General features: G+C 38.3%; 35 protein-coding genes and 1 tRNA gene (1 of these 36 running past the window's edge). 18 read left to right on the top strand and 18 right to left on the bottom strand.

Features of this window, described 5'->3' with window-relative positions; translation table 11 throughout:
- The first annotated feature begins 142 nt into the window (after positions 1-142).
- The 7 genes from AC4IF5_RS17295 to AC4IF5_RS17265 all read left to right on the top strand — a co-directional run bounded on the left by AC4IF5_RS17295 (position 143) and on the right by AC4IF5_RS17265 (position 5,452).
- Positions 143-226 (top strand) — tRNA-Leu (locus AC4IF5_RS17295).
- A 656-nt stretch (positions 227-882) separates the two neighbouring features.
- Positions 883-3,393, top strand: a complete 2,511-nt coding sequence (locus AC4IF5_RS17290) for a hypothetical protein (RefSeq protein WP_490736684.1) — start codon at positions 883-885, stop codon at positions 3,391-3,393.
- A gap of 20 nt (positions 3,394-3,413) precedes the next feature.
- On the top strand, positions 3,414-3,752 hold the full coding sequence (locus AC4IF5_RS17285) for a hypothetical protein (RefSeq protein ID WP_490736682.1): 339 nt from the start codon (positions 3,414-3,416) through the stop codon (positions 3,750-3,752).
- Between the two features lie 101 nt (positions 3,753-3,853).
- On the top strand, positions 3,854-4,192 hold the full coding sequence (locus AC4IF5_RS17280; protein WP_490736681.1) for a hypothetical protein: 339 nt from the start codon (positions 3,854-3,856) through the stop codon (positions 4,190-4,192).
- Positions 4,193-4,277: 85 nt separating this feature from the next.
- Complete coding sequence (locus AC4IF5_RS17275; RefSeq protein ID WP_490736679.1) at positions 4,278-4,616, top strand: hypothetical protein; 339 nt, start codon at positions 4,278-4,280, stop codon at positions 4,614-4,616.
- Between the two features lie 76 nt (positions 4,617-4,692).
- On the top strand, positions 4,693-5,040 hold the full coding sequence (locus AC4IF5_RS17270; RefSeq protein WP_490736677.1) for a hypothetical protein: 348 nt from the start codon (positions 4,693-4,695) through the stop codon (positions 5,038-5,040).
- Between the two features lie 76 nt (positions 5,041-5,116).
- Positions 5,117-5,452 carry a hypothetical protein gene (locus AC4IF5_RS17265; RefSeq protein WP_490736675.1) on the top strand — a complete coding sequence of 112 codons (336 nt, stop codon included), beginning with the start codon at positions 5,117-5,119 and terminating at the stop codon, positions 5,450-5,452.
- 129 nt (positions 5,453-5,581) lie between these two features.
- On the opposite strand, the gene AC4IF5_RS17260 is transcribed toward AC4IF5_RS17265, so the two are convergent.
- From AC4IF5_RS17260 to AC4IF5_RS17215, 10 genes are all read right to left on the bottom strand, one after another.
- Entirely contained in the window at positions 5,582-7,792 is a 2,211-nt protein-coding gene (locus AC4IF5_RS17260; protein ID WP_490736673.1) for a peptidase domain-containing ABC transporter, read from the bottom strand.
- Positions 7,789-10,890: a lantibiotic dehydratase gene (locus AC4IF5_RS17255; protein WP_490736671.1), complete on the bottom strand. Its 3,102-nt coding sequence runs from the start codon at positions 10,888-10,890 to the stop codon at positions 7,789-7,791. Before AC4IF5_RS17255 ends, AC4IF5_RS17260 begins: the two co-directional genes overlap by 4 nt.
- Positions 10,871-11,818 carry an LLM class flavin-dependent oxidoreductase gene (locus tag AC4IF5_RS17250; RefSeq protein ID WP_490736669.1) on the bottom strand — a complete coding sequence of 316 codons (948 nt, stop codon included), beginning with the start codon at positions 11,816-11,818 and terminating at the stop codon, positions 10,871-10,873. The genes AC4IF5_RS17255 and AC4IF5_RS17250 overlap by 20 nt, the downstream gene beginning before the upstream one ends.
- Before the next feature lies 1 nt (position 11,819).
- Positions 11,820-12,977: a lanthionine synthetase LanC family protein gene (locus AC4IF5_RS17245; RefSeq protein WP_490736667.1), complete on the bottom strand. Its 1,158-nt coding sequence runs from the start codon at positions 12,975-12,977 to the stop codon at positions 11,820-11,822.
- The gene (locus tag AC4IF5_RS17240) at positions 12,977-14,149 is read right to left on the bottom strand and encodes a lanthionine synthetase LanC family protein (protein WP_490736665.1); all 1,173 of its coding nucleotides are present in this window, start codon (positions 14,147-14,149) and stop codon (positions 12,977-12,979) included. Before AC4IF5_RS17240 ends, AC4IF5_RS17245 begins: the two co-directional genes overlap by 1 nt.
- An 81-nt stretch (positions 14,150-14,230) precedes the next feature.
- The gene (locus AC4IF5_RS17235) at positions 14,231-14,401 is read right to left on the bottom strand and encodes a class I lanthipeptide (RefSeq protein ID WP_490736663.1); all 171 of its coding nucleotides are present in this window, start codon (positions 14,399-14,401) and stop codon (positions 14,231-14,233) included.
- 61 nt (positions 14,402-14,462) lie between these two features.
- Entirely contained in the window at positions 14,463-14,642 is a 180-nt protein-coding gene (locus AC4IF5_RS17230; RefSeq protein WP_490736661.1) for a class I lanthipeptide, read from the bottom strand.
- Positions 14,643-14,694: 52 nt separating this feature from the next.
- Positions 14,695-14,874, bottom strand: a complete 180-nt coding sequence (locus AC4IF5_RS17225) for a class I lanthipeptide (RefSeq protein WP_490736661.1) — start codon at positions 14,872-14,874, stop codon at positions 14,695-14,697.
- Positions 14,875-14,959: 85 nt separating this feature from the next.
- Positions 14,960-17,359 carry a TonB-dependent receptor domain-containing protein gene (locus AC4IF5_RS17220; RefSeq protein ID WP_490736659.1) on the bottom strand — a complete coding sequence of 800 codons (2,400 nt, stop codon included), beginning with the start codon at positions 17,357-17,359 and terminating at the stop codon, positions 14,960-14,962.
- A gap of 66 nt (positions 17,360-17,425) precedes the next feature.
- The gene (locus AC4IF5_RS17215; protein WP_490736657.1) at positions 17,426-18,067 is read right to left on the bottom strand and encodes a hypothetical protein; all 642 of its coding nucleotides are present in this window, start codon (positions 18,065-18,067) and stop codon (positions 17,426-17,428) included.
- Positions 18,068-18,193: 126 nt separating this feature from the next.
- On the opposite strand from AC4IF5_RS17215, the gene AC4IF5_RS17210 reads away from it, so the two are divergent.
- Positions 18,194-18,952 carry a response regulator transcription factor gene (locus AC4IF5_RS17210; RefSeq protein WP_490736655.1) on the top strand — a complete coding sequence of 253 codons (759 nt, stop codon included), beginning with the start codon at positions 18,194-18,196 and terminating at the stop codon, positions 18,950-18,952.
- A 9-nt stretch (positions 18,953-18,961) separates the two neighbouring features.
- On the opposite strand, the gene AC4IF5_RS17205 is transcribed toward AC4IF5_RS17210, so the two are convergent.
- Both AC4IF5_RS17205 and AC4IF5_RS17200 read right to left on the bottom strand, forming a co-directional pair.
- The gene (locus tag AC4IF5_RS17205; RefSeq protein WP_490736653.1) at positions 18,962-19,708 is read right to left on the bottom strand and encodes a ThiF family adenylyltransferase; all 747 of its coding nucleotides are present in this window, start codon (positions 19,706-19,708) and stop codon (positions 18,962-18,964) included.
- A 162-nt stretch (positions 19,709-19,870) separates the two neighbouring features.
- Entirely contained in the window at positions 19,871-20,500 is a 630-nt protein-coding gene (locus tag AC4IF5_RS17200) for a helix-turn-helix domain-containing protein (protein ID WP_490736652.1), read from the bottom strand.
- A gap of 122 nt (positions 20,501-20,622) precedes the next feature.
- Between AC4IF5_RS17200 and AC4IF5_RS17195 the strand changes: the two genes are divergently transcribed.
- The 8 genes from AC4IF5_RS17195 to AC4IF5_RS17160 all read left to right on the top strand — a co-directional run bounded on the left by AC4IF5_RS17195 (position 20,623) and on the right by AC4IF5_RS17160 (position 32,117).
- Positions 20,623-21,018 carry a YbjN domain-containing protein gene (locus AC4IF5_RS17195; protein WP_490736650.1) on the top strand — a complete coding sequence of 132 codons (396 nt, stop codon included), beginning with the start codon at positions 20,623-20,625 and terminating at the stop codon, positions 21,016-21,018.
- 19 nt (positions 21,019-21,037) lie between these two features.
- Positions 21,038-21,739, top strand: coding sequence for a PspA/IM30 family protein (locus AC4IF5_RS17190; RefSeq protein WP_490736648.1), 702 nt, complete (start codon positions 21,038-21,040; stop codon positions 21,737-21,739).
- A 3-nt stretch (positions 21,740-21,742) separates the two neighbouring features.
- Positions 21,743-22,399, top strand: a complete 657-nt coding sequence (locus AC4IF5_RS17185; RefSeq protein ID WP_490736646.1) for a hypothetical protein — start codon at positions 21,743-21,745, stop codon at positions 22,397-22,399.
- Between the two features lie 119 nt (positions 22,400-22,518).
- Positions 22,519-24,540, top strand: coding sequence for a flotillin family protein (locus AC4IF5_RS17180; protein ID WP_490736644.1), 2,022 nt, complete (start codon positions 22,519-22,521; stop codon positions 24,538-24,540).
- 203 nt (positions 24,541-24,743) lie between these two features.
- A complete protein-coding gene (locus AC4IF5_RS17175; protein ID WP_490736642.1) occupies positions 24,744-29,546 on the top strand; it encodes a DNA repair ATPase in 4,803 nt (1,600 codons plus the stop codon).
- A gap of 246 nt (positions 29,547-29,792) precedes the next feature.
- Positions 29,793-30,158, top strand: coding sequence for a hypothetical protein (locus AC4IF5_RS17170; protein ID WP_490736641.1), 366 nt, complete (start codon positions 29,793-29,795; stop codon positions 30,156-30,158).
- Positions 30,159-30,201: 43 nt separating this feature from the next.
- Positions 30,202-31,620 carry an aminotransferase-like domain-containing protein gene (locus AC4IF5_RS17165; RefSeq protein ID WP_490736639.1) on the top strand — a complete coding sequence of 473 codons (1,419 nt, stop codon included), beginning with the start codon at positions 30,202-30,204 and terminating at the stop codon, positions 31,618-31,620.
- Positions 31,621-31,631: 11 nt separating this feature from the next.
- Positions 31,632-32,117, top strand: a complete 486-nt coding sequence (locus AC4IF5_RS17160) for a GNAT family N-acetyltransferase (protein WP_490736637.1) — start codon at positions 31,632-31,634, stop codon at positions 32,115-32,117.
- Positions 32,118-32,195: 78 nt separating this feature from the next.
- Here AC4IF5_RS17160 and AC4IF5_RS17155 read toward each other — a convergent pair whose 3' ends face one another.
- The 6 genes from AC4IF5_RS17155 to AC4IF5_RS17130 all read right to left on the bottom strand — a co-directional run bounded on the left by AC4IF5_RS17155 (position 32,196) and on the right by AC4IF5_RS17130 (position 41,717).
- On the bottom strand, positions 32,196-34,049 hold the full coding sequence (locus tag AC4IF5_RS17155) for an alkaline phosphatase family protein (protein ID WP_490736635.1): 1,854 nt from the start codon (positions 34,047-34,049) through the stop codon (positions 32,196-32,198).
- A gap of 263 nt (positions 34,050-34,312) precedes the next feature.
- The gene (locus AC4IF5_RS17150) at positions 34,313-34,981 is read right to left on the bottom strand and encodes an HAD-IA family hydrolase (protein WP_490736633.1); all 669 of its coding nucleotides are present in this window, start codon (positions 34,979-34,981) and stop codon (positions 34,313-34,315) included.
- A 6-nt stretch (positions 34,982-34,987) separates the two neighbouring features.
- Entirely contained in the window at positions 34,988-36,142 is a 1,155-nt protein-coding gene (locus tag AC4IF5_RS17145; protein ID WP_490736631.1) for a TIGR03364 family FAD-dependent oxidoreductase, read from the bottom strand.
- 11 nt (positions 36,143-36,153) lie between these two features.
- The gene (locus AC4IF5_RS17140) at positions 36,154-37,452 is read right to left on the bottom strand and encodes a DUF5690 family protein (protein WP_490736629.1); all 1,299 of its coding nucleotides are present in this window, start codon (positions 37,450-37,452) and stop codon (positions 36,154-36,156) included.
- Positions 37,453-37,462: 10 nt separating this feature from the next.
- Positions 37,463-40,288 carry a TonB-dependent receptor gene (locus AC4IF5_RS17135; protein WP_490736627.1) on the bottom strand — a complete coding sequence of 942 codons (2,826 nt, stop codon included), beginning with the start codon at positions 40,286-40,288 and terminating at the stop codon, positions 37,463-37,465.
- A gap of 859 nt (positions 40,289-41,147) precedes the next feature.
- Positions 41,148-41,717 (bottom strand): helix-turn-helix domain-containing protein, encoded by a 570-nt coding sequence (locus AC4IF5_RS17130; RefSeq protein ID WP_490736625.1) that lies wholly within the window; start codon positions 41,715-41,717, stop codon positions 41,148-41,150.
- 224 nt (positions 41,718-41,941) lie between these two features.
- On the opposite strand from AC4IF5_RS17130, the gene AC4IF5_RS17125 reads away from it, so the two are divergent.
- Positions 41,942-42,649, top strand: a complete 708-nt coding sequence (locus AC4IF5_RS17125; RefSeq protein WP_490736623.1) for a response regulator transcription factor — start codon at positions 41,942-41,944, stop codon at positions 42,647-42,649.
- Positions 42,650-42,652: 3 nt separating this feature from the next.
- Positions 42,653-43,693, top strand: partial view of a sensor histidine kinase gene (locus tag AC4IF5_RS17120; RefSeq protein ID WP_490736621.1) — the 5' portion only. 360 nt of this gene lie beyond the right edge of the window; 1,041 of the gene's 1,401 nt are visible here — the first part of the coding sequence; the start codon lies at positions 42,653-42,655; its stop codon lies beyond the right edge, outside the window.

Genomic DNA, 43,693 nt, shown 5'->3' with positions numbered 1-43,693 from the left:
TGGTAGCCACGCCAGACTTAGGATCTGGTGCCGTGAGGCGTGGGGGTTCGAGTCCCTTCATCCGCACTATGCGAAAAGGCTCTACAGAGTCACAAATAAGATTGGAACTTTTGGTTCGAATCTTTTTTTTCGCCCATACCATGCCCTGGTGGTGGAACTGGTAGACACGCAGGACTTAAAATCCTGTACCTCTTTTGGTGTGCGGGTTCAAGTCCCGCCTGGGGTACAAAGCCCTCTGTAATTCGATTACGGAGGGCTTTTTCATAGCCAAAAATAGCTTTGAAAAAGTACTCGGATCCCCACACTAATATTCATTTATTCATTTTCGTTTCTATAAGCTCTCTTTAATCTGTAGCCATACCGGATTTTAAGTTTATCAAGATTTCAAAACTTAGGGCCTGTTTAAATTTATATTAAAATATTATTTCTCGCTGATTTTGCAAATCCCGCTGATTTGATTTACGAATAATGATCTGCTGAATCTGCAAAATCAGCGGGAAAATAAAAAATAAAGCGTTAAATTAATTAGACAAAATAATTAGCAATTAAATTTAAACAGGATCTTAGTCAATTTCACTTTTTTAAATAAATTTTAATGCGTCAAGTTATGTCGTTTCCCGCATCGATATTTGCAATAATAAAACACAGAAAATGAAATTCAATATCAAAGTTTAAGGTAGGTGTCTTGTATTGGAAACCAAATAAAAATAAGGCCGAAATCTTAAGTTATTCTGATAAAAAGAGCCTTAAAATCTTAAAAATATAGCCCTGAAAAGGACTATTCAGGTTGATCTGAATCAGGAAATAATATAAAGCCCTGTAACTCAAACTTTGTTTAGATTTTCAAGCCGACCTTTTTATTAACCTTAAAATTTTTAAGCAGTGAATTACGAGAATTATTTTAACGATTTTGATGACTTTGATGAAGAAAGCAAAAGAACACTACAGTCTTTATCTAATCACCTGGTTTTCAAAAAACAGTTTCTAAGCAAAGTATTACAGGAAAATACCGATTTGCAGAAAGGTAGCACAACACCTCTTGCTTCGTCTCTGACTTCCGACATTACGGATTGGCAAACCGATGAATATATTAATCTGGAGCTTCTGGTTTCAAAAATTAAATATGCAAACAACGGGATGAGGGATTATATACTGGAATACAATCCGGATGATTACCAATCCAAGACTCAAAACAAAAGCATCTCTCTTCCCGGCAGAAATTTCATCAGGCTGAAAGCTTATCTGAATTCAAGCAAAGAAAACATATCACTAAAATGGGATCGGACAAAAATAACTCAGGAAATAGCGGCAGGCAAGGAAAGAGTTTATTACAGAATCAATTTCTTCTATGATAAAAGTACCGATAAAGCAATTATTTTGGAAACTTATTCTTATCAGGAGTTCAGGGATCTGAATCTACTATTAGGTTATGGTGATATTGATAATTATAAGGATGATTACGAATACTTCCTAAAAAACTTTGCAGAAGCTATCAGGAAGTATAACGATCCCGAATCTCTGAAATTCATTTACGAAAATGTTCCTGAAACTATTTTGCCTAACCTTTCTGTACATATTGATCATCTGACGTTTTTTAGCCATCTTGAAATCCTTTCAAAAGCGGATGACTCAGATATTTTCAGGGATAGCAGCTCTGCAGTGGTACAGGTTTTCAAGGCAATAGGAGATCCGGTTCCTGTCCTGAAGTACTTTCGGGAGAATCCGGATAAGCTGAACAGAATTTATTACAATTTAGACGGCAGTACAGAATATGACGGCAAGGTACAAAGCAACCGGATGATACTTGCCAATATTATGATGCTGTTTTCACTGTTTGCTAATAATGACAACCGGAAAAAAGAAGCCAGAACCTTTACTATTGGGAAAGGCTATAAAATCAACAGTGACATTCTTGAAATGGGAATTTTCCAGGGGAGTAATGATCAATACCGGGGTACTTTTTTCCTGCAACAGCAGAAAGAGGTACAGCAAAGAGTAAAAATTGTCCCGAAAGAAGGAGATCCTAACGCAACAGAAACCGTTACAGAAAACTTAGATGAGGGCGCGCAGTTTCACCCTCTGGATATGGTATATCTCACAGATGTCAGCGGAGGAACAGAGGAAACCTATCTGGTTCCTGCTATTTATCTGAAGGCATTGGCAGACGCACAGGAATGGGAGGTTGTACACGAGAATATCCGTATTGCAGCCAATCTTGTGGCCATTGTGATTGGTGTTGCTACATTGGCAACCACCGGAAACCCCTATTTTATTTTATTGGCGGCAGCTGATATTTCTTTGGCAGCAGCAGATCTTACGATACAGATATTTAAAGAAGAAATTGCAAAATATGAAGGTGGAAAAGAATTTCTGGCGGACTGGGAAGAGATCTATATGGCAGGAGGTGTTGCATTAGCAGGTTTAACCATTGTGGGTGGATTTTATGTGGGTGCTGCCAAACTGCTCGCAAAAATGGCAGATGGAAGTGCTAAGAATTATCTTAAAACTTTGGTCCTAAAAGCTGCTCTGGAAACCAATATTTCTAATTTCCAAAGGAATACCATAAAAGTACTGGAACCCCGGGAAATTTTTCCCGGAGCGGAATACAGAGCTCTTGGGAACACCATGGCGGAAAACGGAGTCATTTTTTTATCCGGACAAAAGGAAGGAAAATTTTTAGAAACTTATGCTGTTGTTTACAAAGGTGAAGTGATAGAAGAGTTTACCAAAGCAGAAATGCATAAGTTTTACAAAAAATGGAGTAAATTACAAGGGGAAAGATTAGTAGATGAACTAGAGCATGCGGGTGGACATGTACCACCAGGTAGTTCTATAGTAGAAACAACCATTGAAGCAGAGATAAAAGCATTTGAAGAAGGGTTAAAACAATTCTCAAAACCAGTAGCAAATCCTTTTGAGAAAATAAAAGAAGCGATGCCTTATTTTAATCATAAATCGGTAGGTACTGCAGTAAAACAAGTAAGTACAACAAATTGTGGCAATACAGCAAAAGTTTTAGTTGACTTTTTGAAAACAGGGGAATTGAAATTAGCCGAATGGTCAGGAATGCAAGGGACAGAATATGTAGCCGCAAAATTTGGAGGAGGTCACTTCCAACCTTCAGCATTACCTAGAATGAAGGAATTATTGAAGGAAAAAGATATAGTCGTTATTTATGGTATAAAATATAGAAACAGTATAACAGGGAGTACTGATGGACATTTTTTTGTAGGAATGAAAAAAGATGGAGAATTACATTTATTTGACGGTCAAACGGGGGAACAGGTAATATTTGGTCCAACGAGAGAGTGTAGAAACTTTCTCCAAAGTAAATATAATAGCGAATATAAGCAAACAGAAGGGGGAGGTTTTAAATATTTAATTGTGAGATAATAGCAACTAAAAATAAATTTATGTTAACAGACCAAGAAATGCTAGCCATAGCAGAACGTTTTATTAAAAAAATAGTAATAGAGGGTATTGAAGTAATGATATATACTGATGATATTATTAAAAAAACCTATGGGAATATTTATCGTTTTAATTCTAAAAAATATATTTTAACAGGTGATTTTAAATATGCATTGGCAGGGGGGGGGCCTTTTTTAGTGGAAAAAAAAACAGGGAGAGTCGTTAGTTTTGGAACCGCAGGCATATTAGAAAATGAGATAAAAGCCTATGAAAACGGGACATTATCTACAGCTTTAGACACCTATTGGTATCCTGATGAAGACAGGTTTGATTATAAATAGCTTATACTCAAACGATAATAAAAAACAGTAGAAACTTCACTGCTGTTTTATTATTATTTTAATAGCATAAGGTTATAACAACACAAAAAAAGCTAAAATTTATGTTAACAGACCAAGAAATGCTAAACATAGCAGAACTCTATTTAAAAAAAATAGGAGAAGGTGGTATTGAAGCAATGCTATATAATGATGAGATTATAAAAAAACCGTACGGCAATATTTATTTGTATAATTCAAAAAAATTTATTTTGACGGGTGATTTTAGATATGCAGTTGGAGGCAATGCTCCTTTTCTGGTAGAAAAAGAAAGCGGCAGGGTTGTTACCTTTGGTACCGCAGGCAGATTAGAAGATTATATAGAAGCTTATGAAAATGGAACATTATCTACAGCTTTAGACACCTATTGGTATCCTGATGAAGACAGGTTTGATTATAAATAGCTTATACTCAAACGATAATAAAAAACAGTAGAAACTTCACTGCTGTTTTCTATTATTTTTAATAGCAAAAAGCTTAAAAAAAATTATGTTGACAGACCAAGAAATGCTAAACATAGCAGAACGTTTTATTAAAAAAATAGTAGACAAAGATATTGAAGCAGTAATATTAATAGAAGAGACTATAAAAAAACCATACGGAAATATTTATTATTTTCAGTCTAAAGAATTTCTTGTAACAAGGGATTTTAATAAACACTTGGGAGGTAATGCTCCTTTTCTGGTAGAAAAGAATACAGGCAGAGTGGTTTCGTTTGCTATAAGAATACCTATAAAGCATCAATTATTAGCCTATGAAAATGGAACAATGTCCACAGCTTTAAATACTTACTGGTATCCCGACGAAGATCGGTTTGATTACAAATAAAATGAAAATAAAAACAGCAGTAATTTCACTGCTGTTTTTTATTATTTTTAATAGCAAAAAAGCTTAAAAAAGACTTATGTTAACAGACCAAGAAATGTTAAAAATAGCGGAGCGTTATTTAGAAAAATTAAGAGAAATCGGAGACAGTACTATCGAACCAATGATATACATAGATGATACTATTAAGAAACCTTATGGGAACATATTTTTTTATAATTCTAAAGAATACATATTAACCGGAAACTTTAATAAATCGTTGATGGGTAATGCTCCTTTTTTAATAGAAAAAGGATCTGGCAGAGTAGTTCGTTTTGGTACTGCGGGCAGATTAGAAGATTATATAAAATCTTATGAAAACGGAACTATGGGATTATGCTCAACCACTTATTGGTATCCGGACGAAGATAGATTTTCTAGTAAGTAATCAAATATAGATTTTAAATAGCAGCAGTAAAAACTACTTCTGTTTTCTTGTTTACCAAAATTGTAAAAGTATATATATGTTAACAGACCAAGAAATGCTACAAATAGCAGAGCGTTTTATTAGAAGAATAGTAGATAAAAGTATTGAGCCAATGTTATATGATGATATTATTAAAAAAAACTATGGAAATATATATTCTTTTGATTCTAAGGAATATATTTTAACAGGGAACTTTAATAAATCATTAATGGGAGGGGGCCCCTTTTTGGTAGAAAAAGAATCTGGTAGAGTGGTTGGGTTTGGAACTGCAGGTATATTAGAAAATGAGATAAAAGCCTACGAAAATGGAACATTATCGACAGCTTTAGACACTTATTGGTATCCTGATGAAGATAGGTTTGATTATAAATAATTTCAGATTGAATCTGTAATAAAGTTATTTAACTTAATCTGACAGTTATAGTCAATATTTTTATAATCTCAGACAATAAAAAAACCGTCTCACAATCTGTGAAACGGTCTGAGTATATATGAATGTGATTTAGTTTCCTAGTTCCAGCTGATTTTTTACAAGGCTATAATAATCTGCTTTTCTGTTGACAAGGTCCTGATGGGTTCCCTTTTCGACAACAGCTCCGTTTTTCAGGACAATGATCTGGTCTGCATTTTTTACGGTGCTTAAGCGGTGTGCTACAATGATTACCGTTTTCCCTTTGAAGAATTCCTGCAGATTGTCATGAATGATCTTTTCATTTTCGGCATCTAAGGCGGAGGTAGCTTCATCAAATAATATGAAATGAGGATTTTTGTAAACAGCTCTTGCAATAAGGACTCTTTGTTTCTGGCCTCCGGAGATTCCGTTGCCGGCAGCTCCGATCTTGGTGCTGTATCCTAATGGCAGATTGTCGATGAAAGATGATATATTGGCTACTCTTACGGCATTTTCCATTTTTCTGGTGTTGATCTCCACTTCGCTGGTGGCAATATTTCTTTCGATGGTGTCTGAGAAAATAAATCCGTCCTGCATCACTACTCCATAGTTTTCCCTGATGCTTTTAGGAGATAGGGTAAGAATATCGTCTTCATTATAATGAATTGTACCATGTGTAGGATTGTAGAATCTCAGTAAAAGCTTCATTAATGTTGTTTTTCCGCTTCCGCTGGCCCCTACTATAGCGGTGACCTTACCTTCCGGAATAAACAGGTTTACATCTTTTAGAACAAACTGGGACTTCGGACCTTCATACTGAAAAGAAACATTATTTAATGCGATTCCTCTTTCCTCTTTCCCTTTTGCCGCTTTATGACTGATTTCAAGCTTCTTTAAGCCTTCTTTTTCCTCTTCCTCATGATTCTGGACTTCATTTAATCTTGAAAGGCTCAGCTTTGCATCCTGTAAGGAACGGAAAAACGAAATCATTTGGTTAACAGGAGAATTCAGCTGACCGATGATATAAGAGATCGCCAATAATTCTCCGATGGTCATATTTCCTTTTACAACCTGTAATGCCGCAAAGAAAGTAACAAAAATATTTTTCAGCTGGTTTAGGAACTCAAAGCCTGAAAACTGGTACTGGTCTACCCTTAAAATACGAAGGGTCGTTTTGAAAAGCTTATTCTGGATTCCTTCCCATTCCTGTCTTTTATAATCTTCAAACTGGTTGAGTTTCATTTCAGAAACTCCGTTCAGGATTTCATATACGCTTTCCTGGCTTTCTCCTTTTTCTCTGAAACGGTAATAATCGAGGATTTCTCTTTTCTTCAGCCAGTATTGAGCCCAAACCAATGATAATGCGGTCAGAGATGAGTAAATAAGGACGATCGTTACATTATAATACCAAAGCACTCCGAAAAACACCAGAAAAGTCACCATAGAAAAGAATGTCATAAGGCTTTGAGAAGTAAGAAAATCTTCTATTCTCTCATTATCCTGTATCCTTTGGGTAAAATCCCCTTTCATTTTGGTATCAAAAAATCCCATCGGAAGCAAAAGCATTTTTTTCAGAAAGTCTGAAATAATGGAAATGCTTATCCTGGTTCCAATGTAGAGCATCAGCCAGTTTCTGAGGATTTCTATCGTAATGCTCCCTAAATATAAAACAACCTGAGAGATCAGTATGATTGTGATCAGGTCAATATCTTTTGTATTGACTCCTTTGTCAATCAGGATTTGGGTAAGGAACGGAAATACAAGGCTCAGTCCGCTTCCTATTAAAAGCATTACCGACAAAAAGGTGAACTTGTTTTTATGCTCTTTGAAGTATTTCATGGCAAAGGAAATACTCAATTTATCTTCTTCAGGAAAGGTTTGCTGATAAAAGCTGTTGGTAGGACTTACAAAAAGGGCAATGCCGTTTTCACCGTCTGATAGCCAGCTTTTAAGAAAATCTTTTTCGCTCAGCCAGATCATTCCGTGGCTGGGATCGGCAATTTTATATCGTTTTTTTCCTGTGATAAGGCTTTTCTTTACATCCAGAAGGACTACAAAATGATTTTTATTCCAGTGGAGGATACAGGGCAGGCTGCCGTTTTCATCCAGTGTTTTCAATGTCAGCTTGGCGGGATAGGTCTCAAATCCGATATCTTCGCACAGTTCGCTGATACTAAGCAAACTAACTCCTTCCCTTGATAGGTTGGCGTTCTCTTTCAAAAAATGTAGGGGAATCTGCTTACCAAAGTAAGAGGCCACCATTGCGATACAGGCAGGACCGCAGTCCATTTGGTCGTGTTGAGGGATAAATTTTAGCTTCATGATACTAGATATTTTCTTTTGCCTATTTTCATTTTGTAATACTTCTCTACAATGCCGTAAATGATGAGTTCGTGCATTCTGTGTCTGGATCTGATCAGCCTGTTGATATGCATATGGATAAAGCTGCTGACCAGTCTTTCTTTCTGTTTTGTTTTCAGGCTCTCTATTTCCCTGCAGTTTTCTGTGATTGAGCTTACAAATTCTGAAAAAGAAGGGCTGCTGTCTGTTTCTATAATCTCACTGATGCTATTCAGGTTGTTTCTGTACTTCAGGTCGAGTTGTTTTTTAAGGTTGCTGTCTACATTGAATTCCCGTTGAAACTGAGTATACAGTCTGTTGATCACTTCATGCCGTTTGTCCAGATCCATATTAAAAACATTGAAATAGGTATCAATACTTTTAATGGCATATAGCCATAGATCATCATGGTTGGGAATATCTTTCAGCAGGTTGACCGCCAGTTTGCTGTCATAATGGAAGATATGCTCCGCTGCATTGATAAATTCCCCTTCGTATCTTTCATATTCTCTGTCATAGGTTCCCATTTCCACTTTGTTGATGATGCCTTCACTGATGTATTTATCAAAATAGTCGTTGAAGGTGGTGATAATCCGGGCAGTATGGGTCAGATTACTGTCATTGATCTCCAGTCTTAGTCTGATGTGATTATCAGGATCACTGTATCTTATGTAAAACCATTTTTTAATAAGGTCTTCTTCGCTCAGCTGGGATAAAAGATCAGGAAAGACATCCTGTAATATTTTGTCTGAGAATTTGGTTCCACAATAAATTTTGTAATATAGCCACTTGTTTCCGGGGATGAATTTGTTATCGGAAATATTGACATTAAAAATATGTCCGTCAAGCTCCGTTTTCAATGCTTTATAATTCCTGTTGATCATCGGAATAATGATCTCATTATTAAACTCATCGGTCTCAAGATCATAAAGACACTCGGTAAGGGTTACCATTTCTTTTGATCTCAGCTCGTCGACAAGGAATAGTAAAAGATTATCGTTTTCAGAGTCAATCAGTAATTTGTTATCTCCCTGAGAAATAAAGAAATACCTGCTGATGTTTTTGTCTGAAAGATATTGTTTTACAGTTTTGATGCCTTCTGAATTATTGCTGACCTTCATTCCCGGCACTTCATTCTGATACAATCTCCACAATGCCGGTGTAAAGATAATATCATCGCCATATGTGATACGGGGGATATTATCGTACATCAGGTAATTGCTGTCCCCGATATTTAAAACCAGTGCGGAGGAAACATCCTGATGCTGAAGATCACATAAAAACTGATAGACCGGAAGGGAATTATAATCAAAATTATGAGCAGTAGAATGGAAGATTTTAACCTCTTTATTAAGCTCCTTATGGAATAAAACGATTCTTTTATCGATCATTTTAATGTAAAGATCCGTCAGATTTATTGTATTTTCCGATGCAGATGGTTTGGTAAGGTACGAAAGCTGATTCCCTCTTTTCACCTGTCTCAATAAGATGTTTCCAATCCTGTTATCGGGTAAATGAAGCAGCTCCACATAGATGAAATGATCATCATTCTGTTCTTCTTTGATGATCCTGTTCATCGGAGCCAGGATTTCTTCATCTTCATTGGAAAATCTTGCGATAAGATTGGTCCCGCTGGTTCCACCTACTGAAGATATTGCGATTTTATCCGAAACTTTTTCAATCATTACTGACAAGGATCTTGCAAGGCTCATTTCTTCAGAATCCTGAAGGCTGTTGATATCGTGCTGGCTGAGATCTATGGTCTTATCACCATTGATATTCGCTTTGCTGATCACTCTTCTCCAGAATTCATGGATCTTTTTATTATAGGTAATGGTAAATGAATCTGTATTGGAACTTGGCCAGCTTAAGGTGTCCAGCAGCGAAGAAAAATCATTTTCACTGTTTTGCTCCTGAATGTACCCGATGCCGCTCTCATTATCCAATACTTCAACCAAAGGAACCAGGCTTTCTTCATATCTTGAATAAAACGCTGTTTTAAACTTTTCCAAATTTTCATTGACCGTTTCACTCCCTTTGTCCCAAAAGCATGATAATGTATTGACCGCTTTTTTGATTTTAGAAAGATCTTCTCTGGTTACCGGTGAAAAATTGAGATCTCTTTTTAATGAAGAGTTGATCAGGTATTTTCTGTCATATAAAATGGAAAACTGGTTGGCAAGGGTAAATAGCTCATTGTAATGCTCCTGTGCCTGGCCAATGCCTGAGCTCAGGAGCTCCATATAGCCTTCCATTTTGATAAGGGCTTCCAGGTAAGCGTCCAGCTCAGCATGGATACCTCTTTTTGAACTTAAATATTCAATGACCTGATGCAAAGGAGAATGCTCATTCAGGCAGATATCAAAGCTGCTTTTAAAGAACTGGGCTTCGATCAGGCTGAAAATATAATATCTTGCATCTTCTTCGGAAACATCCTCTACATTTTCCGCTACCAGAGCAACCAGTCTTTCAAACGAATAGGTATTGTCTGCTACTGTTTCAACCAGAAAATCCAGAAGCTCATCCTTCTCCAATGAACTTAATGTATAGACTCTTTTTTCATTCTGTATAGTGGTTTCGATATATCGGTAATAATCACCCAGCTTGTAGACAGAATCATTGAGCTCATATTCGTGAACTTCCGGAAAATCTCTGTTGATTAACGCGATAACCTGAAAAAGGAAAGACAGGTCCAGTGTAGTATACCGGTGGATGGAATTCATATTTTCCGCTCCGATATTTTTATTTTCTGCATTTAATTCAAATGCCGAATGAGAAGCAAAAGTTCCGAATGGAGTAGATCTCGTCGTAATCCTGATGTAGTATTTCAGAATAGAATTATTGATCCTGTTTCTCTTTACCGGTGATAAAGATGGATCATTCTGGCATAATCTCGCCCATTCACTGTACAATTCATAGGAGGCTAAAAAAATAGACTCTCTGAAGATCTGGTCATTCCATAGCTCCATGATAAACTGATCAAGGTCTGCTGTATTTTTCGGTATATTTTTATATTGTCTGAATGAGTACAGGGAGTTTCTCATAAAGCCAATATTGATATTATCTAACTGCGTTTTCATGTTGAATAGATTGTAGGTTGTAATGATTGCTGATTGTTTCAGCGTTTTCTATTTTCTTGTCACTCTCTGCTTCTGTATCATATAAAATGAATTCATCTACGGCCAGTTTTTCATCCAGTTTTTCAATCAGTTCAAAAAGTCCTTCAAAGCTGAGGTTCAGAATTTTGAATGACTCGGATTCGTCTGCATCAGATTTTATTTCATTGACCTCCGAAAGGTTGATGGCCAATGCGAGGGATGTTTTGGGAACAAATCCGTTTTTCTGTGCAAACGCATCTTTATATCTGCTGATCTCCTCTTTTTTGCCTTCAAGATTGTCAAGGAATTTTCCATTGCTGTGAAATGCTGAAACACAATAGTTGGAATGCAGATTTACCGCATCATCTGTGTTATTCAGAGAAGAGGAAAGATACCACAGATCAGGGATCAGTCCGCCATACGGAGGAATCAGGATACCTTCTTTTTCATTTTTTTCTGCTTCAGAATAAAGCAGCTGGTGAATTTCGTAGGCATTTTCATTAAAAACCGCTCCGATCCCTTTTTCAAGCATGTCGGGATTTAAAAGATTTTTGGTATGCTCGCTTTCGGGAACTCCTTTTGACAATCCCAGATCGATTCTTCCGTTGAATATATTATTGATTAATTTATAATTGGTAACGACAGCATAAGGAGAATAACTCGGAACAGAAGTTCCTGCGGAGCCTACCCTTATCTTTTCTGTCATTCCGGCGATCATTGCGATAACGATATCCGGATTCGAAAATGCAAGATTTTTAAGGTGAGCATAATGATGCTCTGCCAGCCAAAATCTGGTGTATCCTAATCTCTCTGCATGAAGGGCATAATCCACTACGTCATTAAGAGCAGTGATTGAATCTTTGCCGCTTCTGTACCCAAGTTCCAGTAATCCTATGCTTTTTGTTTCCATGTTACAGTAAAAATTTTAGATATTTAGTTTTGTCTATTTTATCATTTAGAGCGATCAGCGCTCCGGTTTTTCCAAAGATCAGAGAGCTGTCCTGCTCAGTAAATGGCTGATCCAGTTCATTTTCCAGGATTTCCAGAGACCTTTTCATCCAGAAGCTTTTGGCTTGCTTATAGTCTGGCTGACTGTCTTTTTCGTTGATCTCATGGTAGAGCTGTACAAGTCCTGAAGTTCCGTGGCAATACTGGATAAATTCTACACCTGTATTGGCCATTGCTTTCCGTTTTGTTGTTTCCATCCCAAGCTCATGGGCCATCTCCTTATATTTTGTTTCCTGCAGTGTTTCCCCTGTTTTATAAAGAAGATAAGAGAAGGAAAGGTCACTGTTGCACCAGCAAAGCCTGTTGTTGTGGAAGGGCTTCAACAGGTTCTGGGTTATTTTGTAATTGTATGGTTTATATATTCTGGCGTTTTCTACTTCATGGACATCAAAATTGGAAATAATGAAATCCATGCAGGTGTCGATAACGTATTTAGCTTTTTCCGTAATTACCGGAAGAGCTAAAAGGTTATTCACAATAGAAAGATAGCCATAGTTGAATCCTAAATTAATACCATCTGCATAGCTGTCATTCAGCTTGTTTTCAAATGGGATGGGGTGAGAAACGCATTCATCGTAGAGGATGTTTACGATTTCACTGCTGTATTTTTCGTTTTTGATGGTGTTGAAATAATGTAAATTTCCTATGGGTCCATCAAAGAAGGTATAATTGTCTTCATTCAGCATGGTTACAGATTGTCGGAATATCAGATCTCCGATGTCTGTGATCTGCTCATCAAAATCATCATGTATTAATCCGTCTTTTTTTAACAGATCCAGGATAATGCCCAGGCCGGTCATTCCTTTGGATAAATTGGGAAGAGCATATACGTTATCTTCTTTCTGCAGATTGCCGTTTTCAAAAACCTCTTCAAGGATGGCTCCTACCTTGTTTACATACGTATCATTTCCGGTAATCCAATATTGTGTCAGGAAATAAAGAAGCAATCCCAGTTTTCCGTAGAGTAATCCGTCCGGTAACTTCCCATAATCGAAATCAAGTATTTTCTGATCGTATTCCTGAAGAATAGTTGTAATATTTTGAGATTGTAGAGTTTCCATTATAGGTCGTAATTATAGAATGAGACGTAGTTGTGATTTGTTTTAATGACATTGTTCATCAGGGTAATCCCGATTCCTGCAATGCCCTGGCCTAAAGCCATATTGATGCTGTCATATTCTGCGTTATAATAAGCATTGAATCCTGCCCAGCTGGTATTTTCATCATTTTTAGACTGAAGCAGATGCTGGTGCCAGTAATCTTGTGCTTCCAAAAAGGCATCCTGCTCAGTGAGATGATAAAGATTTTTGTAGAGTGCGGATAATCCTGCCGAACCGTAAATTAATCCCGATTCAAGGATGGCAGACTTGTCGTTATCCTTAAATTTTGTTGTGTTTAAAAGGATATACAGACCTTTGTCACAATAATCTTTTTCATTCAGGAGAATTCCGGCGTTGTAAAAAGTATAACCGATTCCTATTTCACCGTAAGCCAGATTATGGTAATCTATATAAACGCTTTCAAAAGCATTAAAAGGGAAAAGGCTTACATTGTCGGTATTATTTTCTTTACAGGCCCATATGAATGATAATCCTTCGTGGATAAGCTTTATGGATTCCTGATTGTAAATGTTATTTTTATAAAGGAACAAAAGATAGTTGACCACTCCTGTTGTTCCGTGTCCTAACCCCAGTTCTACATATGGATTTTCTTTATCACGGAGATCAAACTTCCAGTAGCTTCCGCTTTCGTGGGATTTTGTAAGCTCAATGATCTTATCCAGGGTTTTGTAGATCAGGTGTTTTTTATCCTCAAGATTTCTCAGTACGAAATACTTTGCAAAGCTCGGAAAACCGCTTGTTAGGTCAAGGTCTCCTTTCTCTGTTTTCTGGATCAGTATTTCTTCCAGAATTTCGTCTACATTTTCAAGCAATGAGTTGATGTCGTCGTCTAAAACCTCTTCCTTTTTCAGGAACATAAGATATAATCCCAGCTCTCTTATTTCATCATTAAAATGAAGGCTTTTATAATCCTCTGTCAAAACAGATAAGGACTTCTCTATGTAATGGGTTACCAGTTCTAAAGATTCCGATTCTTCGGTCATCAGGTAATGATAATAATAAAACATTGAGGCACTTAGAATCCCGTTATTAAGACCGATACCGGTAAGGGAAGCATCTTTTTTACGGATGCATTCTTCTATTTCTGAGATGATTAATTTTTCTTTTTGCATGATCTGAGAGCTGTGAGATTATATAATTTTTTTTAAAAGAGGGAGAACTGTTGATCAGCCTCCCTCTTTTATAGGAGCTGATTACTTCGCTACTCTTGTTTGTACTACTGTGTTTCCACCACAAGAGCACTGCCCGCATGATTGTGCAGCTGCCTGAAGGCTGTTAACCCCTCCTTTTAGGCTATTCATTTGCTCTTCCTGAAGCTTGCTGATTTGCTCTTTGTTGATCTGTAACCCCTTAGTTAATTTCATTTTGTTCATGATGTTTGATTTTTAAATTGTTATTGTTTATTTAAATGGTATCGGAAATAGATTATTGAGCAACTTTTGTTTTTACAATTGTATTTCCACCGCAAGAACACTGTCCGCATGATTGTGCAGCTGCCTGAAGGCTGTTAACCCCTCCTTTAAGGCTGTTCATTTGCTCCTCCTGAAGCTTGCTGATTTGCTCTTTGTTGATCTGTAATCCTTTAGTTAATTTAATTTTGTGCATGATGTTTGATTTTAAATTGTTATTGTTTGTTTAAATGTGATGTGGAAACCGGTTATTGGGCAACTTTTGTTTTTACAATCGTATTTCCACCGCAAGAACACTGTCCGCACGATTGTGCAGCTGCCTGAAGGCTGTTAACCCCTCCTTTAAGGCTGTTCATTTGCTCTTCCTGAAGCTTGCTGATTTGTTCTTTGTTGATCTGCAATCCTTTTGTTAATTTAATTTTGTGCATGATTTTAAAATTTTGATGTTGATGTTTTGGTTATCTTTTTAAGTCATAAAACCTTCATTGGACCTACTTGCAAGTATATATTTGATTAATTAATTCTGTTTCTTTCATCTTCGTTTCCGAAGTTTCTCTGCTGTTCGGATTTCAGATTTTTATTTCCGAATTTGTAGCTTAAAGAGACTCTGAACCCTCTTGTATCACCATAGCTGCTGAAATCTGTCTTCACTCCGTTAGACTCATAGGTGATCACAGGTCTTTGCCCGTTTAGCAGATCAAGCCCTGCAACCGTTAAGGTCAGTTTCTTATCCAGAAGTAAAAATTTCATGGATACATCCAGAATATTCATCGTGGAGATGTGGAAGATCTGATACCGTCCCGGAAGCTGCAGCCCATAATTGGCGCTGAAGAATATGGTTTTTGATTTATTAAGCGTGAAATCATTATTTGAATAGAAATACGCATTATATCCGTCTATTGAGTTGATGAAGTCTGTTTTGGACTTTACATTCTGATAATTGACATTGAATCCCGTAAAGCTGTTCCACCATGACCATTTATTAAAATTGTAATAAGTGGAAACCCCGATCTGATAGGTATTGGCATAGTTCAAAGGAGTGCTTCTCGTGATATTGGTATTCTGATCCAGGATAGCCAGATCCTGACTGAAATCTGATACCTGGGAATAATACACGGAGGATACCCACTTTTGGTTTCTGACATATGAAAACTCCAGGTTATCTATTATTGATGGCCTCAGGAACGGATTCCCTTCAGAATAATAATAAGGGCTTGTACGTACTACGAACGGATTCAGGTAATCGAAATTTGGCCTGCGGATCCTTCTGCTGTAGTTCAGCGATAAAGAATTTTTATCATCCGGATTATACGTTACATACGCCGTAGGGAATAATTTGACATAATCATTTTTATTCGTTTGATTGAGATTGTGGGAGTAACCGGTAGTTTGGGTGGCTTCCATTCTCAGCCCTGCCTGGGTTTCCCATTTCTCACCCAGTTTTTTGCTGGCTGAGACATATAACGCTTCATTATGCTCTTTATAATTAAATATATTTGTTTGATCCGTATTCAGAACAGGGACTCCGGTTTTGTGGTCATAAACAACCAGATCATTGTCCGTATTCGTGTAGGTATACTTTCCTCCGAAACTTACTGAGGCCCATTTTAACGGCATTTCCACATCCACTTTTCCGGAATAATTCTCAATACGGTTTACATTGGTATTGGTGGCTGAGAAAAAGCTTCCCGGAATAATGTCCCGTTGAGGATTCAGCTCATTTCCTGCAAAAAAGCTATAGTCACTTTTTTTATAGTGGAAATAATCAAAATCAGTAGTGATCTTTGTTCCTGCGGAATCTATCTTAAAAGTATTGTTCCAGTTAAGAGAATTCATATTCGGCTTATTATTGGCATCCACATCGGAAGCAATATAGGAGTTGACAGCACCTGTTGTATTGTTGAATCTTGATGTGAAAGGACTGTTTGATGAGGTATTTCTTGTAAAGCTGCCCAGGTACTTTACGCCCGTTGTCCAGTGATCAGATATTTTATAATCTGCTCCCAGCCCAAGACCCAGGTTATTCTCTTCAGATTTATTCTTTACATTCATGAGCCACAGCTCATCAGGATAGTAAATTTTGCTGTCAGATGTTGTACGCAGTCTCTGAGAGTTGGTATTGGCGGATATTTGTAATGATAATCTGTTTCTGTTATAATTAAAAGCTCCCTGAAGGCCGCCGCCTGCATATGTTTTTTGCGTGTAAGTACCGCCAATATTGGCATTCCATGAGTTGGCCCGGCCCTTTTTTAGCTTAATGTTGATCAGCCCGCTGTCACCTTCCGCATCATATTTGGCCGGAGGGGTGGTGATCACTTCAATAGACTGAATATTATCAGAAGGAATAGATTTCAACAGACTTGATAAATCATCCGGAGACATTCGCTGAATGCGGTCATCGATCATTACCAGAACTTCTCCTTTACCAACGATAGAAACTTTTTCATCCTGGATGCGGACCAATGGAGTTGTCTTTAAAGCTTCCAATGCCGTACCTCCGGTTGCTGCAACTGAATTTTCTACATTGAAAACAAGGCGGTCTACTTTTCTTTCAACTAATTTTTTCTTTTTTATAAGGCTGATCTCCTGGATTTCCTTGCTGGTATCCTGAGGTTCTTTTATGATATAATTTTTACTGATATCTCCATCAATGTTTTCATTACCTTCATATACTTTATTTCCATTTAAGAAGAATTCCGTTTTATAAGAATCAGATTTTGGAAGTTTAATCGAGAAAAATCCGTTATCATCTGTAATGGCGGAGAATCTGTTGTCTCCTGCTGACAGGATCACTTCTACATATGAGATATTTTTTGCCTGCTCATCAGATACCTTACCGGAAATACTCTGAGCGTTTAGATGAACGCCCATTCCTAAAAAGGATAATAATGGTATTAAGTATTTCTTTGTCATGATTTTTATATTATGTTTCAAATGTAGAATGTTGTGTTTTGAATGATGCTACACAGAAGTGTAGTTTTAGGCGGTTTGCTGCAATACTACACTTTGGTTTAGGACTCCCGTTCCCTGTGCGATCAGGTGATAATTTTTATCAAGGAATTTTTTCAATCCATTATAAGTCAGCAGAACAGGGATCGTTTCAGATCCAAGATAATGAATGGACTCTGCTAATGTAATAGCCTCTATTCCCATAAGCTTTAATACTTTCAGAAGCTTGGCATCACATTCGGCAATTGCAACGGAATTTTTATTTTGACAAACTTCATTGATGGCATGAGCCATTAACGTTTTGAAAATTCCGAAACCTGTTTTATCAATTCCTTTTTTGATGGCAAACCTTCCAATGTGCCAGATGTTGGTCTTTTTATTTTTGATAACATCTGATGGAGTGATCCGGAACAGCTTTTCCAGTGGAAGTATATCGGTATGGTTCCACTTCAAAACCCGTATTGAGCCGTTAATCTTATTGTCAAGATCTCTGGAAACAAATATTTTAGAGTTCTTAAAGCTTTTTTCTTCATGGTAGATATCCTCTACTTCAGCTTTGAACTCTTCAGTATGAGAATGGTCTTCATGGTGGCTAAAATTTTCGGCAACAACAAATTCTGCTAATTCGTATAAGTTTTTGTTACTTAAAGAATAAAAGTTAATATGTTCCATAATTTTTTTATCTTTATAGTAAAATTATTACACTGATTGGTGGGATATGCTACACTTTAGTGTAGATTCGTTAAAGTCTACACTAAAGTGTAGTAAACTAAAAAACTATACCTTAAAAACTAACTAATGGAAGAGATTCGTAAATTTTTTTCGAACAAAAACAGTATCGAGAATATCTCAGAGTCAGATAATGATCAGACTTCTGATTATCTCGAAGTGATAAAGGCTTTTGCCAGGATCACTTATATGAGCTTGTACGTCATCGATTATCAGAAGCAGAATTTTGAATATGTATCTGATAACCCCTTATTTCTTTGTGACCATACTCCGAAGGAGATTGAAACAATGGGCTATGCATTCTATTTCAGGCATGTAAAGAAAGAAGATCAGGACCTGCTGCTGAAGATCAATGAAGTAGGATTTGAATTTTATGAGAATTTACCGGTGAATGAAAGAAAGCTATACACTATTTCCTATGATTTTCATCTGGTGAATGAAAGTAAAAATGCCATTCTGATCAATCATAAGCTTACTCCTCTTTTCCTGTCTACAGAGGGTAAAATGTGGAAAGCGTTGTGTATTGTATCTTTATCCCATAATCATTCATCAGGAAACATATCAATTGTAAAGCAGGGAACAGATGAAATCTGGAATTTTGATATGAAAGATAATAAGTGGATAAAAGAAGAAAAAGTAAAGCTTTCAGAAAGAGAAACTGAGATATTAAGGCTGTATGCCCAGGGGCTTACTATCAACGAGATTGCTGATAAAATCTATGTGACGGGTGATACCGTAAAATTCCACAGAAGAAAACTGTTTGATAAAATGGGTGTGAGTAATATCACAGAGGCACTGTCTTATGCAACCAATTATAAACTGATATAGAACCGCATTTTACTCTGTGATGGCATTCATATAAAATTGTGGAAAGGTTTTATATGGCTTTCCTGTCGCAATCTTAAACATAACATGGGTACACATCCCGGCAACAATCCATGAAGCAATAGCTAATTGGGGAGGGGGTAAGTTGCCCTCTTCCTTTTTATAGTCTTCTATTATATTTTCAAGCCATTCGTTGGGAGTTCTCCAGAAACGTAAATATCCTGCGATATATTCTACCATTTTGAGCTCATTAAAGTTGTCATCAGAAAGAATATCAAGAGGTAAGCCGTTAGGCTCAATGACAGCAACCAGCCCTCCCCATCCCAGATTATACGGATGCAGGACGTGTATCCCTTTTTCCTGGCAGATCTTGTCAAAAACCACGGGGATATTACTGGAGAAGTCCAGGGCGTTGATAGCAATGTCATGGTCGTCAATAATCTCCTGTACATTTTCCTGAGTAATAAATTCACTGCGGTACCGTATGTTGGCATTGGGATTAATGCTTTTCAGGCGGTGATATAGCGTTTCTGCCTTATAGGAAGAAATGTCCTCATGGGTATAATTTTGTCTGTTAAGGTTGGTCTGTTCAATAATATCACCGTCTACAATGGTGATATTTTCAAAACCAAAACGTAGCGCACATTCGGCAATATTGCTGCCTATGCCGCTTCCGGCGAGTAAAACAGAAAAATTCTTAATCCCATTCTGTTCTTCTTCTTTTACGTATAACCTGTTTCGAGAATATTGTGATTCCATTGTTTTATCTTTATAACAAAAGTAGGAGTATACAGCCAGATTATAGCTACACCATAGTTTAGTTTTATGCCTGAAAATGAAAAGGAAAGAGTGGCAGTTACAGTTTTATAGTATGGCGGTTCCGGAAAAATAAAAAAGGAGCCGGAGCTCCTTAGATAGGTATCAGTTGTTTTCTGTTTTTCTTTCAAGATTCTCCAGTCTCTCGAAAATGCAGCTGAAGATATTTTTCTCGGCTGTAGAGACATAGCCTACAATTTTATAAAGATATCTTTCGTTTTCCTTGGAATTCTTAATATCAGACGCATATTGCAAATGGTCATCGGCATAAGCCAAAAGATTGTGGACTGTATCTTTTTTCAGATCTGCTTTATTCAAAAATAAAATATCCCCATACTGATATTGTGGTAAAAGCTGCTTTTCAGGAGTAAACTCATATACTATATCTACAGATGCTAATATTTTTTGCATAATAGAAGCATTAGGAGTATTATGTTCAGGAGCAGCCTTGGTTTCTTTGCTGTTTTGAATAGCCAGTTCCGGGAAAAGCATAAGCTGGTCAATATCAGAAACGCTTACTAACTGATTCACCTGCAGGGGTTCAGTCAACAGTTTGTCAAGTTTAAGGTTAAAATGGCTGGCAACCTTTAATATGGTTTCGATCTTCGGTTCGGCACGCCCTTCTTCATAGGAGCTTATTACCCCCCTGTTCAGATCAAACAGATCGGCAAAAGCCTTTTGGCTCAATCCTTTAACCTGTCTTATTTTCTTGATGTTAGTTCCAAAGAAGCTCATCTTGTCTAATCTTTTTTGCAAATATAGAGAATCTGAAATAAATAAATGCTAAAAATATTTGCATTTTGAAAATTTTATGCTATATTTGTGTAGAAGAATTTTGAACACAAAAACCAGCCATCATGAAAAATCAAATATTTAGAACGGTCAAAGAGTGGTTGTTAGATTATGAGTTTAACATTACGTTGGAAGATGAGGCGCAGGGAATCTTAATCATTGAAAAAGAATCCAACGGGATAAAAAATATGATCCTTATTATATCAGACTCTATTCTGATCATGGAGCAATTCCTTTTTGAAATTAAAAATCCATCAGAAAAAACATTCCTGAGACTGCTTCAGAAAAACAGAGATATCGTGCATGGAGCCTTTGTCTTGGACGGTACAGGAAGGCGGGTAATTTTCAGGGATACGCTTCCTACCGATAATATGGCACAGAATGAAGTGATGGCATCTATCAATTCTCTGGGAATCCTGGTTGGAGAATTTACCAACGAAATGCTTGAAATGAGTAAGTAATTCACAAAAGATATTTAAAATGAACATTTTTAAAAGATTATTAACAATAGGAAAAGCAGAGATCCATTCTGTGATCGAAAGCTTTGAAGACCCTATCAATACAACGGAACAGGGAATCCGTGAGATGAAGGAAGAGCTTGCAAAAAGTATTGAAGCACTGGCTCAGCTTAAAGCCCTTGCCATCCGTAAAAAGAACGAGGCAGAAGCTGAGGAGCAGATCGCTAAAGATTATTACAACAAGGCTGTTGTGATTGTTCAGAAAGCTGAAAAAGGAGAGGCGGAAACGGCAGATGCCGACCGTCTTGCGAAAGAAGCGCTGAAAAAGCAGACCTCTTCACAGGAAAAGGCCCTTAATCTGCACAGGGAACATGAAAAGCTTTATACCGAATGCGACAAGATGCAGGGAACGATCAGCCATCTGAAATCCAGTATTGCCAAATGGGAAAACGAATTGAAAACCCTGAAAGCAAGAGTTCAGGTAAGTGAAGCAACTAAAGACATCAATCAGAAAATGACCCAGATGGATACCGGAAGTGCAGTAAGCATGCTTGAAAAGCTGAAAGAAAGAGTAGTGCAGCAGGAAACACTCGCTGAAGCCTATGCGGACCTTTCAAAATCCGGAAAAACTATTGATGAAGAGATCGATGCGATGGTAAACAATAAAGACACAGAAGCTGAAGAAGCTTTAAACAGATTAAAAGAAACACTTAAAAAAGGCTAATATATGACCTTTCAGGAATTTTTAAACGGAGCATTTTCCCCGGTAAACACTGTGCTGACAGTTCTGCTCGGACTTTCAGTGATCTATTGGTTATTTACCATACTTACCGGGCTGGATATTGACATAGGCATCCATTCGGACCTGGACGCTGATGCAGATGCGGATATTCCGGACGGTCAATTTCACGCTTCGGATAACGATCCCTCTGCATGGATGCACTTCCTGAAATTTCTGAATCTGGATATTGTTCCCGTGACCTATTTTCTTACGCTTTCATTGCTGATAACCTGGCTGGGATCATTCTATCTGAATTATTTTGTTCCGCTTCCAACGTGGATAGGAGTGCTGGTTCTATTTCCTCTGTTGATCGCCGGAATGCTGCTGACAAAAGTAATTTTGAAACCTTTAAATCCCTTTTTCAGGGAGATCAATCATAAAGGCGAGGTGTCCTATGCCTTTTTGGGAAGAGAAGGACGCTTGAAATCAACCATTCAGGATGATAAAATAGGGATGATGGAAGTCTTTATCGGGAGCGACCCTATGACCCTGATGGTAAAAAGTAATGATGGTACAAAGCTGGAGCACGGTACCCGTGTGATGATTGTAGATGAAGAACCGGAAAAACGACTTTATTATGTACAGCGATCTATGAGATATTAAAAAATACACAATCATGCTTGACTTATTCTGGATCATGCTGAACTATATTTTTGAGATCCTTTCTCAATATTTTTAAATAAAAAAACACATTCATATATAAACTATAAACTTATAAAACTATGAACTTACCTTTAATTGCTGGAATTATTATTGTTGCGGTAGCGACGATCGGCTTGATTTTCTGGATTTTATCGATGTATAAAAAGACTGTACAGGGAATCGTTATTTTAAGAACTGGTTATGGAGGTACAAAAGTCTTCTTTAATGCAGGGATTGTCATTCCTATTATTCACCGTATGGAATCTATGGATATTTCTGTGAAAAAGCTGGAGATCTCAAGAGAAGGAAGAGCGGGATTAATCTGTAAAGACAATATGAGAGCAGATATTCAGGTAGCATTCTTCATCCGTGTCAACAAATCGGTAGATGATATTGTCAATGTAGGTCAGACCATTGGATGCCAGAGAGCGTCAGATGCCCAGACGTTGAGAGAGCTTTTTGAAGCTAAATTTTCAGAAGCCCTTAAAACCGTAGGAAAGAAATTTAATTTCACAGAACTCTATGAGGCAAGAAGCGAATTCCGTCAGGAAATCCTTGACATTATCGGAACGGATCTGAATGGTTATGTGCTGGATGACTGTGCAATCGATTATCTTGAGCAGACCTCTATCGATAAGCTGGACAAAGATAATATCCTTGATTCTGAGGGAATTAAAAAGATCACGGAACTTACGGCAACCCAGAATATCAAAGCGAATCAGGTTCGCCGTGATGAAGAAAAAACGATCACTAAGCAGAACGTAGAAGCTCGTGAAGCCATTCTGGAACTGGAAAAGCAGCTGGCAGAAAAAGAAGAATCTCAAAAAAGGGAAGTCGCCAATATCAAAGCCCGTGAAAATGCCGAAATCTTAAAAGTAGAAGAAGAAGAGCGTCTGAGATATGAAACGGTACGTATTGCTACGGAAGAAAAATTGCAGATCGCGGAAGAAAACAAACTTCGTCAGGTAGTGATCGCTGCTAAAAATAAGGAACGTGCGGATCTGGTAGAAACAGAAAGAGTATTGAAAGATAAGGCGCTTGAAGCGACGGAAAGAGAGAGAGTCGTTTCCCTGGCGCAGATTGAAAAAGAAAAAGCGATAGAGCTGGAAAAGAAAAGCATTCAGGATGCTATCCGTGAGCGTTTAACGATGGAGAAAACAGTAGTGGAAGAACAGCAGGGAATCAAAGATCTTGAAGCGTTCAAAACAGCAGATAGAAACAAGCAGGTTGAAATCACCGTTGCCACTCAGGAAGCAGAGAAAAAGCTGATCGAAGAGACCAAAGCAGCAGAAGCACGTAAGCTGGCGGCAGAAAAGGATGCACAGAAATATGTGATCGAAGCGCAGGCGAAAAGAGATGCCGCTGAGAAAGAAGCGGAAGCACGTAAGATCATTGCAGATGCCAAGGCAAAAGAAGAAGCTACCGTAGGCTTATCTGAAGCTCAGGTGATGCATGCTAAAGCAGATGCGGCAGAAAGACAGGGAATTGCAGAAGCTGTCGTGATCGAGAAAAAAGCAGACGCTGTCAAAAAAGAAGGAATCGCGCAGGCTGAGGTAATCAAGGAAAAAGCATTGGCGGAAGCTGCGGGAATCACTGAAAAGGCAGAAGCAATGAAGAAACTGAATGATGCAGGAAAAGACCACGAAGAATTCCGTCTGCAACTTGCAAAAGAAAAAGATGTGGAGCTTGCACAGATCGCGATTCAGAAAGATATTGCAGAAGCCCAGTCTATGGTCTTGGCAGAAGCTTTCAAATCTGCAAAAATTGATATCGTAGGAGGGGATAATACATTCTTTGATAATGTAATACGTCAGGTTTCTGCCGGAAAAGGACTGGATAAATTCATCAGCCACAGTGAAAATGCACAGATTGTAAAGGAAAGTCTTTTAGGAGACGGTGAGAATATCATTGGTAAGGTGATGGGCATGGTAGATAAATATAAGATCTCATCTGAAGACATCAAAAATATGAGCATTGCCTCTCTGATCTTTAAACTGAACGGAGTAGCCAGCCAGCAGGAAAAAGGAATTCTGGAAAAGGCGCTTGATATGGCCAGACACCTTGGAGTAGAGAATAAGCCGGTGAATAATAATCACATTTAAACAATTCAAAAAACTCTCATTGGTATCTCATTGAGAGTTTTTTAAAACGTGATACTTTTATAAATAACAGGTTGACTACCAATGCTGCCAACGAACCTTATAGGTTTACATCAAGCGCCAAAACATTAAAATTTTAGCAAAGTATCACAAGTTTTACAAGGAACTGCTGTCTGACAGCAGGAATGACAACCTAAATAAAAACTATGTCAGAACAACTTAATTCCGGAACCTACGAAATTATTCAGAACCGCCTTAATGAGCAGAAGAATGACCTGATCCAGAGGCTCCAGAAGCTTAATGAAAACCGTAAAAATATATTTGGGGGCGTAGATTTTTCTCTTATTGCCAACGAAAGGATCTCAACAGAGCACAGCTGTATTGCCAAGGATATCTATTCTCTGGGAGATCATCTGATCTTTGGGTCCAATGCTCATTTAGGCTTACAGACTGAAATTAATATTTCGGATGTTTTTTCAATATATAAGATCAATAATAACCGGTTTGAGCCTCAGGATCATACATTGATCAATGATGAGGTTTTCATTGACGAATTTAAAAATCTTTATAAATACTACAGGAATACCTTCTTTGCCAGGTTCACCTTTACAGAGAACTATCTTTATATGGTCTTTCAGCTTTCAGAAAGTACCACAGATATCAAAGCGTTCAAATGGCTGATCAGAGAGAACCGGCTGATCTATGTAGACTCAAGAAGTGCTTCAGAAACAGCTTATCCTCAGCAGCATGGCTTTATATGGACAAAAGCGACAAGAGATATGCAGCGCTCGGGAAAGCATCCTCATATTTCTTTAGCGGATAAAGTGTTTGTAGAAAGTATCGGTGGAGATATCACTATTAAAATAGAAGATAATACAGATACGGGAAAAGGGATCTACTCCGAAGACGTTATCCATAAAGACCAGAACCTTGATGATGCGGAGATTCATTTCTGTGACCTGGACAATCTTGTTCTGTTCAAAATAAAGCCTTACCAGGAAACGGAGCGCTATTTCATTTACAATCATAAAGAAAAGACCGTTTCCAGGGCAGATGCCCTTAAATATTCAGGTCTGCTGCTGCCGGAAAATCAGGGAGTATTATTCTCCAACGGATATGCGCTCCAGACCGGAGGGCTGAAAGTCATTTCCCAGGACCAGAACCGGCTGTACTATCTGAAGACCGTTACAGAACCGAACGGGGAGAATTTTTTATACGTTTTCTATGATGATAAAACGAATAATTATCAGCTGATATCCTATAATATCATTACCCAGACCATAGAAACGCCGATCCGTTGTAGCGGATTCACCTTTTTGCGTGACGGAAAGCTGATCTATCTCAGGGAAAGCATTGAAACGACCAAGCATCATCTGGCTCAGATCTGGCAGACGCCTTTTTCCAAAGAGCTGGCGCCCAATATAGAAAAAGCAGACAGCTTATTATACAAAATCGGGAATAAGGACATCGTCAGGGTTATGGCAGAAAGCCAGGAGCTGATTACGCTTCTCAATAAAAAAGATTCTTATAGCGGCCTTTATGATGATATTGTAAAGCTTTCGACCTTTATTCTGGATACCTACTATTTCCTGGGAGAAGCAGAAATTCAGAAACTGGACCAGCCACTGAAAGAGATCAGAGGTATTGCCCATTCTGCGATCAATGAATATGAAAAAGTCGTAGAACAGAGAAAAAGTACAGAAGAAGCTTTAGAAAGAATAAAAAGCTCATGCGATAAAGTTCTTGATGATACCAAAAGGCTTCACTATTCTCAACTGACGGAATATATTGATGCCCTTTCCCTGATCAGAGCATTAAGAGGAGAAGTGACAGGAGCAGGAGAGCTTAAGTATGCAGATGCGGCTTTGCTGGCTTCTTTGGAAAAATCACTTGCAGACCGGTATACCGGGCTTTCCAATGCCTGTGTGGATTTTCTGCTGCAGGAAGAAGCATTACTGCCTTATGAAGATAAAGCACAAAATATATCAGAAGACATCATTGCTTTGCAGAAAGCTGTGGATGCAAAAGCCATTGAGGAAAATATCAATACGCTTTCCGGACAGCTGGAGCTGCTGGTGGATATTGTCAACAATCTTAAGATCGAAGATACTTCCCAGTCTACCCGGATCATAGAAAACATATCACTGATCTTCGCCCGCCTGAACCAGGAAAGGCTGGAGCTCAGCAAAAGGAAAAGGGAGATTTCAGGAAAAGAGCTGGCTTCAGATTTTCAGGCGCAGATCACTTTATTTGATCAGGCTGTCATCAACTTTTTAGAATTGTCCCAGACTCCGGAAAAATGTGATGAATATCTGACCAAGCTTTCCATTCAGCTGGAAGAGATGGAGACAAAATTCATCGACTTTGAAGAATTTATCCGGGAGATCGGAAACAAAAGAGAAGAAGTTTACGGACATTTCCAGAATAAAAGAGTTCAGCTTACCGAAGCGAGAAATAAAAGAACGCAGACTCTTTTTGATGCCGCTCAGAGAATCCTGAAGTCTGTACAGACCAAAGCAGAATCGTTTGACTCCGAGAATGAGATCAACGGCTATTTTGCATCGGATCTGATGGTGGAAAAAGTAAGGGATTTTGCAAGGCAGCTGGCAGAACTGGAAGACTCTGCAAAGTCTGAAGAAATCCAGACACTTCTGAAAACCTCCCAGCAGGAATCTGTAAGAAAGCTGAAAGATAAAAAAGAGATCTATACTGATGGTGAAAGCATCATTGCGCTGGGAGATTATAAATTTGCAGTCAACCAACAGAAGCTGGACCTTACCCTTGTGCTGAAAAATGCACAGTATTATTATCATCTTACCGGAACAAGCTTCTATGAACCATTGAACTTTACTGCTGTGGATGAATTCAAAGAAGTATGGAACCAGGAATTCATTTCAGAGAACTCCCAGGTAAGGAGATTTGAATACCTTGCGTGGAATGTCTTTTCAGCTCATAAAGAAATTACGACGGAATTACAGAATGAGCAGGCTGTACAGCAATTTACTGCGGAACATTTCGGGGAAGGGCTGGTAAAAGGAATTCATGATAAAGATGCGCAGACTATTGTGATGAAGCTTCAGCAAATGCATAATGAGCTGGGACTTATGAGGTTTACCGCACAGGAGAGAGCTCTGGCTCAGCTTTTCTGGTTCTTCCTGGAAAATGGCAGAAAAGAATATTATACCAAACAGTTTGAGGCGGCCGCCATTATCTCCCATTCATTCATTCCAAAACAGGGATTTGAATATATAAGCAGGGAACTGGCAGAAGAAATGAAAGATTTCGCATCATCATATAACATTTTTAAAGAAACGGATTGTATCAATGCTGCCATATATCTGAAGCAGGAGGACAAAGAAAACTTCCTGATCTCAGAAAAAGCAGGAGCTTTGTATGAATTATTTCTGAAAGAGCTGAAAGAAAAAGGCAAAGACCTGGAGTTTATTAGCCAGATACAGGCTATGTATCAATACCCTTCAGCATGTTATTATATTGCCGAGAGTGCGTTACAGGCTTTTGATCCGCAGGCTGAAAGAAATATCATACAGGAAACTATCGGATTTATCATTACTCAGAAGTTTGATCCGAAAAATATCAGGCATATTTCCTGTGAAGTAACCATAAAAGGACTGAAATCTCTTGAAAAAGATACAGAATATAATCTTAATTACTTTGAATTTGTATCCCGTCTGGAGCACTTCAATACCATTACCGTTCCGAAATATAAACGTCTTCAGGAATTAAAATACAGCTGGGTCAATGAAAAGAAAAAATCATTAAAGCTGGATACTTTCAAACCGCAGATACTGAGCTCGTTTGTCAGAAATAAGCTGATCAATGATGTTTATTTTCCTTTGATAGGGGCCAATCTGGCGAAGCAGCTGGGAACGGCAGGCTCAGAAAAAAGAACGGACAGAATGGGAATGCTCCTTTTGGTATCGCCTCCGGGATATGGAAAAACAACCCTGATGGAGTATATGGCGGAACGTATGGGGCTGGTATTTATGAAGATCAACGGGCCGTCCCTGGGGTATGATATCGTTTCAACGGATCCTTCGGAAGCCAGAAATGCAGGAGCAAGACAGGAGCTTGAAAAACTGAATCTTGCCCTTGAAATGGGAGATAATGTCATGCTATACCTTGATGATATCCAGCACTGCAATCCGGAATTCTTACAGAAATTCATCTCTCTTGCTGATGGACAGAGAAAAATAGAAGGAATCTACAACGGGGAAAGTAAAACATATGATCTGCGTTCCAAAAGATTCTGCCTGGTAATGGCAGGAAATCCCTATACAGAGAATGGAGAGAAATTTAAAATTCCGGATATGCTTGCGAACCGTTCAGATACCTATAATCTGGGAGAAATCTCAGGGTCCAAAACAGACCTTTTTGATCTGAGCCTTATCGAAAATGCTTTGATGTCCAACGAATATCTTACCAGACTTACCCAGCCGGGAATGGAGAATCTTTATGAGCTATATGACAGCGTTATAACAGACCATCCTGCGGATAATCTGAAAGGGAATTTCAGCTCTAATGAAATATCAGACTTCAGAGCTGTGCTGAAAAACACGATCATAGTAAGAGATATGGTCCTGAAAGTGAATAAAGAATACATCGCATCTGCAGCAATGTCTGACGATTACAGAAATGAGCCGTCATTCAAGCTTCAGGGATCTTACCGTAATATGAATAAGCTTATTACACAGGTACAGCCTATTCTGAAAGAAGATGAGGTTACACAGATCGTTCTGAATCATTACCAGAACGAGTCTCAGACGCTGACTACCGGAGCGGAAGCCAATATGCTGAAACTGAAAGAGCTGATCGGTACGATTTCAGCTGAAGAAGCAGAACGCTGGAAAGAGATCAGGAAAACTTTTGTGAAAAATAAGACCTTAAAAGGCTTAGGGGAAAATGACAGAATGTCCCAGATCGTGGCGTTGCTTGCCCAATTCGGAGACGGATTGGAAGGGATTAGAGAAGCATTGAAAAAAATAGACTGATATTTTTACATTTTTAAACTTATCAAAAAGACTGGTTCAGGATAGAACCAGTCTTTTTTGATTGCTAATTCTCCCACATTGAGAGGGCTCCATAGATCATTATATAACAATCTGCTCAATCTTCAGGATCAGCGAAACATAAAACAAATGGAACAGATACAATCTGTACCCATGATATTGTATACTTCTGTATCTGTGTCTTAATGAAAAGACTCCATAATTTTGTTTAGCTAAAGAAGGAATAGTATGGAAACGATCACACTACATCAGGAACCTGTTCAATATGCTGAAGCCTATATTTCAGATATGTTGATGCTGAAAAATATTTTTTTACAGGCACAGGAATGTAAGCAGGTAGATCAAAACTTCGGACTTCCTTTTCTTTTGGCTAAAAGGAAAAATGAAATCATTGCATTTGCCAGCCTTATCATGAACGAAAAGAATGAGATTACCTTTAAAGTTTATGACAAAAAAGGATTGACGGAAGTGGAGAAAAGAAATTTTGGCAACCATGCCGAAAGCTGTTTTAAAAAGAATAATACCCCTAATTTCAGAGATCCGGAACAGCTGAAAAGCAGCATCCGAAGGATGGTAAGCTGGCTGAATCTTTAAAACAGGGATAAAATTGTACATTTACTTAAAACCACGATTCACAATGCCTAAAGATGTCCTGTATCTTAAAATAGCCAACTCTGTGACTGAGCAGATCAAAAGTGATACCCTGCAGTTCGGAGACCGGCTGCCCTCGTTAAGAAGTGCCCAGAAATTATATAATGTGAGCCTGAATACGGTAAAGCAGGCCTACATGGAGCTGGAAAGCCGCTCGCTGGTAGAATCTCGCCCCAAATACGGGTACTATGTAAGTCAGACCTCTCAAAGAAAGCTGGCTCTGCCTTCTGTGGCTAAAATGAAGATTTCTGAAACTAAAAACACTCCAGAGGATCTGATTGATAAGGTATTCGGAACAATTGACGGAACTGACGTTACACAGTTTGCATTGGGAATTCCCGGGAAAAGTCTTCTCCCTGTTGCGAAGATGAAAAAGTGTATGATTGATGTAATGAAGAGGAAGAGCGACAGCGGAACAAACTACGAGCCGGTACAGGGAAGTGAGAAGCTTCGTCGTGAAATTGCCAAATGGGCTATGGTCATGGAAGGCAAGATTACAGAAGATGATCTGGTCATCACTTCCGGCGCTATGAACGGAGTCTATAACTGCCTGATGGCGGTGACCCGGCCGGGAGACTCTGTAGCGGTGGAAAGCCCTGTTTATTTTGGAATACTTCAGGCTATTCAGCTTTTAGGGCTGAAAGCGGTGGAGATTCCTACCCATCCTATTACCGGAGTAGATCTGGATGCATTAAAAAAAGTACTTCCGAAATTGTCCGCATGCTGCTTTGTGGTCAACTACAATAATCCGTTAGGGTTCCAGATGCCTGATGAGAACAAAAAAGAGCTGGTGAAAATGCTTACCGAATATAATGTTCCTCTGGTCGAAGATGACGTCTACGGAAACATTTACTTTGGAGCGGAAAGACCAAAACCCTGTAAGTTTTATGATGAAGCGGATATTGTGATGTGGACAGGCTCGGTTTCCAAAACGCTGGCTCCCGGTTATCGGGTGGGCTGGGTGGCGCCCGGGAAATTTAAAGAAAGGATCATTCGCCAGAAGCTGGTTCAGACGGTATCGGGCCCCTCTTTGTTTTCAGATGTGATCGCAGATTTTCTGGAGCATGGGCGATATGATCATCACCTGAGAATGTTCAGGAAGAAGCTGTATGCCAACTATCTCCAGATTCAGAAATCCGTGACACAGTATTTCCCTGATAATACCAAAATTTCAGAGCCCAAAGGAGGCTTTATGCTATGGCTCGAGCTGGATAAAAGAATCTGTACCGAAGATCTTTATGACGAAGCATTAAGCCGGAAGGTCAATTTCGCGCCGGGAAGAATGTTTTCACAATATAATCAGTATCAGAACTGTATGCGTCTGAATTATGCCCTTGAGTGGACAGATCGTGTAGAAAGCGATTTGGAAAAGCTGGGGAAAATGATAAAAAACAAAATACAATAAACCTTATCGTGATGAATGAGACCAAAAATGAAGTAAAAGTTATAGCTTACGAACCCCAATACAAAGAAGCCTTCAAAACTCTGAACGAAGAATGGATCAAAACATTCTTTGTGATGGAACCGGGAGATTATAAATTGCTGGATCATCCTGAAGAAGAGATCCTAAATAAAGGCGGACATATTGCTTTTGCTTTGCTGAACGGGAAAGCAGTAGGAACATGTGCGCTGGTAAAAACCCAGAATGAGCCTCTTATCTTTGAGCTTTCAAAAATGGCCGTAAGCCCTGAAGCCCAAGGGAAAAGACTGGGTTATCTGTTGGGGAATGCTTTGGTGGATAAAGCGAAGGAATTAGGAGCGCAAAAGGTATTTTTAGTGACCAATTCCATGCTGGTGCCAGCCATAAAGCTTTATGAAAAGCTGGGTTTTAAACATATTCCTGTTACCGATGTAGCCTACGAGCGTGTGGATGTGCAGATGCAATTGGATATCAAGGGGTAAGCATAAAAAAAGATATTAGAACCTGGATAGAAAATCCTTGTTCTAATATCAAAATTTAAATCTAATTGCTTTACTGTTTTATTTCTTGATAAAAGTTTTGGTCAGTGACTTTTTGCTTCCACTGATTTTAATGAAGTACATTCCGGCCGGAAGTGCCTCAATACTTATTTTTTCATTGTAATTTCCTTTTGAAGAATGCAGGTGGTGGGTTGAAATAACGGAACCTTTCGTATCAATGATTTCGGCTTTAATGGTCTTATCTTCAGTTTGGTATTGAATGCTGATGCTTGCCAAAGCAGGATTCGGATATATTTTAAGATCACCGGTTGCTGTCTTTATTTCTTTATTGGCCAAAAACCCATTCGGGCAGGCAGGAATTCTGTTGATTCCATCAATTCCCCATGTAGACTGTACCGGAATACAAAGCCAGTTCAGAACAGTAGGGAAGTGGTCGGTTTCCCTTGTTGTAGAGGTATAATCATAGACTTTAAAATTGTTGACTGTATTGGCGTTATAGGTTGGAGAACCTGTCACAATCATATTATTCGCATTTGGACTTGAATCTGCCAGAGTATTTCCAGAGGTTTCATTACACTTCCAGTTAGCTAGCAACTGAGAATAATAAGGATGGGAAGGAGTAATATCCTGATTGGCCCAATTCACGATCACATCATTTGGAAGTGCAGATTTCCAGATTCTTACATCTTTATAAGAAGCGGCAAGGTTAATCCCGTAGGTATTCGTTCCATCCTGATTTAAGGTTAAAGGAAATCCGGAATCAATATTTCCGATGGTATTCATTTTAGCAAAAGTTACCGGAACTCCATCTTCATAAAGCGTTACAAGGCCATCTCTGTCAAAGCTGGCTGCAATATGTTTCCATTTATTTGTTTCTACTTTTCCTCCAACCAGATCTATTCTGTTGGTTCCGTCACCGATATTCATTTTGAAAGTCTGTCCGGAATACCCTGAGAAAATAATTCCCTTATTTTTTCCGTTGGCCCAGTTTTTATTACCGATCATCACCGGATCACTGGAATAGGAAACATTAGGTTTTACCCAAAATTCAATGGTGAAATCCTGGGTGGTTCCAAAGTTAAAAGGAGCTTGATTAGCCGGTTTTGCATAGGTTCCTGCCGGAAAATTCAACTGGTTAAATGTTTTATTGGATTCCAGAACCGTTTTGCTGATCTGCTGTGGGCTAAACCCTGGATTGGAATAGACGGTAAAAATATTTCTTTCCGAAAGATTTCCGCCACCATGCGAGCTGTCTACCGCGCCATGATCTGTTGTTAAAACTACCAGCCAGTCTTCGTTATTATAAGTTGCTCTGTTTTTCATGGCAGCGACAATCTCTCCGACATACGTATCTGTTGTCTGAATGGAAGAAACATATTGCGGAACATTTGAAGAAAAGCCATAAGAGTGTCCCGCATGATCCACATCATCAAAATCTACAAATAGAATATCCGGATTGTCGTTCTGCAAAGCATTTACAGCCGCATTTTTTACAGCAAGATCTGTTGCAAGATTGGTTTTTACATCCGCGTTCTGTATGATCTTATCATTGATCGGAGCCCAGTGAGCCAGAGAAATCGTTCTCAGGTTAGGATTAAAGGTCTCTGCCCTGGTTAAGAAATCAGGATAGTTTACATAGTTCGGGCTTGTAAAATTATTGTCCTGGACATTGTGCTTGGTATGCCATACGCCTGTAAGCATGGTGCTCCATCCGTTTCCACTCCAGGTCGTGGCTGCGCAAAGACCGTCAAGAGAGTAGATAGACTGACTGATGAGGTTCTGGATGTTTGGAGTGCTGGCGGCCATCATGACATCGGCCCGGCATCCGTCAATGCCGATAAAAAGAACTTTTTTGGTCTGAGCTCCAAGGAAGCAGCTCATGACAACAGCCATTGAGAATAGTTTTGTTTTCATGGGATAATGGGTTTTGAGGTATGAAAGTTTACAAATAGTAATTAATTTTTAATTATTGTAAAATTAGTTTACTATTTGTAAACATGTGTGAACGGAAAGTTAATTAATTGATAATTAAAATAAAGATATGGCAGGGTGGTTTCTTAGATACAAACCTGAAAAAATAAATGACACAAACAATTTCACAAGCATGCTAAATAAGGTCATCCGTGAAAAATATTTGTGCCATTCGTTTTTAGAATATAATTTGAAAAAAGAAGTCGTCAAAGAATACCTTCAGCCTCAGAAATCGTATTGAAAATATAATCAGGCTCTGCCTTTTCCAGTTCTGTTCTGTTTTGTGCTCCTGAAAGAACGGCAATTGTCAATCCGCATCCCGCGTTTTTTCCTTCTTCAATATCAATGACGGAATCTCCGGCCTTTAAGACTTTTTCAGCTTCAGTAATGCTGAACTTTTTCATGGCAAGACGGATCATCTCAGGACTTGGGCGGCTTTCAGAAACATCATCCGCTGTGATCAAAGCATCAAAATGGATATTTTCTTTCCAGTTTAGTTTTTTCAAAAGCTGTTGCGCTATTTCAGAGGTGTATCCTGTATTTAAAACTATTTTTTTGCTCCGGGCTTTCATTGTAAGAAGAAAATCTTCTGTTCCGTTGATCGGTTTTACTTCAAGGTTTCGATAAGACTCTTTTAGCTGATCAGAGAAATTTTCAAAAATAGCAGGAGCATCCTTTTCATTACCATCAATTTCTCTCAGGAGGCTTATGATCGCTTCAAGTTTTTCCATTCCGGCGCAGGTGGATAATACTTTCTCCAGGCTGACTTCATAGCCATACCCGTTTACGGCATCTGTTAAAGTTTTATACACTACATTATCTTCATCAATCGTTGTTCCGGCCATATCCAGAACTAATAACTCTATATTTTTCATTTCAGTTTATGCGTAGATTTTTTCAATATTAAATTTGGAGAAGCCTCCGCTTCCCGTCATTCCTTTTCCTCCGATACCGGTCACAATATGAATATTGGCAGATGGGCTGTGCTCAAAAATATCTTTAGTTTTACACTGAGAGTATACCCCAAACCATCTTCTCTGGATTTCATAGGTAGGAAGATCAATAATTTTCCTGGCTTGGTGGATCATGAATTCATCAATTTCCATATTAAGATCATACCCCAGGTCATCAGCATTTTCCGCGTCAGCATATTCATGGGAATCTCCTAAGATCACAGAGCCGTCAAGAGCCTGTTTGAATAAAATATGAATCCCGTATTTTTTCTCAAATGAATTAGGGGCTTCCAAACTCTTGATCTTCTGGAAAGAAGGACACTCGCTGAATGACTCATATCTTCTGATTGAAAGACCGGTAAGAATATTTCCCTGAAGCGAATAGATCCCCTGTGGTTTGGTCTGAAGCATCTGCAGCTTGCTCACTTCCAGATCGCTTTCGTTGAATACGTTGGGATATAATATTTTGAACTCATGCCCGCCACAAATAATGATTTTGGAAGCATTGAATGCTGTTCCGTCTGCTGTAATGGCAGTACATTTCTGGTCATCCTCATGAGTTTCCAGAACAGTTGTATTATAGAAGATCTGAAGTCCCATTCTTTCCTGCAGCAGCTTGTGAAGCTTTATGATCATATCAGCAGAATCTACAGAAAGCTCCTGAGGGAAAAATAGCCCTCCTTTACAATAATCAGAACGAAGACCATCAAATTTCATGATACAGTCATTTTTTGATAATAAAACAGATTCATAATCATTATTTCTGTTGATCTCGTAGAGTTCTTCAATAAGCTGAAGCTCTTCATCATTGGAGGCGACATACACAGATCCGTTTTGTCTGATAGTAAGATCTGCCTGTGTATGAAGTTCATTATATATTGCGAGACTTTCTCTTCCGAAATTCTGCCATTTAAGATCCATTCCGGAAGGGACTACCTGTCCGAAGTTTCTGACAGTAGCGCCCTGGGGAACGGCATTTCTTTCCAGTAAAGCTACCTTAAGATTTTTCTTCAGTGCATGATACGCGTGGAATGTTCCTAAAATCCCACCGCCCACAATGAGTAAATCAAATTTTGTTGTCATTTTACTATAATTTATAAGATTTTTGAAGTATCGAAATTGATGAATTGATTAGAATTGGACTTGGGCTTTGATTTTTTTCTGAAAGCCAGAAAAGCGATCACCGAAAGAATTAAAACAGTGGCGGTAATGATATAGTTTAAATCGATATAAAAGCTAAGCCACGAAGTCTGGGCAGACCCGAAGTTCTTGTACAGCAGGATCAAAACACTTCCCAGATAGCCGAACGAGTCTACAATATAGATCAGAAAGCCTACATTACCTTTGATCTCAAAAGCAGCGATCATCCTGTCGAAATAGATACCGTTGAAAGGAATATAGCAGATGTACATTCCAAAACCGGAAATGGTCATCCATAAAAAAGGAGAAAGTGATCCCTGCTGAAATAAATACGTGGAAAGCCCAACGGTAAGAATTCCTGCAAAAAGAATGTAATGATAGTAAGCAAAAGCTTTTTTATTGTTTTTTACCCTTACCATGAAACTTAAAATGACCAGAACCATCACCGCAATAGGAATTTCCGTTAAGGTGAAAACAGAACTGTCTGCCGTAAAATGCAGTCCATCCCAGATCTCACGGTTGAAATTATCCCTGAAATCTCTTAATACCGTTAAACTGATATACAGAAAAATGATGCATACGATCGGGACAAAAAATTGCTGGATCAGCGCTTTTCTTCCTTTACCGTTCAGGGGTTGTCTCCTGTTCTTAAGCAAAATATCTTCTTCCGTAGGCTTTGGGATCCTTTCCAGCAGCAATCCGAAAAGAATCAATGGAATGATAAAAACAAGCCCGGCAGAAAAAGGCATCCAGAATTCCGAAATATGGAAACGATCCATCAGAAATTTGCCTGCAGACTTGGTAAACCCCGAAGAAACGACAAAGCTGGAACATAAAAACAGGCCGATGATTTCTGTTGTTTTACGTCCTTCAACATACGAGAATACAATGCCCCAGATCATTCCCAGAGGAATTCCATTAATGAACATAAAAAGTATATTGTACGGAGCCGGAACTGCGGCAAAGCCAAGCAGGGCAAATTCTGCTATGGCAATGAAAGCAAATAAATAAGTTATCCTTTTTTGCGGCTTCATTTCTGAGATAAACTTGATTCCGATGAATTTTGAAATAAAATACCCTACAGCCTGGGCTATGATGATCAGAATCTTATAATCCACTCCAAAATAGGAGAGACCTTCAAAAGAAGCGACGGTAAAAGGCTTCCTGAAACCGTACATGCAAAAGTAAACACCGAAAGTAGCAAAAGCGGCCTTCAGGGTTACCAGAGTTTTTTTATTAATGGTTCTGGCCATGGTTGTGATTTTAGAAGTTCAGTTTTATTCCAAGGTTGAATCTCACTCCATAATATTCCACCTGTTCAGGACGGTCCTCATTTTTTCCGAAATGATAGATCAGGGGCTTGTTCAGGATGTTGTTGACATCCGCGTATAAGGTCAGGTATTTGGTAAACTGGTAAGAACCTCCGAAGTCCAGATTGCTGTATTTACCATAATAAGAATCGTTGATATCCTCCTCGGCATATTCTACGGCATACTTCCCTTTATAATTGTAGGCAAGCCTTGCATTGAACCCTTTCTTCTCAAAGAAAAGCTGAGCATTATAGAGTTCTTTTGCCTGGTATGGAAGCGCCACTTTTCTTCCGCTTGGCTTTTCCATTTCAGAGGTCATGAAAGTGGCATTCAGCTGGACTCCGAAATATTGCAACAACCCAGGTAAGAAATCAAATCTTTTATTGATTCCCAGCTCAATACCTCCCAGCCATGCTGCATTTCCGTTGTTGGGAGCCGTAAACTGTACCCCATTGATTCCGTTATAATTTCCGATAAAAGAATCCTGAAATATCGGATCCGTAATCGATTTATAGAAAATACCACCACTCAGAATCCCTACATTCGAAAAATAATATTCACCCATCAGGTCAAAATTCAATGAATAAGTAGGATTCAGATTAGGGTTTCCTCCTTTGAATTCATTGTCCGCTTCAATATAAGTTCCACCGGGAGTTAAATCTCCGAAATTCGGTCTTGAGAAAGTTCTTGTCGCTGCAAAACGGAGGTTGGTCTTATCATCTAAGGTATATTTTAAATGAATCATCGGAAGAACAGCCAGATAATTTTTAGTATTTTCAACAGGAGTGAGCACATCATCAATTATGCCGTATCCTTTTACTCTTGTATTGGTATTGGAAAGCCTGATTCCTCCTAAAACTGTGATCTTATCATTTACTTTATAGGTTGCCATTCCATAGGCATCCGCATGTTTTTCGTACACGTCAAAGTTTCTTCCCAGGGCCTTATTATATTCTAGAGCTTCTGAATCGGTAGTATTGATTTTTAAATTTCCCTGATTCTGAAACCAGAACTGGTTCATTCCTGTAGTGGAAAGTACGGGATCGAAAGAACTTCCGATGTGCGTATTCATTTCACTTAAATACCTGGGGCCATTCGGCTGTGTGGTAATGTATTGGGAATAATCAGCTAAAAGAGGGGCTGTGTCATTGTTCCAGCTGTAGAAAATATCAGAGAACTTCGCATTACGTTCCTTATCCCTGTACTTGAATCCGTATTTTAAGATTAGTTGATCAGAAGCATTAATCTCGTGATTGAATGCGGCTACGATCTTGTCTTTTTCTTCTACAAAAACCTTATAAAACTCAAGATCTGTAAATCTCATTTGAGAAGCATCCATTTTAAAGTCCGGATCACTGTAGAAACCGAATAAGGCGTCAGGGTTTTTATAATCTAATTTGCCACCATCAGCTTTCCAGTAAGCTCTTGGTCCGTTTCCGCGGTCTGACATATAATCCGGGTTGATTCCCACTCCTGATTGAGTGTATTTAATTACATAATAAGAATTGTTCTGCTTGTCCGGAATGTTCCCATATTTGAATTTGTTGTCATAGTAGGACAGGTCCCAGTCGATCTTTCCTTTATTTAAATTATGAATTCCCCCCAAGGAAACAGAGGTAAGCTCTGTAATCAGTAAATTGTGGATATTCTGAAGTTCAACTCTCGCCGTATTATTGGCAGAGCTGAATTTATCAAATCTGATCCTGTGCTTGTAATGCGTTTCATCATCTGAAAGTGTCCCATACATTCCCTTCAGGTAGAAGGTCGTTTTAGGCGATAGAACATATTCAAAGGCGGTGTTGATTCCCGTTGTCTTTCTGACTCCGTTGTAATCACGAAGCTCCATTCTGAAAACCCCTTCGTCCCCACTCCTTCTCGCTTCAAAATTATCGGTAGACCAGTTTCTTATAAAATGAGCAAAATTGAACAGATACCCGAATTTCTTATCTTTAGTTCTTCCGCCATACAACAGCCCAAGATTGTAAACTCCTTTATCCGATTTGGCATTATAGCCGCTTCCCAGGGTTGCTTTGAACTCTGTTTTCATCGGTGGAGTTTTGGTAATGAAATTGACTCCGCCTCCAATTCCATCTGCTTCAATATCTGGAGTAAAAGATTTGTTTACATGTACATAGGAGATCAGCTCGGTAGGGAAAAAATCAAATGCTGTAGCTCTGGAAGTTGTTTCTTCCTCAGCAGTAGGGAGCCTGTTTCCATTGATGGTGGTGGATGCCCAGAACGGTGGAAGTCCTCTCAGAGAAACAAACCTTCCCTCTCCCTGATCCCTTTCGATCGAAACGCCCTGTACACGTTGTACCGTTTCTGCGGCATTTCTGTCCGGTAATTTTCCAATTCCGTCAGAGGCAATAACATTGGTAATGTTGATGGCATTTTTCTGAAGATTTAAAGCTCTTGCTTCCGTGTTTTTTAAGGTTCCGGTTACAACGACTTCCTCAATGTTCTTTCGCTGCTGAGATAGCTTTACAGTTCCCAGGTCAAATGTCTCTCCGGGCTTAAGATCAACATTGATTTCTGTAGATTCATATCCTATATAGCTGATTTGTATACTGTACGGACCTTCCTTAATATCATTGAAGGTAAATTTTCCGTCGATATCGGTGGTCGTATTTTTAGACAGTCCTTTTATTTTGACCGATGCGCCGGGAAGGGGCTGGCTGTCATCAAGAACAGTTCCTATAATTAACTGCTTCTGTGCTGAAACAAAAATAATGAGACAGACAAAAACAAGGGTAAGTAATTTCTCTAAATTTGTTTTCATTTTTACATATATTAAATTTTTTATGCAAAACAAGCTAATAATTTTAATATATATAAATATTTTGTGTTAAGTATTGATTAACAAATAAGCGAGATTTGTTACCTCTATTTTACTTTATAAAAGATTAAAATAATCATTAAAAAGTCTGTAAATGCGGCTTATATTCATTGTTTCACGGTTTTTAATACATATTACCTGAATCCAGGCTTGATCTAAACCTCTGAAAAATAAGTTCGCTTTGGTTAACAATCCGTTAATTTTCGTGGAAAGCAGAAATCTAAAAGTTGCATATTTGTAAACTTTTGTTTCGGACTAAACCTGAAAAGAATTAGAGAAGGGCACTCATTTTTTATTTGTGCATAGTGGTCGTAAAAATAAAATATTGAACGGAAGATACTGTTGTGCTTTTTCTTCATATAAATAACCTGAGTTCGGGATAAGAAACAAAGGTTTAAGTCAGGAAGCTGGAAGAGGGAAGCTGGAAGTTAATATTGGACAAATAATTTTATGGTTGTCCGTTTTTTGACATAATTACAATTTTGTGTCAATATTTGTAAAATTAAAATCTCAAAATGAAATTGAAAATCAGTTGATTGTGATTTGTTTAAAATCTTTAAATCATCCAATTTAGCACTATATGACATTAAGCGGACAATCATAAATTTATCGTAAAACTTTATGAAGTACTTCTTAAAACATGAATAAAATTGATTTTCAGCTCTTTTCAAACCTCAATAACTTCCTTCTTCCAGCCTCCAGCTTCCCAATCTTATTTTCAAGCAAAGTGTCCTATCCCGAACTGAGGTTAAATAATAAGGAGCGAAAATTAAAAATTGATATTAAGAATAATAGATCAGCTCTATGCCGTATAAAAATAAAGGACAAGCATCACACAGCTTTCGTCACTGATGCTTACCGGAACATGCGGAAACTTACCATTGAAATATAAAGAATCACCTTCTTTCAGGATGACCTCTTCATTATCAATGACATATTTGACTTCACCTTTCAGAATATACTTAAATTCCCAGGCATCTGTAATTACTTTTTCCCTTTTGGAATTAGGTTCAAGGGTGAGTAACACAGCTTCAAAACCCAAAGAATGAAGACTCTTGCTGAAAATGTGCATATACTTAAATCCTTCAGCTTCAACTTCTTTTTCTATAATTTGCTGGTTTTCCTTAGGAACGTAAATAAACTTGGCATTGGATTTCTTTTCTACACCTTCAAAGAAATAGCTGGCATCAATTTCAAGAGACTGGATCAGATCCAGCAAAACGGGCAGTGAAGGAATCGTTCTTCCGTTTTCGATCCGGGAAACAAGACCATTACTCACATTGGCCTTGAATGCCAGTTCATTGATGGTTAAATTATTCTTTTTTCTAATATCCTTTAATCTCTTTCCGATACCTATTAAAAAGTCATTCATACTGTGTGCTATTTAACCAAAATTATTTTTCGTCATTCTATTGAAAGCAAAGGTAATACTATTCTATAGAGTTTGTATCGGGAGGGAATCAATTCATTGAAAATTATTATTGGAGGCGAAAGGGCAAAAAAATGCAAAAGAGCTAAAATGTAAAAGGGCTTTATTGCCTTTTTGTCTATCCCGGGAAAATTTCCCTATTTTTGTAAAACTCCTTATTTTCATTTATGAAAAAAATTATTCTTATCGAAGACGAAACCAGCGTAGTGTCTTTTATCAAAAAAGGACTTCAGGAAAATGGATATGAAGTATCTGTAGCTTTTGACGGACGTACAGGAGTACAGCTGGTGCAGGCCAACGATTTCGATCTGGTGATTTTGGATATTATGCTGCCGGAAATGAATGGTTTGGATGTGTGTAAGGAGATAAGAAAAACCAATCAGACCGTTCCTATTCTGTTCCTGACAGCATTGGGAACCTCTGAAAATATTGTGCTCGGACTGGAAAGCGGAGGAGATGATTATCTGGTAAAACCTTTTAAGTTCATTGAGCTGGTTGCCCGTGTAAAATCACTGCTGAGGAGAAGCCATAATAACGGACCGCAAGAATCTGTAGAACCGGAGCCTAACGATGAAAATGTATTTCAGTTTTCAGATCTTATGGTAAATGATTATACTAAAAAAGTGACCCGTGGCGGAGAAGATATTTCTCTCACGTCTACAGAATATAAATTACTCCTATACTTTCTTAATAACCCTGAGAAAGTGATTTCCAGAGCTGAAATTCTGGATGCGGTCTGGGGAGTCAACTATGAACTGGGTACGAATGTAGTGGATGTTTATGTTAATTATTTAAGGAAAAAGCTTGATAACCAGGATGATAATAAATTAATTCATACCGTCATAGGAATGGGGTATGTCCTGAAAAAGAACTAATGAATGTTTAACCGAGTGATTACAAATCAGACCAAAACGATGGTGCTCCTGATGCTGGTTTTTACCGCCATTATCCTCCTGTTTAGTGGTTTGGTCTATTTTTCAATCGTTAATTTTTCACATCAGAGATTTTATGAACTGCTGAAGATCCGAACGGCAACCATTGTTCAGATCGAAAAAAGCAAAGATCATCTTGACCTTCCGGAAAATCATATTCTCAACAGTCTGAATGATGAAGAACTTCCGATGGAAAAGGATTATGTTTTTGCGGTTCCTGCAGATTCCAATTTCAAAAAAATATCACAGGAAGTTCATATCCCGGATTATTTCTTTAAAAATATCATCAGGGAAGGAGAGTCCAATTATAATGATAAAGAATTCTATTATATAGGACAGAGTTTTAAATATGATGATAAAGATTATATTGCGATCGCTTCTGCCAAAAACCATTATGTGATCTACTATCTTGGATTTTTAAAAAGAACACTGCTTACCTGTATTGTGCTTTCGCTCTTCTTCAGTATGATCTTTTCTTTTTATCTGTCTAAAACATTATTCAGACCGATCTTGAAAATCACCGGAAAGGTAAAGGAGATCAGTTCTGAGAATCTTCATTTAAGATTAGAGCCCCAGCCGGATAATAAGGAGCTGAACGAGTTGGTAGAGACATTTAATGATATGCTCAACCGTATCGAAACCTCTTTTGAAACTCAAAATCATCTGATCGGAAACGTTTCCCATGAATTGAGAACACCTCTGACTTCCATTATGGGAGAAGCCGATGTAGCCCTGTCGATCAGCAGAACTCCGGAAGAATATAAAGAAACCCTGGAAATCATCCTGGATGAAGCTGAAAAGCTCGATAAAAAGATCAAAGCCTTATTGATGATCGCCCAAACCGGATTCGACGGCAAGATTCAGAAAATGGATAAGGTAAGAATGGATCAGCTGCTTTGGGATGTGATTGAAACCCTCAGAAGAATTGATTCCAGGAATAATATCTATCTGGATATCAGTATGCTTCCGGACAATCCGAAAAAACTG

Source organism: Chryseobacterium sp. UF-290 (assembly GCF_058245615.1).
Note: the sequence above shows the minus strand (reverse complement) of the source record. Positions and strands in the feature narration are given on the sequence as shown.

Bases quoted from the DNA above. Each gene is read 5' to 3' on its own strand.
- AC4IF5_RS17210 (WP_490736655.1), top strand. From the start codon at position 18,194: ATGGAAGAGATTCGTAAATTTTTTTCGAACAAAAACAGTATCGAGAAT.
- AC4IF5_RS17175 (WP_490736642.1), top strand. From the start codon at position 24,744: ATGTCAGAACAACTTAATTCCGGAACCTACGAAATTATTCAGAACCGC.
- AC4IF5_RS17240 (WP_490736665.1), bottom strand. From the start codon at position 14,149: ATGCAAAAAGAAAAATTAATCATCTCAGAAATAGAAGAATGCATCCGT.
- AC4IF5_RS17185 (WP_490736646.1), top strand. From the start codon at position 21,743: ATGACCTTTCAGGAATTTTTAAACGGAGCATTTTCCCCGGTAAACACT.
- AC4IF5_RS17160 (WP_490736637.1), top strand. From the start codon at position 31,632: ATGAATGAGACCAAAAATGAAGTAAAAGTTATAGCTTACGAACCCCAA.
- AC4IF5_RS17260 (WP_490736673.1), bottom strand. From the start codon at position 7,792: ATGAAGCTAAAATTTATCCCTCAACACGACCAAATGGACTGCGGTCCT.
- AC4IF5_RS17155 (WP_490736635.1), bottom strand. From the start codon at position 34,049: ATGAAAACAAAACTATTCTCAATGGCTGTTGTCATGAGCTGCTTCCTT.
- AC4IF5_RS17230 (WP_490736661.1), bottom strand. From the start codon at position 14,642: ATGCACAAAATTAAATTAACTAAAGGATTACAGATCAACAAAGAGCAA.
- AC4IF5_RS17225 (WP_490736661.1), bottom strand. From the start codon at position 14,874: ATGCACAAAATTAAATTAACAAAAGGATTGCAGATCAACAAAGAACAA.
- AC4IF5_RS17270 (WP_490736677.1), top strand. From the start codon at position 4,693: ATGTTAACAGACCAAGAAATGTTAAAAATAGCGGAGCGTTATTTAGAA.
- AC4IF5_RS17280 (WP_490736681.1), top strand. From the start codon at position 3,854: ATGTTAACAGACCAAGAAATGCTAAACATAGCAGAACTCTATTTAAAA.
- AC4IF5_RS17170 (WP_490736641.1), top strand. From the start codon at position 29,793: ATGGAAACGATCACACTACATCAGGAACCTGTTCAATATGCTGAAGCC.
- AC4IF5_RS17135 (WP_490736627.1), bottom strand. From the start codon at position 40,288: ATGAAAACAAATTTAGAGAAATTACTTACCCTTGTTTTTGTCTGTCTC.
- AC4IF5_RS17245 (WP_490736667.1), bottom strand. From the start codon at position 12,977: ATGGAAACTCTACAATCTCAAAATATTACAACTATTCTTCAGGAATAC.
- AC4IF5_RS17165 (WP_490736639.1), top strand. From the start codon at position 30,202: ATGCCTAAAGATGTCCTGTATCTTAAAATAGCCAACTCTGTGACTGAG.
- AC4IF5_RS17205 (WP_490736653.1), bottom strand. From the start codon at position 19,708: ATGGAATCACAATATTCTCGAAACAGGTTATACGTAAAAGAAGAAGAA.
- AC4IF5_RS17285 (WP_490736682.1), top strand. From the start codon at position 3,414: ATGTTAACAGACCAAGAAATGCTAGCCATAGCAGAACGTTTTATTAAA.
- AC4IF5_RS17215 (WP_490736657.1), bottom strand. From the start codon at position 18,067: ATGGAACATATTAACTTTTATTCTTTAAGTAACAAAAACTTATACGAA.
- AC4IF5_RS17180 (WP_490736644.1), top strand. From the start codon at position 22,519: ATGAACTTACCTTTAATTGCTGGAATTATTATTGTTGCGGTAGCGACG.
- AC4IF5_RS17235 (WP_490736663.1), bottom strand. From the start codon at position 14,401: ATGAAATTAACTAAGGGGTTACAGATCAACAAAGAGCAAATCAGCAAG.
- AC4IF5_RS17150 (WP_490736633.1), bottom strand. From the start codon at position 34,981: ATGAAAAATATAGAGTTATTAGTTCTGGATATGGCCGGAACAACGATT.
- AC4IF5_RS17220 (WP_490736659.1), bottom strand. From the start codon at position 17,359: ATGACAAAGAAATACTTAATACCATTATTATCCTTTTTAGGAATGGGC.
- AC4IF5_RS17275 (WP_490736679.1), top strand. From the start codon at position 4,278: ATGTTGACAGACCAAGAAATGCTAAACATAGCAGAACGTTTTATTAAA.
- AC4IF5_RS17130 (WP_490736625.1), bottom strand. From the start codon at position 41,717: ATGAATGACTTTTTAATAGGTATCGGAAAGAGATTAAAGGATATTAGA.
- AC4IF5_RS17265 (WP_490736675.1), top strand. From the start codon at position 5,117: ATGTTAACAGACCAAGAAATGCTACAAATAGCAGAGCGTTTTATTAGA.
- AC4IF5_RS17200 (WP_490736652.1), bottom strand. From the start codon at position 20,500: ATGAGCTTCTTTGGAACTAACATCAAGAAAATAAGACAGGTTAAAGGA.
- AC4IF5_RS17145 (WP_490736631.1), bottom strand. From the start codon at position 36,142: ATGACAACAAAATTTGATTTACTCATTGTGGGCGGTGGGATTTTAGGA.
- AC4IF5_RS17190 (WP_490736648.1), top strand. From the start codon at position 21,038: ATGAACATTTTTAAAAGATTATTAACAATAGGAAAAGCAGAGATCCAT.
- AC4IF5_RS17250 (WP_490736669.1), bottom strand. From the start codon at position 11,818: ATGGAAACAAAAAGCATAGGATTACTGGAACTTGGGTACAGAAGCGGC.
- AC4IF5_RS17125 (WP_490736623.1), top strand. From the start codon at position 41,942: ATGAAAAAAATTATTCTTATCGAAGACGAAACCAGCGTAGTGTCTTTT.
- AC4IF5_RS17195 (WP_490736650.1), top strand. From the start codon at position 20,623: ATGAAAAATCAAATATTTAGAACGGTCAAAGAGTGGTTGTTAGATTAT.
- AC4IF5_RS17140 (WP_490736629.1), bottom strand. From the start codon at position 37,452: ATGGCCAGAACCATTAATAAAAAAACTCTGGTAACCCTGAAGGCCGCT.
- AC4IF5_RS17255 (WP_490736671.1), bottom strand. From the start codon at position 10,890: ATGAAAACGCAGTTAGATAATATCAATATTGGCTTTATGAGAAACTCC.